The organism is Methylophilus sp. OH31 (genome assembly GCF_000576615.1).
Taxonomy (GTDB): domain Bacteria; phylum Pseudomonadota; class Gammaproteobacteria; order Burkholderiales; family Methylophilaceae; genus Methylophilus.
The window spans coordinates 403,701-460,526 of the sequence record NZ_BAUS01000004.1 but is presented as its reverse complement, the minus strand read 5'-3'; the positions used below and the strand labels follow the sequence as shown (position 1 = coordinate 460,526).

Sequence of the window (56,826 nt, the reverse complement as noted above, 5' to 3'; positions counted from 1 at the left end):
CACCACAGACTCCAGCTCATCCAGGTCACCCGGCCAGTCAGCATTGCGCAAGGCATTCAGGGCCGCGACATCAAACGATTTATAGTCAATCTTGCTGGCCTCCACCATCAAGGTCGCCATGGCACTCACCAGGTCAGGGATATCTTCCTTGTGCTCATCCAGGCATGGTACTTTCACCGCAGCACCGGCCAGGGTTTGCAATAAAGACTGCTCCAGCATGGCTTTTTCAATCAGTTGCGGCAAACCATGCTCACTGGCACAAATCACGCGCACGCCATATTTCTCAGACTTATTAATCAGTAAGCTCAGGCCTTTTTGCTCAGTTTTGCCCAGCCTGGTGACTTCATCGACAAACACCACACCTTCGCGTGCCTGCTCCAGGATTTCCATCGGCGCAGTGACTAACTTCTCATACTCGGTGAGCGCTACCCACGGCGTGTTGTGCGGGCGCAGGAACTTGGCACATAAAGGCACACTACCGCCTTTTTTACCAATCAGGAACAAGGTATTTTTATGCCGTGCCAGTTGCTCAAGACGCTGCTTGAGCTCCTGAATCACCGCGCTTTTGCCAAAGCTGGACAGGTTAATTTCAGTGTGCGCGAGATGCTCGGTGTGTTTAATGGCTGCGCCCACGGTTTTGAGCAGCTTTTGCAACGCGATGGGTTTTTCAAGAAAATCAAATGCCCCGAGGCGCGTCGCCTCAACTGCGGTATCAATGGTGCCATGGCCGGACATCATAATGACCGGCATGGTCAGCAATCCGGCATTGGCCCATTCCTTAAGCAGGCTAATACCGTCGCAATCTGGCATCCAGATGTCCAGCAAGACCAGATCCGGGCGTAGCTTGAGACGTTCGTCCCTCGCAATCTGTGCGTTCTCTGCCAAGCGCACGACATGCCCTTCATCTCGCAAGATGTCGCTCAACAACTCCCTGATGCCTATTTCGTCATCGACCACCAAAATATTACGTGAAGCCATGGTACTTCCTTACACGATGCGCTCAACGCGCCGACGCTGTTGTTGTTTATCTACCGGCAAGCTGATGGTGACGCTGGCGCCCCCTTGTGGCAGATTGTCTATGCGAATCTGTCCACGCTGCTCTTCTATCATTTTTTTCACAATGGCTAATCCTAATCCTGTCCCGTGGGACTTGGTGGTGACATAGGGCTCGAACACCCTGGCCATCACATCGGTCGGAAAACCACTGCCGTTATCGGTCACGGTTAATTTTATACGCTCGCCATCATAATCGGTCAAGATAACAATGTGCGGTTCACTCACTTGTGTCAGGGCATCCTGTGCATTTTGCAGCAGGTTATGCAAAATTTGCCGCATCATGGTCGCATCGGCATGTATCTCTGGCAGTTGCTCATGCAACGTCAATACCAACTTGACTGCTGAAGCGTTATACAGGCGGCTGACATCACGAATTAAAGCATTTAAATCCAGTTTAACCAACTGCACTGCCGGCGTTCTGGCGTATTCACTAAACTCGTTGACCATGTTCTTCATGGCCTGTACCTGGTTGACAATGGTATCGGTCGACTTAAACAACATCTCGGCATCTTTGCTATCCAGCTTGTCTTGCAATTTAAGCTGCAAACGCTCGGCCGAGAGCTGTATCGGTGTCAGTGGATTTTTGATCTCGTGCGCCAACCGCCTGGCCACTTCAGCCCAGGCCGCATCACGTTGCGCTTGCGCCATGGCGGTCACATCATCAAACACCACCACCAGGCCGTGCCCGGCACCTTCTGGCAACCGGGTCACGCGCAACATGAGGATCTGCGTACCATGCACGCCTTCAATGTCAATCTGGCTGGTCAGGTGCCGCTCATGATGGTCAAATTGCAAGGTATCCTCATAGTGCTGCATTACCAACTCGGTGAACGGGCTAAGATAGCTGTTTTCAGCAGCCACTTCGGTAAAAATCTTGTTTTTAAACCCGACCAGCGAAATACCCAGAATATTGGTGGCCGCCAGGTTATACACGCGTAGTTCTGCACGCTCATTAATGGTCATCACGCCTGAGCTCAAATGCGACAGAATCGCCTCCAGATAGGCACGTGCGGACTCTACGTGTTGACGGCTTTGCTCGGAGGCATTTTTCGCCTCCTGCAACTGCCGCGTCATGCTATTAAACGACTTCACCAGCACACTGAGCTCGTCTTTACCAAACGAAGGCAGTTGTTGTGAGTAATCACCGCTGGCAATCAGGCGCGTCCCCTCCGCCAGTACGGTGAGCGGTTGCGCCATGCGACGGCTGAGGGCAAACGCGATGGTCAAGGCGCCCAGCATGGATAGCAACAGAATCATGGTCAGCGTCAGCATGAAAATATCTTTCAAAGACTGACGGCTATAAGACAGGGTTTGGTACTCGCGATAGACGTCCTGTACCGACTCTGCAGTGTTCGAGAGTGCTTTTGGTACAGGTTGCATCAACTGCAAAATGCGCAGTTCGCCCGTAATACCCAAGGGCTCCACCGGCGTCAGTACTCGCATATACAGGCCCTTGCCGGGGATGGGCTCGATTTTTCCATAGACGCCACTCCGAGCCTGGCGTAACTGCGGCACCGAAGGCAGCTCAGGTAAGAAGCTGCTGGGATCAGAACTGCTCACGGCCAGAATGGCGCCTTGTGCACTGAGTAAAGCGGCATCCTGGATGCCTGCTTTCTCCCGCAAATCATTGATCTGGCTGTAATGGGAGCGCGCGGGCTGCAACGATAGAGACACCGCCATGCTTTGCGCTTTCTCTTTCACATCCCCCAACATGATATCCAGTGCCCGCTGGCCCAAATTCAGGCCGCCATCCAGTGCAGACTCCACCTTAACGTTAAACCAGGACTCAATCGAACGTGAAAGAAAATTGACCGATACCAGGTAGACGATCATGCCGGGGATGAGCGCCATGAGCGCAAAAGTGACCAACAACCTGAAGTTGAGTTTGCTGCCGACCTGTTTGGTTTTGGTAGTGCGGTAAAGATGGCGTAGCTGGTAAGCAATCACACCCAGCAACAACAAGGCCAGGCCGGCATTGATATAGAGCAAAACCAGATAGTAATCACCGCTGATAGCGGTATTGGCACTGGCCAGCGACAGCAGATAAAGCAGGGCTGCTGCCAGCGCAATCGACAAAATCAGGACATAACGCATAACGTTAGCGCAGTGTTTCCTTCACCCACCAGCTAAACGTGGGGGTTACCAGCTCCCAGTCACTTTCGCCCAGGGCATCCAGTTGCAATGCTTTAGGCAGTTTGCTGGTATCCAGGTGCATCTTGAGCGCGGCCTGGTAGGGCTGATTTTTTTCAAGCGTGGCATGCGGTACGAGGCGCCAGTCATGGATCAGGCCCAGCTCACGTCTGGCCTCACCCAGGCTATCAAACACTTTTTGCTGTTGCGGATAGTTGAGCAGGTATTGTTTGGTGAGCGCATGATAATTCAGTGTCACGGAGCGGCGTTCGGTGACCACCTCGTCGTCAAACCAGTATTTGAGGGGTTTGATAATCTGGAACTCATATAAAAAAGTCAGTGCGACGCCTTTACTCAGCGCCTCTTCTAGCGCACGGCCAAACTGGATATCAATGTCCGCATCCAGTGTCCACACTTCATCCCGCAACACCAGCTCTGCACTACGGATATGCGCGTGATTGCCACCAGCGACCGCCACCCAGGCGGTCAGGCTCAGCAACAGCGCGATCCATAACCAGCGACTAATGTTTTTGCAGGAGTGCATAAAACAATCCGTCATGCTCAGCGGTGGGCAATAACTGACCACCAACCTGGTGCTGACAAGGTAATGTCGACACATCAAAGGCGACCGGCAACCTTGTCGCATCGGTGTGTGTGGTTAAAAATTGCTGAATTTGCATTTCGTTTTCTTGTTGGAATATCGAGCACGTCACGTAGAGCAATTTACCGCCTTTTGCCAGCATTTGCCACAAGTTCGATAAAATTTCCTGCTGTGTACGGGCAAATGTTGCCAGATCCTGAGGTCTACGCAACCACTTCATATCCACATGGCGGCGCACAATGCCAGAAGCACTACAAGGCACATCCGCCAGAATACGGTCAAACAACTGGCCATCAAACCAGCCTGACTGGGCAGCATCGCCTGTCACCACCTTGGCTTGCAAGCCCAATCGCTGCAAGTTCTCGTGCACGCGACGTAAACGTTCAGCTTCTACATCCAGTGACAGCAATTCAACATCACTCGTTTCCAGCACGTGGCAAGTCTTGCCACCGGGCGCACTACAGGCATCCAGCACGCGCATGCCAGGTTGCAAATCCAGCAAAGGCGCAGCCCATTGCGCACCTGCATCCTGCACACTGACCCAGCCCTCTTCAAAAAACGGCAGCTTGCTCACCGGCAAGGGCTGCTGTAGCTGAATAGCGGTGCCACCCAAATGGTGGGAGGCTATCCCCGCTGTTTGCAACAACTGCATATAAGTCGCAGGGTCGGTCTTGCGCACATTCACACGCAAAGTCATGGGTGGATGGCTATTACCCACTTCGAGTATCGTTTGCCAATCCTGCGGATATTGCTGTTTCAGGGTATCTATCCACCATTGCGGATAGTTAAATTGCACCTCTTCACGCCTGGCAATGTGAGATTGCAAATCCGCACGCTGGCGCAAAAAATTACGCAGCACAGCATTGACCAGACCTTTGGCCCAACGCTGCCCGGTTTTACCGGCCGCCTCTACCGCTTGGTTGACCACGGTAAAGTCATCATCTGTACTATGTAATAGCTGTGACAATGCCACCAGCAACAACGCGTTAACACGCTCATCCGTTACTGGTTTGGGCGTCAGTGCTTTGAGATACGCTGCAGATTCTGCATAGAAACGCAAGGTCAGATAACTGTAATCCTGCGCAGCGGCCTGTTGTTGCGGCGTCGCCAATTTGACCTTACGCAATGCCTTGGGCATGGAAACAGTCAGGTTATGTCCGGCCAACACTTCGGCCACCGCATATGCGGCAATGAGCTGAGCAACTTGCAACGATAATCTCTGGGCAAAAAAAGCTATTCTACTTGATGCGCCCCGATTGCACAGTGAAAAACACGCGCAATAAAAAAGGCTTTCATCAGAAAGCCTTTTTCAAGTAAAAACATCAGCAGCTAATACTGGTTCGCCAATGCCAGCAAACGGCGGATACGCTCTTCCGTTTGCGGGTGGGTACTAAACAAACCAGCCAAATCTGCACCGGATAACGGGTTGATAATCATCATCTGCCCGGTTTCAGGATGCTGCTCAGCTGTCATATTCGGAATCTGGTGCGCATAGTTATGGATTTTCTCCAGCGCAGCGGCCAGGGCTTTCGGATCACGGCTGATATCCGCCCCCATGCGATCCGCTTCGTATTCACGTGAGCGTGAAATCGCCATTTGAATCAGCGAGGCTGCCAATGGTGCCAATACCATGATCAAAATACCGATCAGCGGATTAGGCCGGTCTTCGCCCTCACGATGGCCGCCACCAAACATCAGGCCAAATTGCGCAATCGATGAAATTGCCCCGGCTACTGTGGCTGAAATGGTCGAAATCAAGGTATCACGGTTTTTCACGTGCGCCAGCTCATGCGCCATCACACCGCGCAACTCGCGCTCACTTAAAATCTGCATAATGCCAGTGGTCGCTGCCACCGCTGCATTTTCTGGATTACGGCCGGTGGCAAAGGCGTTAGGCTGGCTTTCGTTAATCACAAACACGCGCGGCATAGGCAACTCAGCACGTTCCGCCAACTCTTTCACCATATTGAAATAATTACGGAATTGGCCATTGCCAAAATTATTGTCAGCATTGATTTCTACCGCACCATACATTTTCAGCACGGCCTGGTCACTGAACCAATAGGCATAAAAGTTCATACCGCCGGCCAGCAATAAGGCCAACAGCATCCCGCCCTGACCACCCAAAGCGCCGCCCACGGCTACAAACAGAGCCGTAATGGCCGCCATCAGCACAAAGGTTTTGGTCCAGTTACCTAACATACTTACTCCTTGAATACATTTAATACCACTTCCCTAATATGCGGGGATGACAGGTGTTTTTCAATGCCCGGTGTTAAAACACCGCTTAGAAAAACCGGTCACCGACCTGCACATGCTGCCCCTGCACAAACTGCTGCGCCGTCTGCCGTTTACCACCGGGCATTTGTAATTCATAAATCTCTAATGCACCATCACCGCAAGCGACGCGCAAAGGTTGTGTTTCAAGCACCGTGCCCGGCTGGCCGTGACCGGCTGTCACTTGAGCAAACCACAGCTTGCAGACTTGTTCGTTGAACTTGGCCGTGGCGACCGGAAACGGGTTAAACGCCCGTACCTGTCGTGAGAGCTGTTGGGCAGACTGATGCCAGTCGATGGCAGATTCGGATTTCTCCAGCTTGTGGGCATAGGTCACCAGGGATTCATCCTGCACTTCAGAGGCTAACTGACCCGTGCTTTGCAGTGTATGCATGGCTTCTACCATCAAACGTGCACCTTCGCGGCTGATGGCATCATGCAGGCTTTGGGTTGTATCCGCCTCGGTAATAGCGACCGCCCACTTGCTAATCATATTGCCAGCATCCAGCTTGGGCACCACTTCCATAATCGTCACGCCAGTCTCGGCATCGCCAGCCAGAATGGCTCTATGGATAGGCGCCGCGCCGCGCCAGCGTGGCAGCAGTGAGCCATGGATGTTGTAACAGCCACGTTGAGGGATATTCAGTACCGCAGTGGGGATAATCAGGCCATAAGCAGCCACAATCATGACATCGGCATTGACCGCCGCAACCTCCGCCTGCACGTCAGCAGGTTTGAGGCTTTCTGGTTGAAACACGCGCAAGCCATGTTGCAAGGCCAGTTGTTTGACCGGGCTAGCTTTCAATTGCATGCCCCGCCCGGCTGGACGGTCTGGTTGTGTGAGCACCATGACGATCTCATGACCGGCATCCATTAACCCCTGCAAAGCAGGCACGGCAAACTCCGGGGTTCCGGCATAAATAATTCGCATGCAAATCCCTAATTAATAACTATTGCGTTCGATTTCGCGCGCGTGCTTGACCATTTTGCTGCGGATGCGGTTACGTTTGAGCGTTGACAGGTACTCCACAAATACCTTGCCCTTGAGGTGATCCATCTCATGCTGGATACAGACACTGAGCAGGCCATCGGCATCCAAGCGGTATGTCTTGCCTTGCACATCTTGCGCTTCTACCGTGATGAACTCGGCACGTGTGACATTCTCATATACGCCGGGCACAGACAAGCAGCCTTCTTCATAATCCTGGCTACCAGACTGGGCAATGATTTTCGGATTAATCAGCACCAGCAAATCATCTTTGTCTTTGCTTAAATCAATCACAATCAGCTGAATGTGTTGATCGACCTGTGTCGCAGCCAAACCAATGCCGGGCGCATCATACATCGTCTCGGCCATATCGCTTACCAGCTGCTGCAACGCGGCATCAAACACTTGCACCGGCTTGGCCACGGTGTGCAAGCGCGGGTCAGGATATTGCAAAATTGGAAGTAGTGCCATGCTCTACAAATCTTTCCATTCAATAGTTTGTGGGAAAACAGGGTAAAACGCCCGCTTTTTCACCTTGATAAGAACTTTAAACCCATGCTAGATTGGTCGACATTGCGCAGATGCTGCGCACCGTTGGTGCTGCCCATCCTTTTGTGCTGCATATTACAGAGACGCCACATGACCAAAATTGTTCAAATTATAACCTTGCTTGCGCTGGCTTGTAGCAGCTTGTTGGTGCGTGCTGAAGAAATTCCTTTGCGCCCGCAACATCCCGATCGCCATGTCGTGGCCAAAGGCGACACCCTGTGGGACATTTCAGCCAAGTTCCTCAAGAACCCCTGGCAATGGCCACAAATCTGGCAACTTAACCGTGAACACATCAAAAACCCGCACTGGATTTACCCCGGCGACGTGATTGTACTCGACACCAGCAGCGGCAAACCGGTGTTAAAACTGGTACGTGAATCAGTGACACTGGAACCCGGTGTCATCGTCACTCCCATTAAAGGCGATGCAATTCCAGCGATTCAGCCGAACACCATCCTGCCGTTCCTGACCAAACCCATGCTGATCTCGCCAGAGGACCTGAAAGCCGCGCCGCGAATTATTGCTGCGCAGGAAGAGCGTGAAATCCTGAGCCCTGGCACCCATATTTATGTGCAGGGCTTACCGGAATCGGCCAGATCGGTGTGGGCGATTTACCGCGAGGGGGAACCGGTCAAGAATCCTGAAAATGGTGAAATCCTCGGCAATGAGGCACACTATCTGGGCGAAGCAAAATTACTGCGTTCAGGCCAGCCAGCTACGTTAACGGTGACTCAGGCCAAAGAGGAAATTGCCGTCAAAGACAAACTGATTGCGATGGAAGATGAACTCAATCCGGCCTATATTCCCCATGCACCAGACATGCCGATTCAAGGCCAGATTGCGCGCGTGAGTGAAGGTATTAACGAAACCGGTTATGGCCGCGTCGTCGTGCTTAACCGCGGTGAAGAGCAAGGCGTAGAGCGCGGTCATGTGCTATCCGTGCTACGCAAAGGCGCCAGCATGGTGGACCCGGAATCAGATCCGAAAAAACCTGTGACTATCCAGCTGCCTGATGAGCCGGTCGGCCTGGTCATGGTGTTCAAAACCTTCCCAAAACTGTCTTATGCCTTGGTGATGCAAGCCTCTCAACCGATTCATGCCGAAGATGTGGTCAGCACCCCATGATACACAAGCGCTACAGTGACGATCACAACTGAACACACCGCCCCCTGGATTGCGCTCAGCCTGGTAAACGGGCTGGGCAGCGTCACTTACTGCCAGTTACTGCTTAGTTTCAAAACGCCTGAAGCCATTCTGGCAGCGCCTTATTCAGCACTGCGCGACCTGGTCAGCAAAGAGGTTGCTGATGGTATCCAGCGAGCCATGGATGATCCGCACATTGCACACACGCTGACCTGGCTGGATCAAACCGATAACCACCTGATCACCCTGGGCGATCCTTATTATCCGCAACGATTGCTGGACACAGACCAGCCACCGCCGGTTTTATATGCCAAAGGCAACCTGCAAACCCTTAAAAGACCGGGCCTCGCCATTGTTGGTAGCCGCCATGCCACACCGCAAGGTGAAGCGACTGCCGAGAATTTTGCCGAAAGCTTATGCCGCGCCGGATTCGCCGTAGTCAGCGGACTGGCGCTGGGGATTGATGGCGCCGCCCATCGTGGCGCACTGAAAGCAGATGGTGCCACCATTGCCGTGGTCGGCACCGGGCTAGACATTGTTTACCCGGCCAGGCACAAGGCGCTGGCGCATCAGATCGTGCAATATGGGCTGATCCTCTCTGAATACCCGTTGGGCACGCCATCGCTCACGCATAACTTCCCACGGCGTAACCGCATTATCAGCGGCTTATCTGAAGGTTGCCTGGTGGTAGAGGCCAATATTGACAGTGGTTCGTTGATTACGGCCAAACAAGCCATCGAGCAAGGACGTGAAGTATTTGCGATTCCAGGCTCAATTCACTCGCCGGTGGCCAAAGGGTGCCACGCCCTGATCAAGCAAGGCGCTAAACTGGTCGAATCGACCGACGACATTTTGAGTGAATTACGCCATATCCGCCTGCCAAACACGGCTTTGGCGATTAGCCCGAATGGGCCATCGCCCGAGTGGACTAATTTACCTGCCGAAGCAAGCCCAGTATTGGTTTGCATGGGATTCGACCCCCTGTTTGCAGAGCAGATCTCAGCCCGCTCAGGCTTGACGCCAGAACAAGTTTCCACCATGCTAACACTACTTGAATTAGAAGGTGTGGTCAGCCATCTCGCCAGCGGTCAGTTCCAGCGACTCGCCTAAAGACGGACTCAGGCTCACCCCAACAGCGCTGTCTATGCAACAGCGTGTTTGAGGAGACTATATACATGTTGGAAGTATTGATATTTATTTATCAAAATTACTGGGATAAACATGATGCGCTCGAGTTGAAAGAAACCGACGAAACCATCATGGCTTACGAGTTATCCCAGGCAGGATTTAACCATCAGGACATTTTACACGCGGTAGACTGGGTCAAAGACCTGCGCCGCTCGGTACAGCAACCACTGTATCTGCACGACCCTGCTGCCATTCGTATTTTTTGCGAGATGGAGCGCAGCAAGATCAATGACGAAAGCTTAAACTTTCTGACGCTGTTGCAACGCAGTGACATCATCACGGCCTACGAACGCGACTTGATTGTGGACCGTGCCATGGTGTTACCGCAGGAAACACTAAGCATGGAAGATATCCGCTGGATCACCATGATGGTGCTGTGGGATGAAACACGTAAGCAGGACTACCTGTTTGTAGAAGACGCCTTGTTTAACCCACAAGGTCTTTCACTACAGTAAGCCTGAGAACGTAAAAAAGCGCGACCGAACAGGCCGCGCTTTTTTGTTTTCTGCCAGCTACAATTGCCGAATAATCTGGCCAATAATACCGGCCTGGTTCAGCGTATAAAAATGCATTTTATCCACGCCAGACGCAATCAGCCTGGCACAAATATCTGTCACCACATCCGCGCCAAATGCCCGCAACGACGCCAGGTCGTCGCCATAAGCCTCTAAACGCAGGCGCAGCCAGCGCGGGATCTCGGCACCGCACACATTAGAAAAACGCGCCAGCTGCGTGTAATTATAGATAGGCATGATGCCGGGAATAATCGGCGCCGTCACACCCATTTTTTGCGCGGCCTCGACAAAGCGGAAATACGCATCCACATTATAAAAATACTGTGTGATGGCTGAGTCCGCACCTGCATCAATTTTACGCTTGAAGTTTTCCAGGTCTTTTTGCGCAGACCCTGCTTCGGGGTGAAATTCAGGATACGCCGCCACCTCGAGGTGAAACCAGTCACCAGTTTCGGCGCGGATAAAGCTCACCAACTCATTGGCGTATTTAAAGTCACCTGCGCTCACCTCACCTGAAGGAATATCACCGCGCAAGGTGACCAAACGCTTGATGCCTTTGGCTTGATAAGCTTGCAGCAACTCGCGGATTTCTTCTTTACTCGAAGAAATACAGGAAATATGCGGTGCTGCGCCATGGCCCGCGGCCTGGATTTCCAGCACGCTATCCATGGTACGGTCACGCGTCGAACCGCCTGCACCAAAGGTCACTGAGAAAAACTCTGGTGAAAATGCGGCCAACTCATCGCGCACATTGCGCAGATTCGCCATACCTTCCGCTGTTTTAGGCGGAAAGAACTCAAAACTGTAAGAGGTTTTATGATTCACTTGTTTAATCTTTTATTTATGATGCACGATTGGCTTAGTCTTTTTCATTCAGCACAATCGCGCTCAATACCCATGCAATCACGCTATACACCAGCGCACCAATCACGCCCGTCAGCACACTATTGACCGAGAAGCCTTGCAATAAATGGCCGACAAACCAGAACAGCAAGCCATTAATCACGAATAAAAACAGCCCCAGCGTCAGCAAGGTGATCGGCAACGTTAAAATGACCAATATCGGTTTCACCAGCACATTGGCAAAACCAATCACCACCGCCGCCAGCAAGGCAGCCGTAAAGTTCGCGACATGAATGCCCGGTACCAGATACGCGACAGCCATCAGTGCCAACGCATTCAATACCCACACGACCAACAGTTTCAACATGCTGACTCCCCCTGATTAACATGGGGAGAGTGTACACCCAAACCCGCGCCAGTACATCTGACGCAGACTCGGGTGAATCGGCAGATACTCTAGTGCAGATTAGTAACGATAATGGTCTGGCTTGTATGGGCCACTTTTGCTCACACCGATATAGGCCGCTTGCGCGTCTGTCAGTGTGGTCAATTGCGCGTTGAGTTTTTTCAACTGCAAGATAGCCACTTTTTCATCCAGATGCTTGGGCAAGGTGTACACGCCCACCGGATATTTTCCTGTTTGCGTAAACAACTCAATTTGCGCAATGGTCTGGTTAGCAAAGCTGGAACTCATCACATAGCTCGGATGGCCAGTACCACAACCCAGGTTCACCAGGCGGCCTTTGGCCAACAGGATGATGCGTTTACCATCCGGGAAAATCACGTGATCCACTTGTGGCTTGATCTCTTCCCATTGATATTTTTCAATGCCGGCAACATCGATTTCGTTGTCGAAGTGGCCAATGTTACAGACGATGGCCTGATCTTTCATTTTGGCCATATGGTCGTGGGTAATCACATGATAGTTACCGGTCGCGGTGACGAAAATATCCGCATGTTCTGCGGCGTAATCCATGGTCACTACGCGATAGCCTTCCATCGCGGCTTGCAGCGCGCAAATCGGGTCAATTTCAGTCACCCATACTTGTGCAGACAAGGCACGCATGGCTTGTGCCGAACCTTTACCCACGTCACCGTAACCAGCTACTACGGCAATTTTGCCGGCGATCATGACATCAGTCGCGCGCTTGATACCGTCAACCAATGATTCACGGCAACCATACAGGTTGTCAAACTTGGACTTGGTCACAGAATCGTTAACGTTAATCGCCGGGAACGCCAGCTTGCCCTCTTTATGCATTTGATACAGTCTATGCACGCCGGTGGTGGTTTCTTCGGTCACGCCTTTGATGGCGGCCAAACGCACTGAATACCAGTTTGGGTCTGTTTTCAACTTGGCTTTAATCGCATCAAACAGGCAGATTTCTTCTTCTGAGGTAGGATTGGCCACCACGGACAAATCTTTCTCGGCACGGCTACCCAAATGCAACAACAAAGTGGCATCGCCGCCATCATCCAGAATCATGTTGGAGTAGCCACCATCCGCCCATTCAAAAATGCGGTGGGTGTAATCCCAGTACTCTTCCAGTGTTTCGCCCTTCACGGCAAATACGGCCGTGCCAGTCGCAGCAATCGCCGCAGCGGCGTGGTCTTGTGTAGAGAAAATATTACAGGACGCCCAGCGCACATCTGCGCCCAGGTCTTTCAGTGTTTCAATCAACACTGCGGTCTGGATGGTCATATGCAAAGAGCCGGTAATACGCGCGCCCTTCAGTGGTTGTTGAGCCGCGTATTCTTCGCGAATCGCCATCAAGCCTGGCATTTCAGTTTCGGCAATCGCAATTTCCTTGCGACCCCAGGCAGCCAGCGACATATCGGCAACGATGTAATCTTTGATGTCAGCTACAGTATTCATGTTTCAAATCCTTAAAAAGATGAAAACTGAGCAGGGAAAGTTCTAAGAACCGGTGGAAACGTTTGTTCACCTTTTTTCCGTGCTCGCACAGTGAAAAGTGAACGCCGTTGAGATGCTTTGCAGCAAATGCTCTGAGCCTGGGAGTCAGATGACTCTCGCAGCGTTCCTCAGAAGTTGCGGATTATACGCCAACCCGGGCATTTTACAAAAAAGCGGCGACTGCCAAGCGCGAAACAGCGGGCTAAATCACACGCAAATAAATCGTCTGTACGCCATCCCTCAAACTGACCCGGTTACCCCTTGCTGCTCTGCAAAATCACTGTCATACACCTGTGCCATGATGTCATCACGGCAATAAGCAAACAACCAGACAAGGAAAGGTGGCCCGTATGACAATGTATCAAGTGATGGACGAAGAGAACCATTGCATCGCAACCTTTCATCATTTTCAGGAAGCGATTTATACCGCACAAGATTTCACCCTGTGGGATGATGAACATTACTACCATGTGGAAGAGCTGGACATGGCAGTAGCATAAGCGATTGCAAACCCGATTTAAATAAAAAAAGCGCCCGATTGGGCGCTTTCTCGTTTGAGTCTGATGTTGCCTGTCTTACGGCAAACTTTTCATTGCCACCGTCAATGCTTCAGCCGCTTCTGCATCCAGTTGTTTTAATGTATCAACACTGGCCATCGCTTCACCATGTTTGCCACTCGCTTCAGCAATCATGCCCAGGTAATAAAAAGCCTGGCTATGTTGATCGTTCATGCTCACCACACGATGCAGATGCTGTTCCGCCAGCGTCAAGTCTTTGGTTTCATACTCTGCCGCAGCCAGGTAAAACCAGGCTTCGGTATTGCTTGGCTCCTTTGTGGTCCATTGTTCGGCAATCACTTTCAAACCTGCCCAGTCTTTATGCAGGTATGGAAACACCACCTTCATAAAATATGGCCATTCAGCAGCAGGCTTACCCCAGAAAGGCAATTCACTTTTCACCACAATCGGGCCTGCCGGTTTGCTGATCAGGGCTTTCACCCAGTCCACCGACATGTAGTAGTAATAAGCGTCTTTGCCAGGGCTTTTCAAGGTAATCAAGCCGACCAGTGCGCCGCTGTCATCAAACAGGCCGCCACCGCTGGCACCTTGCCTAAAGCTGCTGCTGGCCCGCACAATCACCGAGTCATCCATGGTAAACAGGCCTTTAACCACCCCGCTGGTGCTAACTGGCGCAGCGACAAAGCTGGGATAACCGATGGTGAATACCGGTTGCTCGTATTTGAGTTCACGACTGGATTTCATGGTCACCGGTGACAATGGCAAATCATCCATTTGCAATATGCACACATCATGTTCCCAATCAGGTTTCACGCCAACTGCATGATAGGCTGCCCCGCCGCTGACCACACTGATACTGCTGGCATTGGCGACCACATGACAGTTAGTCACAACCTGGTTTTCAGCGACGACCACGCCTGAGCCCAAGCCATATTGACCATTTTTCAAACCAACTTGCACACGCAACACACGACTGTTTAAATCGTGCATCAGCGCCTCTGCTGGCTCTGCCATGAGTGATGCACTCATGCACCCAAACAATAATCCGATTATTAACTTTGTCATGCCGTGCTCCAATCTGTGACAGCAGGTGGGTGGTGTTACCCGGTTGCCGGTGATACGTTGGAAAGCCTGTTAAGCTTGTTTTAGCAAGACGTATTCCAACCCACATACACGCTGGTTTTAGCACACAGAGACTGCACTCAGACAAAGCACATAACTAAAAAATTACATTAATAATCAAATATTTATAATAAAAAGTCCTTTTACTCGCAACCCAAAAATCAGATTCCATACGCACGGCGATGAGCAGACGGCAATATGCCATTGCACCAAAGAAGTGCGCCATAAGAATGCACGCACAATAAACTGGCATTTTGAATAAAAATCGGAAGAAAACAGCTAAAGAGAAGTCGTACTTGGCACTGACTATGCGCTACGGATAGAGCCAAAATTAGTGGTTGGCGATAAAAACGCGGTTGCGGCCTTGCTGCTTGGCCGCATACAGGGCGGCATCCGCCATTTTCATCAAATGTGCCAAGCCCTGCTGCTCGCTGAGTTGCGAGGTGGACACCAACCCGAATGACGCCGTGTAGTGAATTTGCTCGCCATGATCACTCATGACACTGTGGTCTATTTCGGAGCGCAAACGCTCAATCACGCGCGCGGCCTCGTGCAGATCCGTCATCGGCATTAAGATGCCGAACTCCTCACCACCCAGTCGACCGACCATATCACTGGTGCGCAAGGCACTGACGCAACGCAGACAAAAATTCTGCAAGATCAGGTCACCGGCGTGATGCCCATATTGATCGTTGATTTTCTTAAAGTGATCAATATCAACCATGGCAAACGCAAACGCCGAGCCATAACGCTGACTGCGCCGCACTTCTGATTCGAGCTCGTGAATAAAATGCCGGCGATTGGCAATACCAGTTAAAAAGTCGGTAAAAGCAAACTTGTCTGCTTCAATATGCAGCTGGTAGATACGCCAGGCAACGAAAACACCAACGACCAGAAACAAGCTGAGCAGTAGTGCGGCATAAGTTAAGCCGTGTGTCGTGTGCTTTTCCAGCCGCTGCTGGCTTTCATTCACATATTGGGTAGCACGTTGATTGGCATTTTTAAGCACCGCCTCGTTCAGGCTTGCCACCTCATTAAAGCGTTCGGTCCACTGCGTTTCTATCAGGCGATTGGCATCCGCATAGCGTGTGGCCTCCAGTGCGTGCAAAATCTGGTCACGCACCTGATTCAGCAATGCCAGTTTCTGTTTGAGTTGTGTCACTTGCTGCTGGTCGCCAGAATAACTGCGGGCAATGATTGCAATTTTTTGCTGCGCCAGCTGCTCACGCGCCGCAATAAAATCCACTGTGGTTGCCAGTTGCTTACGATCAGCCTCGATCAGTGTGGCATACAATAAGCTACCGCGAATCTGGTAGAGATCGGCTTCTAAGGCGAGTGCCGCGTTGGCCACAGCAAACGGCTGTTCATAGAGCTTGCGCGTAGTTTGGTGCATCTCACGCATGCTGGAAAAATAAATCCACACAAACAGCAATACGCCGACAAAAGCAATCAGGAACCCGGCGACCAGAATATACAACACGGCATTTTTACGCTGTCTGTTCATTAAGCTGCTCTATGTGAATAATGCGCCTGGAATTAGGTGGTTGCCCTGATCAAGCCAGCCATTACTTTGCCAGCAAGGCCGAAATATACGCCCACTCCTTGGGATCGACAGGTGTAATCGACAAGCGGTTCCCTTTTTGCAAAGTACGCATATTGGCCAGTTCTGGCGCTTCGCGCATTTCCTTCAAACTCAGCAACCGTGTTTTACGTACCAGTTTGACATCCACATTCACCCAGCGCGGATTTTCCGGCGTGGATTTTGGATCAAAGTATTTATGGCCTTCAACAAACTGGAACTTATCCGGGTAAGCCAACTGGCTGACTTCACAGAGGCCGACAATGCCGGGCGTCTCGCAATTGGAATGGTAAAACAGCACGCCATCCCCCAACTTCATCTGGTCACGCATAAAATTACGTGCCTGGTAATTGCGTACCCCATACCAATCCACCGTCTGGTTCGGGAACCCTGCCAAATCATCAATAGAAACGTCCGAGGGCTCGGATTTCATCAACCAGTAACGCGCCATGCCTGAAAACCTTCTTATGTCCAACAAATGTCAGTATCATAAACCAAGTTACAGTACAGCTGACAATCATGGCAAAAAACGTTCTTGGCACCCTACTCATTCCCTGCAGCATGCGCCCAATCACCGGCTTTGTGCGTGATGGTTGTTGCGGATTCCATCCCGAAGACCTCGGCAGGCATACCGTATGTGCAGAAATGACCGATGAATTTCTGGCATTCTCACAGGCACAAGGCAATGATTTATCGACGCCCATGCCAGAGTATGGATTTCCGGGCCTGAAAGCAGGCGACCGCTGGTGTTTGTGTGCAAGGCGCTGGTTAGACGCCAGTGAAGCTGGCTATGCGCCACCGGTGATTCTGGAATCTTGTGATGAAAGTTGCCTGGAAGTGGTCAGCCTGGCCGACCTGATGTATCACGCGTTGCGATAAGCAGATCAGCCAAACATGTGTTTGCCGCCAGGCGGTTAAATAGCTGGGCGCTGGCTGCGACGCGCAAACACCAACATCAAGCCAGCAAAAAGCAGTCCAGCTTGCGCAGGCTCTGGTACAGGCGTAATCGCAGATAACATGCGCTGCCCCAGATACTCATGCACGACGGTCGTCATATGCAAATCATCCCAAAAAAGATACTTATCAGGATCAGCGCAAACAGCGGCGCCGTCATAACAAGCATCTGTTAAATTCGTGAACCCATTGCTCACAGCCAAGGCCATGCCGTTTTCCAACTCAGTTTTGGTATCAAAATAAGTCACACGGGCAGAGCTCGGCAACCCCAATCCGGCAAGCCCCGCAACCAGATAATCGTTATAGTCCCTGGTGTAATCCTCCAAAAACTGAACCACCCCGGCAGAGGCCCCATTAAAACGCGGTGCATCCACCACAGCAGGCAAGCCCAGCACGAGAAAATCGGTCGCGCCTTTGCTATGCAACAATGCCACCATATCAATCATATTTTGCGCAGAATCGTGCGCCGAGAAGGTTTCAATGCCATTACCGCCGCCATCCAGCACGTACAAATGTCCTGCATCAACCGATGGCAAGCTACCCAGGTAGCTCGTCATAAACGTGAGCATATCCGCTGTGGTTGCACCGCCAACCGCAAAATTCTGGAAACTGGCTGGGGCATTCAATCCTAGCCCGGTGGCCAGATACTCAACCGCCGTTGGGCCGTTGGTAAAACGGTAATTGCTATACGGCGCATCCGTCAGGCCCGCCCCAAACAGCTTGTAATAGCTGACCACTGCCGTATCTTCATTGCCACCATCAAAAAGACTATCGCCAATCGCAGTGATGCCGGTATAAGCAAACACCTGCGGGGAAAACAATACCAATGCAAAAAACCAGAAAAATAGCTTGCGCATGACTTCCTCCCTGAATCTAATTGTTAATTTATATGAAACAACTAGATTCTTGACCAATCAAATAAAGATTGCAATAGAAATATTTCATGCAGCAACTATCTGCAAGCATCACCATGGGGAGAGCGTTGTATAAGCAATGTGAAAGGGGTGGGGAATGATGTGCTAAGGGGTTACCTGAGCCGTGCATCCTGAACCAAGAAAGTTCAGGTGGTAACAGCCTAAGGTACATTAGGTTCGCACGCCAAGGGGGTTTTAAAAAACCACCCAACTTAGTGCGATCTCACAGCACCTGATGAGCCGAAACCTATAACAAAGACTAGTTCAAGGAATTTTAGACTCAGGCAACGCCTTAGCACACCGTTTTTATGATACGCCATTTCAAAAAAATGACGATGAAAATTTTATGAAATGAAGCGGATTACAACAATTTGTGCTGGCCGGATAATACATCATCTATTTGCTGCTGCATGGTAGAAATACGTTTTTTTACGTCTCCCACATCCACACCGCCGCTACGCGTATTCAACAACTCATGCGTAATATTGAGTGCCGCCATAATGGCAATCCGCTCAACGCTGACCATTTTGCCAACATCACGAATTTCGCGCATTTTACCATCCAGGTAGCCCACGGCCTGCAGCAAACTGTCGCGTTCTTCATCGGTACAGGTCACGCTCATCGCGCGGCCCATGATTTCGATATCAATCGGATTACTTGCCATGATTAACGACCTTCCTCAGGCAATGCCGACAATAATCGCTCTAACTGAACGCTGGCTTGCGTCATATTCAGCTTCAACGATTGAGACTCCTGATGCAGCCGTGTGACCTCCTGACGCAACTCCACATTTTCGTCACGCAGCTGTCCGCACAAAGCAATCAGCTTCGTCACACGCTCTTCAAGACTTTTTAAATCAGCATCCATCAGCCCATTATCTTTTAAAAAAATGAGTGTGGTCAATAGCTAAGCGCATTTTTTCAAAGTAAATTAACAATTTGAGCACGCCTGCCGAATACAGGTCGACTGGCAAAAAAGCACGCTTTAGACTAGAATGACGCCCAGTTGTCAGGTGCCTTTGCTGTATTTCTACAGGCTAAGGTGAAACTGGGAAACAGGTGCGTGAACCTACATTCACAACTCCTGTGCTGCCCCCGCAACGGTAAGCAAGTGCGGGTCTATCCATATGCCACTGAGTTCAAACTTGGGAAGGCGATAGATCAAAACTTGCAAGCCCGGAGACCGGCCTCGCAACCAACCATTTGCAATACCGCGGGGTGACGGTGTCCGATGATGTATAGGCTTTGCTGTTCAACACGCAAAGCCTTCATTCATTATCCCTACCCCCAAGTATTGATAGACAAACCACATGCGGGGACGCATGTGATACAGGGACAAGATAATGAAAAAAGTCATTCTTAAAGGCCTTATTGGCCTTTCTTTAAGCGAACTCGCCTACGCCGCAGACACTGCAACGCTAGACGAAGTCATCGTGACCGCGACACGCACACCGCAACAACAGGAATCAGTCATTGCCGATGTGTCTGTCATTAATACAGAAGAAATCAAACGTGGCGGCCAAAGCACGCTGATTGAATTACTGCAACGCCAACCCGGCATTGAAATCACCAACAATGGTGGCGCAGGCAAAACCTCAGGCGTCTTTATGCGTGGCACCAACACGGGCCATACGCTGGTATTAATCGATGGTGTACGTGTGCAATCTGCCACAGCAGGCACAACAACCCTTGAGAACATACCGATTCAACAAATCGACCGCATTGAAATCGTTAGAGGGCCGCTAACCAGCCTGTATGGTCAAGATGCAATCGGCGGTGTCATCCAGATTTTCACTAAAAAAGGCGTAGATGGCTTCAAACCTTATGCAAACCTGGGTTTTGGTACTTACGATACCACTCTGGCAGAAGCTGGATTGCGCGGTAAACAAAACGATACGGCTTATGCACTCAATGTATCGGCGAACAAAACCAACGGTTTTTCTTCACTGGACACCAGCAACCCGAACCTGAATGACAAAGACGGTTATCGCAATCTTGCCGTCACAGGAAGCGTGTCTCACAAAATTGCAGAAGGCCATGAAGTCGGCTTAACCTTGATGCATAGCAAGGGGAAAACCCGCTTCGACAATAGCTACAACCTCGATCCATCATCAGCATTCAATCCTGCTTTTTCTGATTACGCCAACTTGCAACAAGATGTCTACTCTCTATTCAGTAAAAATCAAATCCTGAATAATTGGCACTCAACAATACGCATCAGCCAAGGCGTTGATGAGACTGTGAACTACGCAGCGTTAGGTCCCTTTACCAGCGAAAGCAGGAGCTTGTTCAGAACCAAACAGGATCAATTCAACTGGCAAAATGACATTACCCTTCCTATTGGGATATTGACATTGATGTACGATAAATTGATCGACAGAGTCAACTCAACAACGGATTTTGACAAAACCAGGCGCACAAATGAAGGCTATGTAGCCAGCTATGTAGCGAATATCGGAGCACACAGCTTTCAAGCCAGTGCTCGCGAAGACCATAATTCCAGTTTTGGTAACAATGTCACTGGTGGCTTAGGCTATGGGTACAATATTAACGATCAATGGCGTGTCACCGGGAGCTATGGTTCCGCATTCAAGGCACCAACGTTTAATGACTTGTACTACCCAGGCTACTCCAACCCCAATCTGAAACCTGAAAAATCAGACAATTTAGAGGCCAGCCTACGGTACCGCGACGACACATTCAATGCATCCCTGACAGCCTACGAGAATAAGATCCGCAATTTAATTGTCCTCGGGTCTCTTCCTGAGAATATCAACAAAGCCACCATTCAAGGTATCACGCTGGCTGCCAGCAACCGCTGGGATAATTTGGACGTGGGCGGTAGTTTAGACATTCAATCTCCGCGTGATGATGAAACCGATAAACTGCTACGCCGTCGCGCCAATCGTCATGGCCAAATGCATCTTGGCTACTCTTTGCAGGACTGGCGATTTGGTGCTGAAATGGTAGCGTCTTCAGCTCGCTACGAGGATGCGGCCAATACCTTACGCATGAGCGGTTACACACTTTTCAACATGACAGCTCAATACAAAGTCAATCGTGATTGGACTGTGCAAGCACGTGCCAACAATATTCTTGATAAAAACTATTACCTGATCATAGACGGGAATGGCTTTGCTTATAACACCCCAGGCGCAAACTTGTTCGTCAACATCCGTTACGAACCACAGTAATGCGCACTCTGCATCACTAAAACCAATTAATACGACTACCAATTCACACTGAGTCTGCTCCGTGTGAATTGGATACGCATGCGAGAATCACAAATGAAAAGAACAATCAAAAAACAACTGTATTTTGCAGGCATCCTCCTAAGCCTGCCTGGCTATGTACTTGCCGCAGATAACACCCCCTCATTAGATGAAGTGGTGGTCACCTCCAGCAGAACACCACAATCAACGAAAACAGTCACTGGCGACATCACCGTGATTGATAGTGAAGAAATCAATAGATTACGTGGCGGCTCCTTGGCCGATTTATTAAGACTACAACCTGGCGTAGAAACTTATACCAATGGTGGCATGGGTACTAGCAGCAATATTGGATTGCGCGGCACAAACGATAATCAGTTGATTGTTTTAGTTGACGGTGTGCGTATCAACTCTGGCACCACAGGCACGACTGCGTTTGAAAATCTTCCGCTTGCACTCATTGAACGCATTGAGATTTTGCGCGGCCCTGCCTCAAGCCTCTATGGGTCTGACGCCATTGGCGGGGTCATTCAAATTTTCACCAAGCGCGGTAAAAATAATAAGACGCATCTTTATAGCAGCATAGGAGCAGGTAGTTATGATGCCTATAGCGGAAGTGCCGGATTCGACTCTATTTATCAAGCATTAAAATTCGGTGCCCAAGCAAGCAACTATGATACTCGCGGCATTAGTGCAAAAAAGAATTCGACTCTTGCAGCGGATAAAGATCGTGATGGATACAACAACTTTAGTGGCTCTGCATATGCCGACCTAGAGTTTGCACCTGGGCAATCCCTAGGATTGCAGTATCTGGAAAGTAAAGGCAAAAACCAATATGACAGCGGATATATTGGCAACTATTTAGAACGTCATCAGCAAGGATATGGGGTCACGCTAAAAAACGCCCTGACAGCGCATTGGAACAGCAAGCTGCAATACAGTATTGGTAAAGACCAATCGTTCAGTGTCAGCAGTTCAACACGAAATAGCAATATAGAAACAGAGCAACGTCAGCTGTCTTGGCAACACGATTACAGCCTAACGCATGGCACTGTCACTTTTGCTTATGACCGACTGGAACAAGAAGTAAAAACCGAATCAAACGGCACCCAAACGCTAGGCAAAAATCGTAATAATGATGCTTTTGTACTCGGCTATGTGGGCAACTACGCAAATCACAGCACTCAGCTATCATTGCGTGAGGATCACAATAGCCAATTCGGCAACTACACGACTGGCGGCATTGGTTATGGTTATGCATTAACTCCGACTTGGCGCCTGACTGCTCAGTACGGCTCATCCTTCAGAGCACCTACGTTTAACCAACTGTACGCCAACAGATTTGGCAATCCAAACCTGCCATCAGAAAAGGCTGACAATCTTGAAGCGAGCTTACGCTATCAAGGACAAGCACTACAAGCCAAAGTTACGGTATTTGATAATCATATTCGCAACTTTATTCAAACCGTTACGTCAGGATGCCCAACAGGCTTTACCCAAGGCTGTGCAGTCAATGTCGGTAAGGTAGAAGTTCAAGGTGTTACTTTAGAAGGCAGTATGCCACTTGGAGAGCAATGGCTAGTCACAGCCAACCTAACGGTACAGTCTCCACGCATAGATGCAACAGACAATTTACTGGCCAGACGTGCGCAACGCTACGGAAACGTGATTGTGCAATACAAGAATGGTGCATGGGACTGGTCCAGTGAGCTAACCGCCTCTGCTGAACGCTATAACGAGCCGGCCAACCGAATTCCACTCGGTGGCTACGCCTTGCTGAACTCTACTTTGGGCTATCAAATCAACCCTAGCTGGCGCCTACAAGCACGCGCCAATAACATTCTAGATAAAAACTACGTGTTAGCCGCTGCATCCTCTACGGTGGATTACAACACTATGGGCACAAATGTATTCGTGAGCCTGAATTACGATATGAAGTAACTCTGTGAAGGGTGGATTTTGCCCAAGCCTTATGGAATTGGGCTAAAATTCACCCCTTGTGATTAATCTTATTTTTTGGAGTCGTTGGCATGCCAAGTAAAATTTCAACTCAATCGCTGGCAATTGCATTTGTCATTGCACTGATGGTCATCGTGACACGCGGTCATCACTTCGCTTCGATCGATTTTTTGCCTAGCGCCTCTTACGCTGCATTTTTTATTGCGGGTTATTACCTGCGTTCAACTATCGTATTTGTGGCGCTGCTGGCGCTGTGTGCTGGCCTGGATATGGCGGCAGTTACCTGGGGCGGCGTCAGCAATTTCTGTGTGACGCCAGCTTACGGTTTCTTATTACCGGCTTACGGTACCATGTGGCTGGCAGGCCGCTGGACAGCCAGCAATACCACCTGGGCACTGAGCAGCTTGTTCAAGCTGACAGGCGTGGTGGTAGTGGCTTCAGCCGTTGCTGAATTGTTCTCCAGTGGTGGCTTCTACTTCTTTGGTGGCCGTTACCCAGACCCAACCCTGGTTGAATTTGTGCCACGCCTGGTCAAATACTTCCCTAAACAGCTGGAAGCGATTGCGTTTTGGGTGGTGGTGGCACTGATTGCACATGTGGTGTTTGGCCTGGCCAAGCGTTCCGTCCGCGAAAACGCTTAAGTTTACGCACCATCATGGAAACCAACGACCGCGAGAGCCGCCACAAGGCGCGCATGATCCGCAAAAAAGCGGTCATTGATGAAAAAATCGAGCAGGCCGATCAGGAAAAAGGCCTGCTTCTCATCCTCACCGGCAATGGCAAAGGCAAAAGCTCTTCCGCCTTTGGCATGGTTGCCAGGTCACTGGGCCACGGCATGCGTGTCGGCGTCGCCCAATTTATCAAAGGCCGCTCAGATACGGGCGAAGAAGCCTTTTTCCGCCAGCATCCTGCTGTCACCTGGCATGTGCTGGGCGAAGGATTCACCTGGAACACCCAAGACCGCCAGCGCGACACTGAAACCGCCATGCGCGGCTGGCAGATTGTGGCGCAGATGCTGCAAGACCCAGCGATCAATCTCGTTGTGCTGGATGAACTCACCTACACCTTCAAATACGGCTACCTGGACGAACAAATGGTGCTGGATGCCATCGCCAACCGCCCACCCATGCAGCATGTGGTGATCACTGGTCGCGGTGCGTCAGAAGCCTTGAGAAACGCTGCCGACACGGTATCTGAACTCATGGACGTCAAGCATGCCTGGCGCGCAGGCATCAAAGCCCAGGCCGGGATAGACCTGTAATGCAATCCCCAGCAGCAAGCTGCCATGCCATGTTGATGGCGGCCCCGGCGTCAGGGCAAGGCAAGACACTGACCACGGCCGCATTGGCGCGCATTTACCGCAATCGTGGCCTGCGCGTGCAAGCATTTAAATGTGGCCCGGATTTTATCGATGGCATGATACTCGAAGCCGCCACCGGCAAACCGGTGTACAACCTCGATCTCGGCATGTGTGGTGAAGTGGATGCGCAGCGTTTGCTGTATCAGGCGGCACAAGACAATGACGTGATTTTGCTCGAAGGCGTGATGGGCTTGTATGATGGTAAACCCTCATGCGCCGATATTGCCGAGCGCTTTGGTATCCCGGTCGCACTGGTGCTCAATGCCAAAGCCATGGCACAAACCGCTGCCGCGATCGCCTATGGACTATACAGCTTCCGGCCTGCGCTGAAGCGCGCTGGCGTCATTGCCAACCAGGTTGGTAGCGACGGCCATGCCAAGATGATCAAAGAAGCTTTGCCTGCTGATATCCCCTGGCTGGGCGCCATGAAATACGACGCGCAACTGAGTTTGCCAGAGCGGCATCTGGGCCTGCACCTGGCACAGGAAATCACGGATATTGACCAGCGCCTAGAAGCCGCTGCGCAACTACTGGGACAAGATATGCCATTGCCTCCGGCAGTGCATTTTGCGGTACCAGAACAGCATGCCATCACGCCATTGCTAAAAGGCAAAACCATTGCCGTGGCCAAAGATGCCGCTTTCTGTTTCACCTACCAGGCCAACCTTGATTTACTGCAAGCGCTGGGTGCCAATATCAGGTTTTTCTCGCCGTTGCATGATGCACAATTACCGGCAGCCGATGCCTACTGGCTACCTGGCGGCTACCCGGAATTGCATCTGGCACAACTGCAACACAACCACAGCATGCGCGAAAGTTTGCACGCAGCTGTCGAAGCTAACAAACCCATCCTGGCAGAATGTGGTGGCATGCTCGCACTGGGCGAACGCTTGAATGGTCAACCCGTGTTTGGTTTACTGCCGGGTCACAGCGAAATTCAACCCAAACTGCAAGGCCTCGGCACACAACACGCAACGTTTCCGGTGGCGAACGATGACGCAGCGACCATAGGCGCGCACACTTTTCACTACGGCAAATTTGAAACGGACTTGCCGGTGATTGCACAAGGCAAAGGCAAATACGGTGCGGGTGAAGCGGTCTACCGCCACCAAAACATCACAGCCAGCTTTTTGCATTTTTACTTCCCATCCAATCCGTCCCTGGCGGCACAGTTTTTCCTGTCATGAGTTTCGCCTATCCGGATGCCGACAAAGCGGCCATTTATAAAGTGATTGCCGAGCGGCGCGATATGCGGCATTTTTTGCCAACGCCGATTGCGCCTGAATTACTGCAGAAACTATTGCAAGCCGCCCATCACGCACCTAGTGTGGGTCTGATGCAGCCATGGCGCTTTATCCGCATTAGCGATACCACATTACGCAAAGCGATCCACGCGCTGGTCGATGAGGAGCGCAAGCAGACAGCGCAAGCCATCGGCGAGGTTGAAAACACGGCGCGCATGGCCGAGTTTATGCGGCTGAAAGTCGAAGGCATTCTGGACTGTGGCGAATTACTGGTAGCCACTTTATGCGACCAGCGTGAAAAATATATTTTTGGTCGCCGTACGCTGCCGGAGATGGACCTGGCCTCAGTCAGTTGCGCCATTCAGAACCTGTGGCTGGCCGCGCGTGCCGAAGGCATAGGCATGGGCTGGGTCAGCCTGTTTGACCCGCAAAAACTGGCACGATTGCTGGACATACCTGCGGACGCCAAACCGGTGGCGATTTTGTGCCTGGGTTATGTGAACGCCTTTTACAAATCCCCCATGCTGGTGGAAGAAGGCTGGGCCACAGAAAAACCTCTCAGCGATATGCTGATGGAAAATGGCTGGCAACCACAAGGAAACACTCAGCCATGAAGCGCTGGCCGCAACGTATTGTCTGCCTGACCACGGAAACGGTGGAAGTCCTTTATTTGCTGGGTGAACAAGACCGCATTGTCGGTATTTCCGGCTTTACCACGCGCCCGGCCATTGCCCGCAAAGAGAAGCCAAAAATCAGCGCTTTCACCAGCGCTAATATCGAGAAAATTCTGGCACTACGGCCTGACCTGGTGCTGTGCTTCTCCAACTTGCAGGCTGACATTGCTGCTTCGCTGATTAAAGCCGGTTGCCAGGTGCATGTGTTTAACCAGCGCAGCCTGGATGAGACTTTGCAAATGATATTGACCGTCGGCGATTTAGTCGGCGCAAGTGACAAAGCGAAGCAACTGGTAAAAGGTTATCAGGCGCAACTGGACGCGGCACGCCGACAAGCGTCCAGTTGGCCACGCAAACCCAAAGTATACTTTGAAGAATGGGACGAGCCCATGATGTGCAGCATCCGCTGGGCGGCTGAGCTGATTGAGGCCGCGGGCGGCGAGGATTGCTTTCCCGAACTCAGCCAGTTCCATAGTGCCAAAGACCGGCAGGTCAACGCAGAACAAGTACTGACCAGACAGCCGGACATTATCATCGGCTCCTGGTGTGGCAAAAAATTCCAGCCGGAAAAAGTAGAAGCACGACCAGGCTGGCAAGCCATCCCGGCCATCCAGCATGGACATCTGTACGAAATCAAGTCGGTCGATATCTTGCAGCCCGGGCCTGCGCTGTTTACCGAGGGCCTGGCGCAACTGCAAACCATCATTCAACGCTGGCAACAGCAAGGGAGTCACGCATGACTACACACCTGATTTTAGGCGGAGCACGCAGCGGTAAAAGTGCGTATGCCGAGCGCTTGGCCTCGGCACTTGAATGTCCGGTGACCTACATTGCCACCGCGCAAGTCTATGACGACGAATTTGCAAAACGTGTGGAACATCATAAAACCCGCCGTCCTCCTTATTGGGGATTAGTCGAAGCGCCATTTAACCTCGGGCAGACACTACTGGATAACGATGCGCCAGAGACTTGCCTGATTGTGGATTGCCTGACTTTATGGCTGGCACAGTGCATCTGTCCGGACTGCGATAAACCGGAGCGGCTGGACTGGCAGGCAGAAAAGCAGGCCTTGCTGAACGCCTTACCGCAATTGCAAGCCCACGTATTTTTAGTCAGCAACGAGGTCGGCATGGGTATTGTGCCTTTGGGTGAAATCAACCGCCAGTTCCAGGATGAACAAGGCCGCCTGAACCAGCATGTGGCGGCCATCGCGGATCAAGTCAGCTTCATTGCCGCAGGCTTGCCGTTAAAGCTTAAATAACAAGAAAGCACCCGTATGAAAAAGTTTTCCCTAGCCCTGATCGTTTTAGTGGCCGCTTTTGCTGCCGAGGCACATGTGCCGTTTTTAAAACCCAACCAGTTCAACGTCACACATCATCGCCTGACGATTGAATCTGCGTTTACCGAGTTCCCGTTCCAGGCTGACTTTGCCATGGACTCGCCAAACTTTACCATCACCTCACCACAAGGCGTGACGGCAGCGATCAAACCCATCGCCAAAACCAAGGCGGCCGTGTATCTGGAACCGGAATTAAAAGAAGAAGGCACCTATCGTATCAGTACGGGGCAAAGGGTCGGCCCAATATACAAGGCAGTAGAAACTGCCGACAAAAAGCTGTATTTTGCCGCCGATATGAAGCGTGTGACGGGCAAACCTACCACCATGAATTATTACAGTTATGCCGACACCTATATTTTCAAAGGCCAGCAAAAGTATGTAGCCAAGCCGTTTAATAAAGGCCTGGAAATCATCCCGCTGGCGTCACCCAATGGTTTGTTACTTGGTGGAGAGTTAAATTTCCGTGTGCTGGAAAATGGTAAGCCAGTGCCTAATGCGCGTATTATTGTGGTGACGGATAACGAGCACTTTATCAAGCACAGGATTGAAGATCTGTACGATCTCGACAATGTGAGAGCCTCTAATATTCACGCGAATGCACAAGGCGAGTTTAGCTTCCACCCACAAAAAGCCGGGCTGAATTTCCTGTTTGTCACTGTGCATCACCAACTCAATGAGCAATTATGGGAAAGCCAGAATGCCTCTTTGACGCTGGAAGTGAATTTACCGCCAGACACTCAAGGCAAGCCTTAGGCACTCGCTGACTTAGAAAGGAATTCTGTATGGCAAGCTCGAGATTTGAACTCAAAGGCGAATATATCGCGCTATGTGATTTGCTTAAACTGGAAGGCGTGGCCGACAGTGGTGGCCAGGGCAAGTCCATGGTCGCCGAAGGATTGATCAAGGTAGATGGTGCAATCGAGCGCAGAAAAACCGCAAAAATCCGCGCCGGGCAAGTGGTACAGGCGTTTGAGCAAACCATTAAGGTGATTGCGGGTTAAGTTGGCGTAAAGTCTTTGGGCAGGTAAGGCGCAAGGGCTGACCAGTTGAAGTGCTGCTGTACACTGTCCGCCAGTTTTTCCAGGCTCTGCTCGCGCAATTGCGTGTAATCGTAAGCTACTTGTTCAGCCACCCCGGCCCACTGTAACCAGGCGGCGCAGGCTTGCGGATGGTCAAACAAGCCGTGAATATAACTGCCAGCGACCTGGCCATCTGTTGACCGTGCGCCTTCCGCCATGCCGTCTATCAGGTGTACAGGGTACTGCAAGGCCGGGCCGCGGCTCACCCCCATATGAATCTCATAGCCTTGTACCATCGCGTCGGCAAAAGCTAATTTGCCAGAAACTTGCTTGAGTTGCTTGTGGGTTTCCAGCGTTGTTTCCATGGCCAGCCAGCCCAAGCCAGCGCTACTGCCCGCCTCGCCTTCAATCGCCAATGGATCATGTAAAGCCTGGCCCAGCATCTGAAAACCACCGCAAATGCCCAGCACTTTGCCGCCATAACGTAAATGCCGCGCAATGACGGCTTCCCAGCCATGCTCACGTAACGCAGCCAGATCTCCGCGTACATTCTTGCTACCAGGCAGGATAATTAAATCAGCCGCGGGCACAGGCTCATTCAAACGCACAAACTTGAGGTCTACTTGCGGGTGCAGGCGCAAGGCATCAAAGTCGGTATGGTTCGCGATATGTGGCAATATGGGCACAACAATCATCAACTGAACATCTGCTTTTTTAGTATTGCTTTTTGCAACCGCATCTTCAGCTTCCAGATGCAAGTCATGCATATAAGGCAACACGCCTATCACCGGCTTCCCGGTACGTTCTTCCAGCCAATCCAGCCCCGGTTGCAACAAGGCGATATCGCCGCGGAATTTATTAATGACAAACCCAACCACCCTGGCCTGCTCGCTCTCAGACAATAGCGCCAATGTGCCGATCAGGTGTGCAAATACGCCGCCTTTATCAATATCGGCCACCAGGATCACCGGGCAATCGACCGCTTCGGCAAAGCCCATATTGGCAATATCGTTGGCGCGCAGATTAATCTCGGCCGGGCTACCCGCCCCCTCCACCACGATGCAGCCATACTGCTGCTGCAAGCGCTGGTAAGATTGCAATACCGCCTGCATCGCGGTTTTCTTGTAGTCGTGGTAAGTACTCGCTTCCTGATTACCCACCACCTGGCCGTGAATAATCACCTGGCAACCAGTGTCTGAATTAGGCTTGAGCAACACCGGGTTCATATCGGTATGCGGTGGCAATCCGCAGGCCATCGCCTGTACCGCCTGCGCACGGCCAATCTCGCCGCCATCTTCAGTCACCGCGGCATTGAGCGCCATGTTTTGTGGCTTGAATGGCACCACCGCCACCCCGCTGCGGTACAATACACGGCACAATCCAGCCACCAGCGTACTTTTACCGGCATCCGATGTGGTGCCCTGAACCATCAATGTTTTCACTGCCTGTTTATCCATGCCTCGATTATCTCACACTCGCCCTGCTTGCCTGTGGCGCGGTGCTGCTTGATGCCTGGCTGGGTGAACCCCGGCGCTGGCACCCGCTAGTCGGATTTGGTTGGCTCGCCACCCAAGTTGAAAAACGATTAAACCCTTTACCAAGACAAACACAACGCAGTCAATATCTCAGCGGCTTGTTGGGCCTCTGCCTGGTCGTATTGCCAATTGTCCTGAGCAGCGTTCTGCTCATGCAATGTTCATTCTGGCTGGCATTATCACTACACCTTTACCTACTGTATTTTGCCATCGGCCACCGCAGCTTGCGTCAACATGGCCTGGCCGTTTATCACGCTTTACAGGCGGGCCAGTTTCAACAGGCACAGCGCGCCACCTCATATATGGTCAGCCGTGATGTGGAGGCGATAGAGCCCGTCAGCGCCACCATTGAATCCGTGCTGGAAAACGGCAACGACAGTGTGTTTGGCGCGCTGTTCTGGTTTTTTGTCGCAGGTGGCCCCGGCGCACTGGCTTACCGCCTGGTGAACACGCTGGATGCCATGTGGGGCTACCGCACACCTCGTTATTTCTATTTTGGCTGGGCCGCCGCACGGCTGGATGATGTGCTCAACTATATTCCGGCCCGCCTGACGGCAATGACTTACGCCTTGCTTGGCCATACAACACTCGCATGGCAGTCCTGGAGAGCGCAGGCGCCGTTATGGGATAGTCCGAACGCGGGCCCAGTCATGTCCGCAGGCGCAGGTGCGCTGAATGTGCAATTGGGCGGGCGCGCCCGTTATCACGGCGACTGGCATGACCGCCCACGACTGGGCACGCTCACAACACCGATTGCTGAAGATATTCCCAGGGCGTTGCAATTGGTATGTCACGGCATGCTGAGCTGGCTGATCGTAGCTGTATTGATTGGAGCGTTGGCCTATGCTTGAGCACGGCGGTAATTTGCAGCAAGCCGCGCAGCAATACGGCCGGCCACTCATAGACTGGCTGGATGTATCGACCGGCATCAATCCGCAACACTACCCGATTCCGGCATTGGCCCCCGCGCTGTTTCAACGCTTGCCGCCAGCCACCGACACACTGCATGTGGCCGCGCGCACGTATTATGGTTGCCAGCATGTGCTGGCCTGCGCAGGCTCACAGGCTGCCTTGCAACTATTGCCGACCTTGCGCGCGCCTTGCCGCGTGGCGATGCCGCGCACCATGTATCAGGAGCATGCACATGCCTGGCAACGCGCGGGGCACCAGGTACAGTTTTTTGAGCAAACACCTGATAGCGACACGCTAAACCAGTCCGACGTATTGCTGGTGTGCAACCCTAACAACCCGACCGGACATGTATATCACCCTGACACATTATTAGGCTGGCATGCGCAACTGGCAGCCCGTGGCGGCTGGTTGGTGGTAGACGAGGCATTTATGGATAGCACGCCGCAGCACAGCCTCGCCAGCCATACCGGGCAGGCAGGTTTATGGGTATTGCGTTCACTGGGCAAGTTTTTTGGTCTGGCGGGTCTGAGGGTGGGCTTTTTACTGGGCGAACCCACAGCCCTGGCACAAGTGGAATCCTTACTCGGCCCTTGGACCATCACAGGCCCCAGCCAAATGATTGCCAGCCAGGCGCTGGCTGACCATGACTGGCAACAGCTGATGCGCGGGCATCTGCCTGCACAGTCCAGGCAATTAGCACAAGTACTAAGCCAGCATGGACTCAAGCTTGCAGGCGGTACAGATTTATTTCAGTATGTACTGCATCCTGCCAGCCGCGAGTTGCAGCAAGCATTGGCGAAAGAAGGCATCTGGACGCGTTATTTTGAATCGCCGTCAGCCTTGCGTTTTGGCTTGCCGCCAGCTAACGAGTGGTCTCGGCTGGCACAAGCCCTACGCCATGTCACTCAACAGTTAAGCGATTCACAGCCTTGACCAATTCAGCGATCTCGCGGCCATGCACATCATCCCCCGCACTTAACCCCTGCAACACCCCAACTTGATTCTCCGGCGACTGGTTCTGGCTCAGCTTCCATTTACCAGTGAGTTCGGTCACCTCAATCTCAATACCAACTACCGCCTGCATGAGCTTGTCGATAAATCCGGCCGGCGCATCCTCAAGTTGCCACGGTTGTTCAAACGCCGCTTCCTGTTGTGCCGTCAGCGCAGTCAAATGGGCGCGTAACCAGTTGGCATCTTCTATCACCCGCAGTTTGCCACGCGCATGCACCACCACATAATTCCAGGTCGGCACCACCATGCCAGTTTGGCCTTTGGTGGGGTACCACGCAGGGGTCACATAGGCATGCGGACCATGAAAAATCGCCATGACCTCGTTGAGGCCATGCGTTCCTTGCCAGAGCGGGTTCGCGCGGGCCACATGACCACTCAAGATGCCCTTATCCTCTAAATACAGCGGCAGATGATTCACCTCTAAACCACTGGCCGCAGTCGCCACCAGCGTGGCAAACGGATACGTCCGGATCAAATCTAGCAGCGCCTCTTCACCGGGGGCAGAAAAGTGTTTTGGGGTATACATATTTAATTAAATTAAAAGCGCTTCGGGCAAATATGGCCTGACATGACTGGCCGCGCGTGCTACATAGGGCTCCTTTTCGCCCACTGGCGCGACATAATGCAAAGCTTTTTGCGCAGCTTCCAGCCCGGCCTGACGGGCAATCAGCCAAAATGCCAGATATTGTGAGGCCAGGCAACCGCCTGCGGTGGCAATATTGCCCTGTGCAAAAAAGGGTTGATCCAGCGTATCGACGCCTAATGCCTGCACCCAAGGTTTAGTCACCAGATCTGTGCACACGGGCAGGCCATTGAGCAAACCGAGCTTGGCCAATATCAGCGCACCTGAACACTGCGCACCTATCAATTGCCGATCAGGGTCCAAATGCAAAGATGCCAGTACAACGCTCTCAGCAATGGCCCGCGTATGGATGCCACTACCAATAATCACGGCATCGGCAGCAGAGGCATCGGCCAAGGAAATATGCGACTCCAAGGCGACTCCATTCATGGATGTCACCCTGGCCGTGGGGCTGGCGATTGAAACACGCCAGCCTGGCTGTTGCACGCGGTTTAATATACCCAGGGCAATCATAGAGTCCAGCTCATTAAAACCGTCAAACGTCAGGATAGCGATATGCATAATATTCTTTCTAGCGCACAGGCAGTAGCTGCCCCCGGATCATCACCATAGGCTCCATGACCATAGACTGATGCGACTCAGTACTTGATTCACACGCAGCCCCGACGCGCAGGTTGGTCACGCAGACAGGCTTGGGCGCTGCGTTGTCATGATCCACCTGGCGAGAAGTTTGACCATAAGAGACATAAGGCAGCACTACCACTATCACGGACACTGCCAGCAACACCATCACAATGAAACGCATCTTCAGACCTTATTCGATGAAAGTTTAATCACATCTTATCGCTGCATGCATGTACACTACATATACAATTTAACGATCAATATTAGACACTGTACAGGTCCAAACACCATGCCAGTCACCCAGCCACTGATCACGATTAATCCACAAGACCCGGTGCCTCTAGTCGAGCAAATTGTCAGCGGTGTGAAACAACTGATTGAGCAACGCGTACTGCGTACAGGTACACGCTTACCCTCTATCCGCGACTTTGCCGTGCAACACCACATCAGTCGCTTTACTGTCGTCGATGCTTACGATCGCCTGGTGGCGCTGGGTTATCTGCTGTCACGACGTGGTTCAGGCTTCTATGTCGCCCCCCTAAACAAACCCGAAGAAACCGTTTCAAGCACCTCTTACCTGGACAGGGCCGACGATGTGCTATGGCTGCTGCACAACACATTTAGAGACGTACCGGATGCGATCAGGCCTGGCTGTGGCTGGCTGCCTAAGGATTGGCTGGATGAAAAGGTCATTCAAAAAAGCCTGAATGAATTATCACGGAAATCGGGGTATTTTTTAACCGGATATGGCGATGTGAATGGCTACTTACCGCTGCGGCAACAGCTGGCAAAAAAGAACCTGGCAGATATTGGTATCCATGCAGACGCGCAGCAAATCCTTATGACCAACGGCGCTTCGCATGGCCTGGATTTAGTTGCGCGGCTGTTTATCAAGCCAGGCGATGTGGTACTGGTTGACGACCCAGGCTACTACACTTTGTTTGGTTTTTTGAAATCCATGGGCGCGCGCATTATGGGCGTGCCGCGGCTACTGAATGGGCCTGATGTCAGCGCCTTGCAACAACTATTGCAAGAACACCGCCCCAAGTTATTTTTCACCAATACGGTATTGCATAACCCGACCGGCACCAGCACCAGCCTCGCCGTTGCGCACCAGATACTGCAACTGGCCGAAAAATACGGTTTATATATTGTGGAAGATGATATTTATGGCGACTTCCATCCGCAGAATGCTACCCGCCTGGCCGCGCTGGACCAGTTAAACCGCGTCATTTATGTCAGCAGTTACTCCAAAACCATTTCGGCCAGTTTGCGTGTGGGCTTTGTTGCCTGCCAGGCCGACCTGGCCAACCGCTTACTTGACCTCAAACTGCTGACCGGCCTCACCAGCTCTGAGATTAACCAGCGCGTGATGTACCAGATTCTGGTGGAAGGCCGATACCGCAAACATATGGAGAAAGTACGCAGCCAACTGGCAGTAAAAAGAGCGCAAGTGATACGTGTTCTGGAAGAGTGCGGCTTAAGCATCCATGCCGAACCGGCCGGAGGCATGTTTGTCTGGGCCAAACTGGCTAACGACAAAAACGCCGCTGAGGTTGCCAGCAAAGCATCGAAGCAGAACATCATGCTGGCCCCCGGCAACCTGTTCAGGCCCTACCAGGAGCCTTCATCGTGGCTGCGCTTTAATGTGGCGCATTGTGAGAATGACAAGGTCTTTGAGTTATTAAGAAAAGCTTAGCGATTCACAAACTCAATTTTGGGAATCGCACTCGACAGATCCAAGCGTGTCAGGCTGGCATAATCCACATGAAAGCGAAACAAGCCTTTGAGTTGCATATTGAGCACATGCGCGATCAGGGCGCGTATCATGCCGCCGTGCGTGACCACCAGCACGTGCTGGCCTGTATGGCGCGCCTGCACTTCCTGCAAAAAGTCCACACCACGCTGCTGCAACCCGGCAAACGTTTCACCGTTGGGCGGCGCCAGCTCGGCATAGTTCTGCGCCCACACGTCAAACAACTCGCGCGGAATATCGTTCCACGACTGCATCTCCCAATCACCGAAATGCAGTTCTTTCAGGCGCTCATCGTGCATGATGCCATCGAAACCCAGTGCATGCGCCAGTTTGCTACAGCGCTGTAGCGGACTGGCATAGACGGCATCAATCTGCTCATGAATGAGTTTTTGTTTCAGTTGCGACAGCTCACTGGCAAAGTTAACCGAGACATCAATATCGCTCTGGCCATAGCAAATGCCCTCGGCGATTTGCAAACTGGTATGGCGCACTAAAGTCAGTTTCATGCCAGATGCTCCCAGGCCAGCAAGCCTAAATAAAAGGCCACTTCAGTCAATTGTTGGGTGGCGCCCAATGTATCGCCAGTATAGCCCTGTAAATGCCGCAAGATCAGGCGACGCCACCACCACCAGATGGCCAGTACAGGTAATCCGGTGATCAGAAAAAACCGCATCGCACTCAACGCAGAATGATTCACGCCCAGCATCAGGCAAAAGCCCAGCCAGCACAGTAGGCCAAACACACTGGCACACCAGATATCCTGTCGCGTCAGCGTCGTCGCCAGGGGTTTGGATTTACCGGCAAAGCGCACATAACTGGCGGTGGCCATGATGGCGACTGCAGCCAAGCGGCTAAGCGCATGCGCAGCAATCAGGGCAAACGGTAAGATCGCCGGGGTGAGCGCAGACAAGGCCTGGAACTTGAACAGCAGTATGCCGACCAGCGCAATCGCGCCGTAACTGCCCAGACGCGAATCCTGCATGATCTCCAGCTTGCGCGCACGATCCATACCACCACCGAGGCCATCGGCACTATCTGCCAGGCCATCCTCATGAAAAGCGCCAGTCAGATAAATAGTCACCGCCATGCTAGATAACACCGCCAAGGCTGGCGGCAACACCCAACTCGCCAGCCACCAGGCAATCGCGGCCAGCAGGCCAATCAATACACCAACCAGCGGGAAATACCTGGCGGCGTGATTAAGGTCAGACTCCTGGAAATCTGTCACAGCAGGCACGGGCAGTCGTGTGAAAAAGCCGACTGCCAGCACAAAATAGCGCCATTGCAGCTTCACGGCACTGGCCTTCACTCTAGTTGTCCACTGACACCAGCACTTTCAAAGCTGGCCATTTCATTGAGGAAAGCCACTGCCGACTGCAGTAAGGGATAAGCCAATACGGCCCCCGTTCCCTCACCCAAACGCAAGGATAAATGCAGCAGGGGTTGGGCATTGAGGTGTGACAACATCATGCTGTGCCCGCTTTCATCAGAGCAGTGCGCAAACACGCAATAATCCACCACTTGCGGATAAAGCTTGGCAGCCACCAACAAGGCAGAGGTGGCAATAAAGCCATCAATCAGCAACGTCGTTCTGGCCTCTGCGGCAGACAGCAGCGCACCCACCATCATGGCAATTTCAAAACCACCAAACGCCGCCAATGCCTGCAACGGTTCATCGGCTGAAACATGGTGCATCTGCAAGGCAGAGGTGAGGACAGAGAGTTTGTGCTGCAAACCTTTGTCGCTCAAGCCAGTGCCGCGGCCGACACACTGATGCATAGGCAAGCCACACAGCACGCTCATCAGGCAACTGGCACTAGATGTATTCCCTATGCCCATCTCACCCAACGCCAGCACCTTACAGCCCTGCGCAATCGCATCACGCGCAATTTGCGCACCACGCGTAATCGCTTGTGCACATTGGTCTGCCGTCATGGCAGGCTGATGCCGGAAATTTTCTGTGCCCATGCCCAATTTGGCATCGATCAGCAGCGGGTGCGGCTGGAACACGGCATTAACGCCACTATCTACCACGTGCAAATCAAAGCTGTGCTGGCGCGCGAACACATTAATCGCCGCACCACCATTGAGAAAATTGAGCACCATTTGCGCAGTGACCGCCTGCGGATAAGGGCTTACCCCTTCTTCCACAATACCGTGATCACCCGCAAACACCAGCATGGTCGGCTGCTGCAACACCGGTTGTTCGGTCTGCTGTATTAAGCCCAACTGCATGGCCAGGGTTTCCAGACGACCCAATGCGCCCAGTGGTTTGGTTTTTTGATTAATGTGATTAACCAGTGCAGCTTGCAAGGGTGCGTTATGAGTAGGCTCAATATGAAATGTCTGCATAGTTTATTATTTTACCGAGCAAAAACGAAAGCGTAGCAGAATTATGCAATGCCTGGCCCGAATTTGCCCAGCGCAAAAAAAGCCCCGCAATTGCGGGGCAAGGCTCGAAGGATCACACGCAAAAATCAACTAATCTTCACCGGCACATAAATCTTGCTGTCACCTCGCATCACTAGCAATGCCACGTTCTTCACGTTTTGCGACAATTTGTCATGCAACTGGCTCACGTTTTTAACCTGGTCACCATTCACCGCCAGGATCACATCGCCTGGCTGTATGCCTGCCAACGCCGCAGGGCCTTTAGCAACCTCTTCAACCAGCAACCCCTGCTTGAGCTGCGTTTGTGCCAACTCTTGCGAGGTCAGCGGGCGCACGCTGACGCCCAGTTTAGATTGCTGACTATCTGGCACTGTCGCCGGGCCGGCTTGCGCCGCTTGCATTTCATCGATACGCACAGACAATTTCTTCAACTGCTTGTTGCGCCAGACTTCCATACCGACCGTGCTGCCGGGTTTCACATTCGCCACCATGGGTGGCAAATCGCTGGAGCGGTCTATGCTTTGACCATTGAATTTGACGATCACATCGCCAGGTTCCAGGCCTGCCTTATCAGCAGGGCCATTTTTCTCAACATTGCTCACCAGCGCGCCACTCGGCGACGGCAAACCAAACGAACTGGCCAGATCCTGGTTAATCGATTGCACACCAATGCCTAAGCGGCCACGGCTGACTTTGCCTTTTTCCAGCAATTGCTGCTCAATCCCCATGGCAACATCAATCGGTATAGCGAATGACAAGCCCTGATAGCCGCCACTGCGACTGTAAATTTGCGAGTTGATACCAATCACTTCGCCATTGAGGTTAAACAGTGGCCCACCTGAGTTGCCCGGGTTAATCGCCACATCAGTTTGCAGGAAAGGCACATAGCCCTCGTCTGGCAGTGCGCGTGACTTGGCTGAAATAATGCCTGCTGTCACCGTGTTATCAAAGCCGAATGGCGAACCGATCGCGACCACCCAGTCACCGACATTGCTGTTTTTGGTGCTGCCAATATGCACGGTTGGCAAGTCCTTGGCCTCAATTTTCAGTACGGCAACATCGGTTAATTTATCCACGCCAATCACCTTGGCCTGAAATTCACGCTTGTCAGACAGTTTTACCGTCACCACATCCGCTTTGTCGACCACATGGGCATTGGTGAGAATCACGCCATCAGACTTGACGATAAAGCCTGAACCCAGCCCGTTCATAGGTGTTTCGGTTTGTGGCAGGTTGGGTTGAAAACGACGGAACAGCTCAAACATCGGGTCGTTAGGATCCACACCCGGAATACCAGCTGTTTTCACCGTACCGGTGACGCTGATATTGACTACGGCCCCCCCCTGGCTAGAGGCGATGCTGGCAAAGTTAGGCAAGGTAATATAGGCGCTTGGCGCCGTCATGGCTTTTGCCGATACCGGTGCCGTGGCCTGCGCATGATTCACCAAAGTATTCCCTTTGATAAAGTAGCCTGCACCGAACAAAGCGGCCACCGCCAATGGTACGGTCACCCAATGCGCGAGTCTTGATTGTAAAAACGATTGCATCACAACGTCCTTTCTTGCTTTTTTAATATTGGCGCTTATTAAACGATTAAGAGCCTCAGTGCATATGAGCGGTAAAAATGCTTCGAAGTTTCACTGCTTTTGTATCCTGTTGTATCAACGACACAACCCTTACACAAAGGCCAAGGCCATATTCCAAAATTGAATATATACCACCCGTGATACACTGCACTCTTTGCTTTTTTGACCGTGCAATGGCAGATTTAACGTCTTTTTTGAAGCCCTACTGGCCACGACGAATGACAGGCACGCTACGCGATTATGCGCGGGCGGCCATGGGTGCCGGATTAGGGATTTTGTGTACCGGGCTGATTGCCCTGAATGTGGTGCCTGGTGACTGGCATAGCGCGGTGTTTTTAATTGCACCCATGGGCGCCTCCGCCGTCATCCTGTTTTGCTTGCCATCCAGCCCGCTGGCACAACCATGGGCCATTCTGGCAGGGAATACCGTGTCGGCGCTGGCAGGGGTGTTTTTCACGCAATTATTACCGCAACAACTGGTGTTCGCCGCGGCACTGGCCATGCTCAGTGCTATCGCGCTCATGTTTGCGCTACGTTGCCTGCACCCGCCCAGTGGCGCGGTCGCCCTCACTGCCGTGTTAGGTGGTGAGGCCATTCACAGCCTGGGCTACAGTTTTGTCTGGTGGCCGGTACTGGCGAACAGTATATTGCTGGTACTGACCGCCTGGCTTTACCATACGTTGACGGGCTATCGTTATCCCGCCGCGCATCACGAGCATGCACCCAATTCACCCACGCATATGCACTACCAGTTTGGCTTCAGGCAGGAAGACTTGCAGACCGCGCTGGGGCAATTCCATGAAGTGCTGGACATTCACCCGGAACAACTGCAAAGCCTGCTGGAACAAACCGAACTGATCGCCTACAAGCGCAAACTGGAAGCCATTGAATGCCGGGAAATCATGCGCCCGGTCTCGACAATTCTTGAGTTTGGCGATGCGCTGGAAACGGCCTGGCAATTGATACTCAAACAAGCTGAGCCCGCGATTCCGGTGGTCAACAAAGCACAATTGGTGATAGGCCTGCTCAGTGTGTCTGACTTTATGCGCCACGCCAAGGCAGAAAGCTATCGCGAAGTGGCGCCTGCGCTCAAACGCCTGATCCGCTGGTCACCCACCACGCATAGCGACAAACCGGAAGTGGTCGGCCAGATCATGACCACCCCGGCGATTACCATCACCGAACACATGCACCTCATGCATACCATCCCGCTGATGACCAGCCATCATTTGCAATTACTGCCAGTGGTCGATGCGTCTAACAAGCTGGTCGGCATCCTGACGCAAACCGATGTGATTCGCGCCCTTTATCGCTAGGCCTTTGATGACTGCGGCTTCGCGGGTTTTTCGCGTTGCTGAAACGGCACAATCACTTCGCGCGATGCCAGCACAATTTCGCGCAAAAAGCACAGCAGGCCAAAAATCAGCGAGGCCATCGAAATAATAAACGACACCATCACCAGGTGCGGTAGTCGCAACCCCGTCTCGACTGAAATAAACATACTGGCAATCGACACACAAATACACAAGGCAGCAAAAGTGACCAGGCCAATCGCCCGCCGCAACCATTTGGTACGGCGCACAATAATCCGCAATTCATCTTTAAAGCGCTCACGTTTGTCTTCCGGCGTATCGGTCAAATAACGGGCACGGTCTATCGAGCGACCCAAGCGCCCAATCAGCACGCCCAAAATCGAGCCGATACCGGTCAATAAAAATACTGGCGCCACCGCATCACGGATAGCCTCAGAGACGCTGTGAATTTCAATCATGGTATTAATCATAGAAGAGATGTCACTAAAATCAGAGAGTTAAGCACCAATATCCGCACTGTTTTGGTTATTGACGCACTAGAAAAAGGCATGGAGAAGTTAATTTCTTGAAAAAGAGGTGATTTAAAGGCCAGTTCAATACTTGATAAGCGATTTTTACGCCATCTTCACGACATTTATGGCCTTAATATTGTAATAAAAGCATTTTTCTTGCCATTGTTTTTCAATTTGAACCACCCAAACGGGAACCATTTTTGCTGTATATGCCCTGGCAACAATAAAATATGTATAGGGAAAGAGGCAACAAGATGCACCCGCAACCGTTAACCGAGGACTTGGCTAACCACTTCAAGAAGGTCAATGACTTTCGCTCAAACATTTACCAATTACAACATGCCTGGGACAGCCTGGCACTGATGGCACAACTGTCCGGCACCGGCTCCGAAATGGAAGAAACCCGCAGTGCGTTTAATACCATTTCTAACGATGTGTTACGGCATTTATCGCAGGAAACCCTGCACAAAACGGCTGCGCAACTGTCTTCAAAAGCGTTTGAGATTATCAATTTACTGGTACGTAACCTGTTTGAGCGTACGGCAGACATTGGATTTTTCGCGACCGATAATGAGGTGCGTGACTATCTGGAGAAACAAGCTGCGGATATCCTGGAAGACGCCGACCAGGCAAGTATTGAGTTTCGCTTTCAGGAATACCAGAAGAAATACACCGTCTACGACAATATTGTGCTGTTTGATGAAGAAGGCCAGTTACTGCATCAACTGGATGACACGCAGACCACCTTGTTTCACTACCACCCGATTGTAGCTCTGGCGCGGCAATCGACAGCACCGTATGTAGAACGTTTTTATGAGACAGATATCGGCGGCAAGCTGCATAAGTCTCTGGTCTATGCACACGCCGTACGCAGCCAAGACGGTCACCGCACGCTGGGGGTGCTGTGCCTGTGCTTTAAATTCGTCAACGAGCTGGACACCATCTTTCACAACCTGATTTCGCATAATGACTGGACCATAGGCGTATTGCTGGATGAAGAGCGCAACGTGATTGCCTCCAGCGATCCGTACCAGATTCCGCTGGGAATTTCGCTATGTGTGGATACCGACACGGACTGGTTTATGACGCGCTTTAGCGGGCGCGAATACCTGTGCGTGACCAAACAGTCAGAAGGCTACCAGGGTTACCTGGGGCCAGGCTGGCTGGGCCAGGCCATGATCCCGATAGAGCATGCGTTCAACCAGAGCATTCGCGACATGGTCAATAATATTGATGCGGATATCCTGCGTAAAGTCATGCGTAGCCCGCTGATTTTTTCTGAAAGCCTGCTGAATATCCCCAAGCAGGCCGCCAATATCCAGAGCAAACTGAATCAATCTGTCTGGAACGGTAATATCCGGCAAAGCAATGATGTGAATACCCAGCAGAAAAACTTTTCTAAAAGCCTGCTTTCCGAGATCAGCCATACCGGCCATAAAACGCAGCAGATCATTGAAAACATGGTCTCTGAGCTCTATCAGACCGTGGTGTCGGTGATGCTGGAAAACTCCAGTTTTTATGCGCAGCTGGCGGTAGAAATCATGGACCGCAATCTGTATGAACGTGCCAATGATGTACGTTGGTGGGCGCTCACACACGTTTTTAGGGAGCTGTTAGCGCAAACTAGCCTGGCGGATGAAGACAAGCGCAAAGTCACCGACGTGCTGCGCTATATCAATAGCCTATACACCGTATATGACAACCTGATTGTGTTTGATCGCAAGGGTGAGGTCATGGCCGTGTCGAATTCACAATACCAGCAACTAATTGGCACCCAGTTATCGGATGAATGGGTAGGCCGAACGCGTAGTTGCGCCTCGACACAAGATTACGTCGTCTCGCCATTTGAACCCACGCCGCTCTACAATAACAAACACACTTACATTTATGCCGCACCTATACGGCATCTGGATGGTAGCAGTATCGTCGGTGGCATTGCCATCGTGTTCGACAGTACGCCGCAGTTCCAGGCCATGCTGCGCGATGTGATTCCACGTGACAAGACCGATACGCCGGTCAATGGCAGCTTCACCCTGTTTGTGAACGAACAACTCAATGTCATTTCAAGCACACATAAAGACTTTGCCATGGGCGAAGTCTTTGAACTGATGCCCGCCATTAGCAAACTGAAAGAAAGCGAGCAGCTGTTTGATATTGCGATTTACCAGAATACCTATTATGCGGTTGGTGCGCGCGCAGCCTATGGCTACCGTGAATTCAAGAGCGACCAGGACAGCTACCGCAACAAGGTGGTTGCGCTGATTTTCACGCCACTGGGCAAGGAGGATGAAATCAACCAGCGCATCCACGCCGAGGCACAAGTCATCCACAACAAATTCAACCCCAACCTGTTTGCACAGTCCGGGCAAGACTGCCAGGAATATGCCACCTTCTACGTTGGTGACTCATGGATGGGCATAGAAGCACGCTTTGTACGTGAAGCCATTGATGAAGACCAGTTGCGCACCCTGCCTGAATCCGCACCGTTTATCGCGGGCATGCACGCCTACCGGGGAGAAGTCATTCCGGTGATTGACCTCGCACGCATGCTGGGACATCCGCACTATTTCACGGATTACCGGCAGATCATCGTCATTGAAGACAAAGCGGCCTCGCTCAGATTTGGCCTGTTTGTCTCCGCACTGGGTGAAATCCCCTACCTGGCGCCGACGCAGATTCAGCCGATGAATACTTTTTTCAGGGGTGCCAGCCATAACCCGGGCATTGCCATTGCCAATATCGCCCAGAACAGCATGCTGACACTGATCACCGCACAAAGCCTATGGGACAAAGTACTTTCCGTACGTTCACAACCCGCTGAACAGGTGTATGCCTGATGAATAGTCAGACGACCCTTTTTGGAATCATGCAAAACGACATCATGGAATCCTTACTCACTGCGCAGCAACAGCGATTGCTGGATACGCTGCTGGATAATCTGGATGGCATGATTTACCGTTGCCTGTATGACAGCAACTGGACCATGATTTACGTGAGCAAGGGCTGCGAAGCCCTGACCGGCTATCCGGCACCAGACTTGCTGCTCAACAAAACCACTTCTTACGAAATCATCACCCACCCGGATGACAGGGAAAAAGCACGCACCACGATTGATGCAGCGATTCAAAAAGGCGAGCGTTTTGAGCTGGAGTACCGCATCATACGCGCCAATGGCGACATCACCTGGGTGGCCGAGCGCGGCAGTGCCGTGTTTGATAGTGAGGGTAAACCCGTTGCGCTGGAAGGCATTATTCAGGATATCAGTTGCCGCAAACGCATTGAGCACGAATTGTTCAGCACCGAACAAAAATATCGCTCCATGTTTGAAAACTCAACGCTGGGCATGTTCCAGACCACCGAGTCTGGTACCTATCTCAATGCCAACCCGGCACTGGCCAGACTGTATGGCTACGCTTCCCCGGCGGCCCTGATCAGCGACCTCAACAATATCAGCACCCAGCTCTATGTGGCCGAAAACAGGCGGGGCGAATTTACCGAAGCCATCCGCGCACAAGGCCGGGTCCATAACTTTGAATCCGAGGTTTACCGGCTGAATGGTGAAGCGATCTGGATCTCGGAGAATGCCCATGCCGTGTGTGACCCGCAAGGCCACATCCTTTATTACGAAGGCACGGTAGAAGACATTACCGACCGTAAAAACCATGAGCTGCAAATCCGCCAGCTGGCCGTTACCGATAACCTGACTGGCTTGCTCAATCGCCATGCCTTCAGTGGCAAACTGGCCAGCCTGATTGCCGAGGCCGATAAGATACAAAACAAGATTGCTATTGCGTTTATCGACCTCGATCACTTCAAACTGATTAACGATACCCTAGGTCACCGCGCTGGTGACAAACTGCTGGAAAATGTCGCACAAAGGCTGATTCAGAGTACGCGTCCGACTGATGCCATTGTGCGCTTTGGTGGCGACGAGTTTGTCATGCTCTACCCAGGTTTGCGCGTGGCCGAAGATGCAGAACCATTGCTCGCACGCGTGATGGAGGCTATTTCGCAACCGATTGCCATTGGCGACTATGTATTCAACATGACCTGCAGCGTCGGCGTCAGCATTTATCCCGACCATGCCAAAGAGATAGACGCCCTGCTCAGTTGCGCCGACTCGGCGCTTTACAGTGCCAAAAATGCAGGCAAAAACAAGGTGCAGATGTTCAGCGGCACCCTGGCGCAACAACTGGGCGAACGCAACGAAATTGAATACGGCCTGGGCCACGCCATGCAGCGACAGGAACTCATGCTGTATTACCAGCCGCAAATCAATATGCAACACGGCAATATCAGCGCCCTGGAGGCGCTGATCCGCTGGCAGCACCCGGAGCGCGGCCTCATTCCACCCGACCAGTTTATCCCGGTGGCCGAAGAAACCGGCCACATTTTTGCCATTGGTGAATGGGTATTGCAGACCGCCTGCCAGAAGATCAAGTCCATGCAAACCGAGTGGGGTTATATGGTGCCAATTGCGGTCAATGTATCGCCGATCCAGTTCCTGCGCGGCAATCTGGTCGAAACCGTACAACGCGTATTACGACAGGAGCGCGTGCCGCCGCACCTGATTACACTGGAAGTCACCGAGAATGCCCGCTTCAAGGATGAAGCCATGTTCACACGCACACTGGAGCAGTTGAAACGATTAGGCGTGTGTATTGCCATTGACGATTTTGGCATCGGCTATTCGAATATGGCATACCTCAAAAACTACCCGATTGATGAGCTCAAAATCGACAAAGCCTTTGTACAGGATCTGGAACAAAGCGTGACCAACGGCAACATTTTGCTGGCGCTGATTAACCTGGGCAAAAGTTTGCATAAATCGGTCACAGCGGAAGGTATAGAAACCGAATACCAGCACCGGTTTTTACTGCATAGTGGATGTGATGTCGGGCAAGGCTACTATTACAGCCGACCGTTGTCGGATGAAGCGCTGGCGCAGTTTATGCGGGAACAACAGCCAAAATTCGATCATTTTCAGCAGGTGGCCAGGTAACGCTGGCCACCGCTACTTTTATCAGGCGGTAGTTTGCTCGATCTCAGGCAAGGCTTCATTTTTGATTGCCGCTTCAAAGCTATGGAGTCGTTTATAAATAGATAGTAATTCGATAATAGTTGCCCAGGAATTGACCAAATATTGGAATGAGTTACTCACCTCGCTAAATGCCGTGAGAATTTGCTGCAGAATACCGAATGTGATTTTCCCTACAGCAATAGTAGGCACTAAAATAACAAAAACAAAAATATTGTCAGCCTGAATATACAAACTTCTTGCGACATTAAAATAAACATAGTGAAAATACATAACAAAATAGTTATGCCGCACTTCAGCATATAACTGCTTTAGTGTCGCGGGCTGCGCACGTGCATGATTGTCTTCGCCATATACCAGTTCTTTACGATATGCGGCTTCAACCCTCTGATTTTTAAAGTAAAGCCCTGGCAGTTTGATGCCCACTACCGCTAATAATGATGTTCCGAATAACGACCAGATAATTGCTGCAGTAAACAGTGGATATGGAATAGCTCCTACTATTGGCAGCTCTGACACATATTGTGACAACCCCCATAAAATAGGTAAGAAAGCAAATAAAGTCATAATGGCGTCGACCATCTTGACTCCCAAATCCTCCATAATCGTCGCAAATCGCATAGTATCTTCCTGCACACGTTGCGAAGCACCCTCAATATGACGTATTTGTGACCACTGCGACGTATAGTAATCATTCATTGCGGTTCGCCACCTGAAAATATAGTGGCTAACTACAAACTTTGTTAGCACGAACATAGTTACAGCAATGAAAGCAACTTCAGCAAACTGCACTATTAGCTGATACAACTCCAATGGGCTGACCTTTTGACTTGCATTCTGATTGAGGGCCACTTGAACTGTATCAAAAAATGGTCTACGCCAGTTATTAATAGCCACCGCCACCTGTACCGAGTAATAGGTTGAAAACAAAATAAATGCCGAACCGAGAATGGACCACCATTGCCAGCGGCTGGGTTTAAATTGAAACCAGAACAACGCAAACAAGGCAACACTCAGAGCATAATATGCATAAAACAGCTTGAATGAATCGGTCACAAAATGGCCTAGGCCGATGACGGGAGCTTTTTCCGTCATGGTTAAACCAAACACCGCGCCAATGGCAGTAGAAAACTCAAACCAGGCACCACAGCAAATAGTTGCCCACACAATGACAGACGGCCAGAACCAGCGAGAATCAGGGAAAAAAGATTTAAACATAGCGCTTTCTTTGACGATTTTTGTTTGGATGTTTGTGGGGAAAGTAATTGTCTGCCAGTGTATTGGCTCTTGAAAAGACCTGCAACAAAAAAGCCTCCGTGAGGAGGCTTTATGTGTTGTCACGTGTATGAATGCTAGATGCGGTTACCGCGGAAGCAGCAGCCCAACGGCGTATTGGCGGTGTAATTAGCCTTTAACACCATGCCAGATGATTTGTTCGCCGAATGCTTTTGTTGCACCCGTTTTTTATAAACAGCCGGTTTTTTCATGACAGTCTGTTTATCTTCGTCGACTTTCGCTTCATCTACCGCCGCTACTTTTACCGCAGGCAACGATGCATTGGCGGTGTCCACGGTTTCAGCGGCCTCCGGTGCCACCACCTGCCCGGACTGAGTTGCGCTCAGTAAAGGATTATTATCAGCGGGGACTTCGTGCTCGAAAGTAATCATCATCAAGGCAAGCATGTTTAATAAAATCAGCTTGGGTAACATATAGGACTTGGTTCGTTGCATGTTTAATACTCGATTTTTCTCAGGCGATCTCATCCGCTATGGTAGAGAGTCGAAATGGATTGAATAAGTAGGCAGGTGCCGATTTACTTGTCAGATAATGCTTACAAAATAGCTACCGCAGAAAACATTTACGCGATATTCTGGTCAGAGTGCTCAGACTCGTGCATGATGCATGGTCAGAACGATTGGTCTTTGTCGATAGGAGCCTGTATGAAACGGTTATTGCTATTGCTGATAATGTGGACAGGGGTTGGACAGGTGCAGGCACAACCTAGCATCGTCGATACACTTGAATTAGGCCACTCGATTGTGATGGTCACCACCGACATGCCTGGCGGCTCCAATGGCCGGGGCTCGGGCGTGGTGGTCAGCCCGGAATACGTAGCCACCAACTGCCATGTCATCGCCAACAGCAATGGCGCCAATATTGCCAAGTTCCGCGACGGTTATCGTCCTATCGCGCTCAAGGCCAACTGGAAACGCGATGTGTGTTTGCTCAAATTTGATCCGTTGCCGTTTAAACCACTCCCCATGCGCGACAGCAAAACACTGCAATACGAAGAAGAAGTGTTTAGCCTGAGCTTTCCGGCCGCGGCCCCTGTACCGCAACTGTCTTATGGCAATATCAAAGGTATTTATCCTTACGATGGCAGCATGATTGTGCGCACGAATGCCTCCTTCTTGATGGGCTCCAGTGGCGGCGCCCTGTTTGACCAAAATTTCAACCTGATCGGGCTAACCACCTTCAAGAGTCCAGGACACCAGGCGTTTTACTACAGCCTACCCGCTGAATGGATTAAAGAGCTGATGGACGCACCTGAAGTTATTTCACTGAAAACCAATGAAGTGCCGTTCTGGGCATTGCCACTCGAACAACGACCTTACTTTATGCAGGTGGTGATTCCTTACCAGAACGGCGACTGGGCTAACCTGAAGTCGATTGCCAGCCAATGGGCGAAGCAAGAGCCAACTGCGGCCGATGCCTGGTATTTTCTGGGGCTGGCAGAAGAAGGCCTGCAACAATACGCCGAGGCTGAGCAAGATCTCAAACATGCTTATGACTTGAACCAGCGCGACTATGACGCCATGCTGGCATTGTCACGCGTGGCATTTACGCAAAAAGACCTGACTACCTTGCAGTCACTGCAACCGGCGATCAGCGCAGTGGATAAAGACCAGGGCGAAAAAGTCACGCAGCAAATTATTCAACTGAAACAAGGCAGTTAACACGCCGTGTTAAGCTTGTGAAATAGGCCAGAAAATATCTTGCTTGCGGGAACTCTCTCAGGCAAATGCTGTTCAAGCATGCAGCGCATAACAATAATGGATACACACATGATGAAACACGCAGTAACACGCACCACCACCGGGCTGACCATCGCCTTATTTAGTGCCATGGCAGAAGCTGAGTCTCGCATAGATCGACAAACTGAAACGGCCGTGCCCAGAGCACAAAACTTATACGGCATAGGCGTAGGCGTCTTGCCCAAGACCTCAGGCTCTGATGAGTACCGCGTACTTGCATTGCCAATTATCAATGCCAACTATGGTGATCGCTTTTTCATCAATGCATTACAAGCAGGTGTCTGGTTGCTGGACAGCGATGACCAGCGTGTGCGCTTTGGGCTGTCTGCTGAAGCCAAATTTGGCTGGGATGCCAGCAAAGGTGACCGGACCCGTGGCATGCATGACCGGGATTTCTCCATATTTGTCGGCCCATTACTGCGCTGGCAAACTGACTATGGCACTTTTAATGCACAATGGACGGCTGATGCCAGTGGCAACAGCAATGGCCAGCAAGTTCAGTTGCAATACATTAAAAGCCTGGTGCGCGCTCCACAATTGCGTTTAAACGGGGTGGTTGGCGCCACCTGGAACAACCAGAAATTTAACGACTATTATTTCGGCGTCGACAACAGCGAAGCGACTACCAGCCGCCCGGTTTACCGCGCAGGCTCTGGGGTTGAATGGCAGGCGGGTGTCAATGGCATGATGCCAGCGTTCAAAGACCATTCCTTACTGTTTGGTGCATTTGTGACGCGACTGAGCAACGCACAGAATAATAGCCCGATTACCGAGACCAGAATCCAGCCGATGGCCTATGTCGGCTACAGTATTCCTTTTTAACTCAGCTAGCGGCGGCCATTAGCGTTAAAAAACTGCCAGATCACATCATTGGCAGAGATCGCATCCGAACCAGCCTGCCCACCACGCGGTTTACTGCCTCCGGGCCAGGAGTGGCCGCCAGTATCCGTAACGCACAGCTGCACTGAGGCCAGTCCGCCACGGTGGATTTCGCAATAAGCGCCGGGCACATCCAGGATGCGCTCGGCCTGGCTATTGGCCTGGTTGAGCTGCACCCACTTCTGTATCGTCGCTGGCACTGAGTTAAAACTCACATCAACCATAGATTGCTGGCCTTTGCCGCCATGAAACGGCACATGGTCATCATCTTTGGCATGAATATGCAACACCGCCACCGGCTTGGCAGGCTGACAGCGCTGGGTGTTATCAGTGCCCGCCACCGAGGCGATGGCGCTCACGGTGTCAGATAACTCACAAGCCAAACGGTAGCTCATCATGCCGCCATTCGACATGCCATCAACGAAAATACGTTTAGCATCGACATTGGCGCGTTGCTGCATGTCTTGAATCATGGCACGGATAATGGCGACATCATCGCTTTGTTTTTTCACTGCCGGGCCACAGCAATTATCTGCATTCCAGGTCGCGAACTTGCCTCCCGGCAAGCGGCTGTAGCCATTGGGAAACACCACGATATAACCATATTTTTCCGAGGCCGAAATCTGGTGGTAAAACCGCTCATTGGCCTGTACCTGCATATTGCCCAGCCCGCCATGCAGCGCCAGCACCATGGGCAAGGCCTGGCCAGCTGGTTGCGCAGGCACATGCACCAGATAAGGACGCTTGTCACCATTCACCGTGACGGAAAATTCATAGTCGCCAGCCGCAAGACCGGCCCACACCAGCGCAGGAAAAATCAGCAAACCTAGCAACACACTGTAATATAAACGTTTAGGCAAGGTCATAGATGCTCCAGAAGAAAGAATCGCAAGCATACATGAACGTGCCAATTAAACATGTTGTTGACCAACCCTGAAACATTATCGATAGCAGACAAATGGTGCATCCTGATCCTCGCCCACCACTCATCGCAGGCATCCTGCTGGCAGGCGGCTTTTCACGCCGGTTTGGCCCGCAAAACAAGCTATTACAACCGCTGGCAGACGGACAACTGGTCGCACTGAGGGCGGCGCAAGCATTGATTGCCGCGCTGCCAGGGAGTGTTGCCGTCATACGCGCCAACCAACCCACGCTGGGCAACCAACTCACATCGCTTGGATTTAAAGTCATTGAGTGCGAGGACCAACATCAACAGATGTCGGACAGTTTGAAATTGGGCCTGATGGCGACACAAGCCGCTTTTCCAGCCATGACAGGGCTGGTGATTGCGCTCGCGGATATGCCGTTCATTCAAACCGGAACAATACAGCAGGTCGCGCAACAGTTAATACAGGCGCGTATTGTGCAGCCTATGTACCACGGCCAGCCCGGGCACCCGGTGGGCTTTCGCAGCGATTTGATACCAGACTTGCTTGCCATCGAAGGCGATCAAGGCGCGCGTGATGTCTTGCGCGCGCATCAGTCCGAGATTTTACGATTTGAATGCCAGGACGCTGGTATTTTAAGAGATATTGATACGCCGGCAGACCTGGCCTGATTCAGGCAGCGGCAAGATTGCTGTCTGTTTTCGACAATCCAGCCTGTTGCAGTTGCGCACGCGCCTGAATCAACTCAGCCAAAATAGACACTGCAATTTCGGCCGGAGTACGGCTACCGATGCGCAAGCCGACCGGGCCATGCAGGCGGTTGACCTCTTGTTCGCTGAGGTCAAAACTGCGCAGGCGCTGTTTGCGTTTTTCCTGGTTTTTCACTGAGCCCAGCGCACCGATATAAAACGCATCTGACTTCAAGGCTTCGAGCAAGGCCATATCATCCAGTTTGGGGTCATGCGTCACTGCCACAATGGCTGTGTGTGGATCAGGCGCAATGTCGAGCACCACATCGTCCGGCATACCCGCCAGCCACTCGGCGCCGTCCACATGCCACTCTGCACGCATGTCTTCACGCGGGTCGCAAATCATGACATTAAAATCCAGCGCTTGTGCCATGGCTGCCAATACCGAGCCTAACTGGTTGGCGCCTATCACCAGCAGGCGCCATTGCGGGCCAAAGTAGCTGTGGAACCAGTCTTTGTCCAGATACGGCAGGCCTTCTGGCAGCACACGCTGATGGCGCACCTCGCCGCTATGCAGGTTGACTGAACGCTTTAGCAAACGCCGTTGCGACAAACTTTCCAGCATGGGTGCCAGTTGCGCTGCCTGTGTGAGCGGCTCGGCAAAAATCTTCAGTTGCCCGCCACAGGGAATCCCAAAACGCTGCGCTTCGTCCTGGTGAATGCCGTATTCAAGAATGGCTGGCCGTGTGGGCAACCGCTGCTGCCGCGCTTTATCAGCCAGGTCATCTTCAATACAACCGCCCGATACTGAACCGACCAGATGACCATCTTCACGCACCACCAGGATGGCACCCGGCAAACGCGGTGCCGAGCCCCAGGTCTGGATCACGGTAAACAGATGCGCACGATAACCTTGTTGCAGCCAGTCACTGGCGCGTTGCAGTACTTCCCAATCTGACGATTGCATAGACTTAAGCCAGTTGGTCGCCTATGGGTAAACGACGGATGCGCTTACCGGTTGCCGCAAATACTGCATTGGCGACAGCAGGCGCTAATGGCGGCACGCCAGGCTCACCAACGCCGCCCATTTTTTCTTTGCTCGCGACGATATGCACGTCCACCTTAGGCATGTCTTTCATGCGCAATACCTGGTAGTCATGGAAGTTAGACTGCACCACTTGCCCGTCTTTAAAACTGATTTCGCTACTCAATGCTGCACCCAGCGCATAAGCCACTGAGGACTCCATTTGCGCTTTGACACCATCCGGGTTCACCGCCAGGCCGCAATCAATGGCGACCACTACGCGGTGCACTTTGACTTCGCCCTCGTTCACAGAAACCTCGGCTACTTGCGCCACATAGCTGCCAAAAGATTCGTGTACGGCAATGCCGCGGAACACACCAGACGGCAATGGTTTGCCCCAACCCGCTTTATCGGCCGCCAGGTTCAGGGCGGCCAAATGGCGCGGATGATCTTTCAGCAATTGGCGTCTATATGTCAACGGATCCTGCTTACTGGCATGTGCCAGTTCGTCAACCAGGCTTTCCATGACAAAACCGGAATGGCTATGACCGACCGAGCGCCACCACAACACCGGCACATCGCTTTGCACCGAATGCAGATGCACCTGGTGGTTAGCCGTCCCTTTGACATAAGGTGAATCGGCCACGCCTTCTACAGAAGTCGCATCAATGCCATCCTTAATCATCACGCCTTCGAACGGCGTGCCTTTAATGATGGACTGCCCGATCAGCGTCTGTTGCCAGGCCAATGGCTTACCTTGTTGATCCAGCGCCACGGTCGCGCGGTGCACAAACATAGGCCGGTAAAAACCACCTTTGACATCATCCTCACGGCTCCAGACAGTTTTCACTGGCAAGCCAGCCGCTTTGGCCACTTCTACCGCCTCAGACACAAAATCGGCGCGCGGATTAGCACGGCGGCCGAAACCACCACCGAGGAACTGGGTATGAATTTTTACCTGATCAGGTTTCAACCCCAGAATTTTGGCAGCAGCAGCCTGGTCGGTGGTTTGCATCTGTGTACCGGTCCAGATGTCGCAGCCTTGATCTGAAATTTTGACCGCGCAATTGAGTGGTTCCATCGGCGCATGTGACAAATACGGCAACACATACTCGGCACTGATGGTCTGCTTGGCCTGTTTGCTGGCACTGGCGATATCGCCCGCCTTCGCCGCTTGCACACCTGGCTGTTGTGCCAGGGCCTGATACTGTTTCAATAGTGCCGCAGAATCCGGTTTGTCATGCCCATCCAGGTCCCACGCCAACTTGAGCGCTTCGCGGCCTTGTTTGGCCGCCCAGTAATGTTCGGCAATCACCGCTACACCTGTTGGCACTTTCACCACTTTAATCACACCTGGTACCTGGCGTGCCGCGCTATCATCTACGCTTTTCAGCTTGGTGCCAAATACCGGTGAGCGCGCTACCATGGCCACTTTCAAGCCATCAAACTGCACATCCTGGCCAAATTTGGCGGTGCCATTGATTTTTTCCGCGCTGTCCAAGCGTTTGGTAGCCTTGCCAATAAACTTCCATTGTTCCGGTTTTTTCAAGGTCACAGTGGTCGGCGTTTCCAGCTGGCTGGCCGTCTCAACCAACTGGCCATAGGTCAATTTTTTCTTGCCGTTGATCACCGCACCGTTTTCGGTACGCAAGCCTGCGACAGGCACATTCCACTGCTTGGCTGCCGCCTGCAACAACAAGGCACGCGTTAAGGCACCAGCCTGGCGGTAACGGTCAAACTCTGACCAGGTGGTCGAAGAACCACCGGTAATCTGTATGCCGTAAGCGGTATGAATATAGGCCGGTGCGGCAGGTGCATGCTCGACCTTCACCTTGCTCCAGTCTGCATCCAGCTCATCGGCGATCAGCATCGGTAGCGTCGTCCACACGCCCTGCCCCATTTCACTGTGTGCCAGCATCACCGTAATACTGTCATCGGCACCTATGCGCAAAAAGGCATTTGGCGCAGGCAAAGGCATCGCTTCAGCGGCATTAGCCACCCCCATAAACCGTTTGGCTTGCGGGATACTAAAGGCCACCACTAAACCACCAGCCACCAGCGCGGTACTTTTAATAAAACTGCGGCGCGAGAGATTAATCATATCGTTCATGGTGTCTCTCCTTAGGCCAGTTTGGCAGCAGCTTCATGAATCGCTGTGCGGATACGTTGATAAGTGCCACAACGGCAGATATTGCCACTCATGGCGGCGTCGATATCGGCATCGCTGGGCTTGGGGTTTTGTTTGAGTAATGAGGTCGCCGACATGATCTGGCCAGACTGGCAATACCCGCACTGCACCACATCAATCTGCTGCCAGGCGGCCTGTACAGCCTGGCCGACTTTGTCTTCCTGCATGGCTTCAATAGTGGTAATTTTTTTGCCTACCGCGGCACTCACCGGCGTCACGCACGAGCGGATGGCCTGGCCATCCAGATGCACGGTACAGGCACCACATTGCGCCATGCCACAGCCGAACTTGGTGCCAGTCATGCCAGCCACATCGCGAATCGCCCATAATATGGGCATATCGTCACTCACATTGAGATCGGTCTCTTTGCCATTGATATTTAGTTTCATCGGGTAGGTTCCTTGTGAATATCTGTTGTGCCTGGTGGTTAAACCAATCTGAACGTTGGCTATGGTAAAAAATATACTAACATACACATCTGTATGTATGTGTGTTTCATGCACGATAAAACAGGAAATTTAACGATGTTAAATTTTATCTACAGGCACGCTATATAAGGCCGTATATAACGAAGGGGCTGAGAATTTACATCGTCATCACAACACGGCACAATCCAACTATCACACGCATCCGATGATGATAATCATCACATTCATTGAGGAGACCAACAATGAGCAAAGCCATCATTGTGCAACCCGGCGGCGGCTACCAAAACGTGACTATAGGCAACCGTGAAGCGGCCGCCCCCAAAGCAGGCGAGATCACGGTCAGGCTACATGCCAACTCGCTGAACTATCATGATTTTGCCGTGGTTAGCGGCATGTGGGGGCCGACTGAGCCACGCATTCCGATGGCCGACGGCGCCGGGGAAGTGATTGCCGTAGGCGCAGACGTCACTGAATTTAAAATAGGAGATGCTGTAGTCAGCACCTTCTTTCCCACCTGGCAATCAGGTGAGCCACTGGTTGAAGGCTTTGCCAGCGTGCCGGGTGATGGCATTGATGGTTACGCCCGCGAGCTGGTCACCGCATCGGTAGCATCCTTTACCCTAGCCCCCAAAGGCTGGAGCCATCTGGCATCCTCCACCCTGACGACTGCGGCCCTTACCGCATGGCGGGCCCTGATGGCAGATGACCACCTGAAACCGGGCGATACCGTACTAGTGCAAGGCACAGGCGGCGTGTCTATTTTTGCGCTGCAATTTGCCAAACTGGCCGGGGCGACCGTGATCGCTACCTCATCCAGCGAGGCCAAGCTGGAAAAGCTCAAGGCCTTAGGCGCAGACCATGTGATCAATTACAAAACCACGCCGCAATGGGGCACGCTCGCACGCGACATGTCTGGCGGGCAAGGCGTCGACCACGTGGTGGAGGTCGGTGGCCCAGCGACACTGGAACAGTCTATGCTGGCGGCGCGCGTCGGCGGTCATGTGTCTGTCATCGGCATTCTGACCGGCCTGGCAGGCGACTTTCCGCTGGTGACTGCTCTGATTAAGCAATTACGCCTGCAAGGCGTGCTGGTAGGGAATCGTGCGCAGCAACAAGCCATGGTGAAAGCGATTGATGGCAACGGCATGCAACCGGTGATAGATAAAGTATTTGCGGTAGAAGAAATCGTGCAGGCGTTTCAATACCAGGAAACCAACCAGCACTTTGGCAAAATCTGCCTGCAGATTTAATGCTTCAAACTTATGACGACTGATTAACCGCCAGCCTGCCGCACGCCTGGTTGGCTGGCAGTGCCACCGCCATTTGTGCTGGATACC

57 protein-coding genes and 2 riboswitches (2 of these 59 running past the window's edge) are annotated in these 56,826 nt (G+C 51.9%); of the genes, 25 read left to right on the top strand and 32 right to left on the bottom strand.

Going from position 1 to position 56,826, the window contains the following annotated elements; all coding sequences use genetic code 11:
* From OH31_RS08700 to def, 7 genes are all read right to left on the bottom strand, one after another.
* On the bottom strand, positions 1-978 hold the 5' portion of the coding sequence (locus tag OH31_RS08700; RefSeq protein WP_024930428.1) for a sigma-54 dependent transcriptional regulator. 285 nt of this gene lie to the left of the window's left edge; 978 of the gene's 1,263 nt are visible here — the first part of the coding sequence; it begins with the start codon at positions 976-978; its stop codon lies beyond the left edge, outside the window.
* A 9-nt stretch (positions 979-987) separates the two neighbouring features.
* Positions 988-3,150: an ATP-binding protein gene (locus OH31_RS08695; RefSeq protein WP_019881134.1), complete on the bottom strand. Its 2,163-nt coding sequence runs from the start codon at positions 3,148-3,150 to the stop codon at positions 988-990.
* A 4-nt stretch (positions 3,151-3,154) separates the two neighbouring features.
* The gene (locus tag OH31_RS08690; RefSeq protein WP_019881132.1) at positions 3,155-3,730 is read right to left on the bottom strand and encodes a DUF4390 domain-containing protein; all 576 of its coding nucleotides are present in this window, start codon (positions 3,728-3,730) and stop codon (positions 3,155-3,157) included.
* Positions 3,708-4,997: a 16S rRNA (cytosine(967)-C(5))-methyltransferase RsmB gene (gene rsmB, locus OH31_RS08685; RefSeq protein ID WP_024930427.1), complete on the bottom strand. Its 1,290-nt coding sequence runs from the start codon at positions 4,995-4,997 to the stop codon at positions 3,708-3,710. The genes OH31_RS08690 and rsmB overlap by 23 nt, the downstream gene beginning before the upstream one ends.
* A 119-nt stretch (positions 4,998-5,116) precedes the next feature.
* Positions 5,117-5,989 carry a zinc metalloprotease HtpX gene (gene htpX / locus OH31_RS08675; protein WP_019881130.1) on the bottom strand — a complete coding sequence of 291 codons (873 nt, stop codon included), beginning with the start codon at positions 5,987-5,989 and terminating at the stop codon, positions 5,117-5,119.
* 85 nt (positions 5,990-6,074) lie between these two features.
* A complete protein-coding gene (fmt, locus tag OH31_RS08670; protein ID WP_024930426.1) occupies positions 6,075-6,995 on the bottom strand; it encodes a methionyl-tRNA formyltransferase in 921 nt (306 codons plus the stop codon).
* Positions 6,996-7,007: 12 nt separating this feature from the next.
* Entirely contained in the window at positions 7,008-7,523 is a 516-nt protein-coding gene (def, locus tag OH31_RS08665) for a peptide deformylase (protein ID WP_019881127.1), read from the bottom strand.
* Positions 7,524-7,691: 168 nt separating this feature from the next.
* On the opposite strand from def, the gene OH31_RS08660 reads away from it, so the two are divergent.
* The 3 genes from OH31_RS08660 to OH31_RS08650 all read left to right on the top strand — a co-directional run bounded on the left by OH31_RS08660 (position 7,692) and on the right by OH31_RS08650 (position 10,387).
* A complete protein-coding gene (locus OH31_RS08660; protein ID WP_024930425.1) occupies positions 7,692-8,726 on the top strand; it encodes a LysM peptidoglycan-binding domain-containing protein in 1,035 nt (344 codons plus the stop codon).
* Between the two features lie 15 nt (positions 8,727-8,741).
* Positions 8,742-9,854, top strand: a complete 1,113-nt coding sequence (gene dprA, locus OH31_RS08655) for a DNA-processing protein DprA (protein ID WP_024930424.1) — start codon at positions 8,742-8,744, stop codon at positions 9,852-9,854.
* A 65-nt stretch (positions 9,855-9,919) separates the two neighbouring features.
* Positions 9,920-10,387, top strand: coding sequence for a DUF494 family protein (locus OH31_RS08650; protein ID WP_019881124.1), 468 nt, complete (start codon positions 9,920-9,922; stop codon positions 10,385-10,387).
* A gap of 57 nt (positions 10,388-10,444) precedes the next feature.
* Here the strand turns inward: OH31_RS08650 and metF are convergent, their stop codons facing one another.
* From metF to ahcY, 3 genes are all read right to left on the bottom strand, one after another.
* On the bottom strand, positions 10,445-11,272 hold the full coding sequence (gene metF / locus OH31_RS08645; protein ID WP_024930423.1) for a methylenetetrahydrofolate reductase [NAD(P)H]: 828 nt from the start codon (positions 11,270-11,272) through the stop codon (positions 10,445-10,447).
* Positions 11,273-11,306: 34 nt separating this feature from the next.
* Positions 11,307-11,657, bottom strand: coding sequence for a phage holin family protein (locus OH31_RS08640; RefSeq protein WP_081755142.1), 351 nt, complete (start codon positions 11,655-11,657; stop codon positions 11,307-11,309).
* Positions 11,658-11,756: 99 nt separating this feature from the next.
* A complete protein-coding gene (gene ahcY / locus OH31_RS08635) occupies positions 11,757-13,166 on the bottom strand; it encodes an adenosylhomocysteinase (protein WP_024930421.1) in 1,410 nt (469 codons plus the stop codon).
* A 92-nt stretch (positions 13,167-13,258) separates the two neighbouring features.
* Positions 13,259-13,341, bottom strand: a riboswitch (S-adenosyl-L-homocysteine riboswitch).
* 214 nt (positions 13,342-13,555) lie between these two features.
* Between ahcY and OH31_RS15125 the strand changes: the two genes are divergently transcribed.
* Positions 13,556-13,705, top strand: a complete 150-nt coding sequence (locus OH31_RS15125) for a hypothetical protein (protein ID WP_154650038.1) — start codon at positions 13,556-13,558, stop codon at positions 13,703-13,705.
* Between the two features lie 75 nt (positions 13,706-13,780).
* Here OH31_RS15125 and OH31_RS08625 read toward each other — a convergent pair whose 3' ends face one another.
* The 3 genes from OH31_RS08625 to OH31_RS08610 form a co-directional block, all read right to left on the bottom strand.
* Positions 13,781-14,788, bottom strand: coding sequence for a serine protease (locus OH31_RS08625; RefSeq protein ID WP_242402237.1), 1,008 nt, complete (start codon positions 14,786-14,788; stop codon positions 13,781-13,783).
* A 388-nt stretch (positions 14,789-15,176) separates the two neighbouring features.
* A complete protein-coding gene (locus OH31_RS08615) occupies positions 15,177-16,349 on the bottom strand; it encodes a diguanylate cyclase (protein WP_024930419.1) in 1,173 nt (390 codons plus the stop codon).
* 61 nt (positions 16,350-16,410) lie between these two features.
* Positions 16,411-16,875, bottom strand: coding sequence for an EVE domain-containing protein (locus OH31_RS08610; protein ID WP_019881112.1), 465 nt, complete (start codon positions 16,873-16,875; stop codon positions 16,411-16,413).
* A gap of 68 nt (positions 16,876-16,943) precedes the next feature.
* Here OH31_RS08610 and OH31_RS08605 point away from each other — a divergent pair, with 68 nt between their 5' ends.
* Positions 16,944-17,303: a DUF2237 family protein gene (locus OH31_RS08605; protein ID WP_024930418.1), complete on the top strand. Its 360-nt coding sequence runs from the start codon at positions 16,944-16,946 to the stop codon at positions 17,301-17,303.
* A gap of 35 nt (positions 17,304-17,338) precedes the next feature.
* Here OH31_RS08605 and OH31_RS08600 read toward each other — a convergent pair whose 3' ends face one another.
* The 3 genes from OH31_RS08600 to OH31_RS08590 all read right to left on the bottom strand — a co-directional run bounded on the left by OH31_RS08600 (position 17,339) and on the right by OH31_RS08590 (position 19,195).
* Entirely contained in the window at positions 17,339-18,235 is an 897-nt protein-coding gene (locus tag OH31_RS08600) for an SGNH/GDSL hydrolase family protein (protein ID WP_024930417.1), read from the bottom strand.
* 418 nt (positions 18,236-18,653) lie between these two features.
* The gene (locus tag OH31_RS08595) at positions 18,654-18,956 is read right to left on the bottom strand and encodes a cell division protein ZapA (protein ID WP_019881109.1); all 303 of its coding nucleotides are present in this window, start codon (positions 18,954-18,956) and stop codon (positions 18,654-18,656) included.
* A 2-nt stretch (positions 18,957-18,958) separates the two neighbouring features.
* Positions 18,959-19,195 carry a hypothetical protein gene (locus tag OH31_RS08590; protein WP_019881108.1) on the bottom strand — a complete coding sequence of 79 codons (237 nt, stop codon included), beginning with the start codon at positions 19,193-19,195 and terminating at the stop codon, positions 18,959-18,961.
* 90 nt (positions 19,196-19,285) lie between these two features.
* Positions 19,286-19,498: riboswitch (cobalamin riboswitch) on the top strand.
* Between the two features lie 136 nt (positions 19,499-19,634).
* Here OH31_RS08590 and OH31_RS08585 point away from each other — a divergent pair.
* From OH31_RS08585 to OH31_RS08540, 10 genes are all read left to right on the top strand, one after another.
* Positions 19,635-21,485, top strand: a complete 1,851-nt coding sequence (locus tag OH31_RS08585) for a TonB-dependent receptor domain-containing protein (RefSeq protein WP_024930416.1) — start codon at positions 19,635-19,637, stop codon at positions 21,483-21,485.
* A gap of 93 nt (positions 21,486-21,578) precedes the next feature.
* Positions 21,579-23,444, top strand: coding sequence for a TonB-dependent receptor domain-containing protein (locus OH31_RS08580; RefSeq protein WP_088178114.1), 1,866 nt, complete (start codon positions 21,579-21,581; stop codon positions 23,442-23,444).
* Positions 23,445-23,533: 89 nt separating this feature from the next.
* Positions 23,534-24,103 carry a hypothetical protein gene (locus OH31_RS08575; protein ID WP_019881106.1) on the top strand — a complete coding sequence of 190 codons (570 nt, stop codon included), beginning with the start codon at positions 23,534-23,536 and terminating at the stop codon, positions 24,101-24,103.
* Positions 24,104-24,117: 14 nt separating this feature from the next.
* Complete coding sequence (cobO, locus tag OH31_RS08570) at positions 24,118-24,723, top strand: cob(I)yrinic acid a,c-diamide adenosyltransferase (RefSeq protein ID WP_024930414.1); 606 nt, start codon at positions 24,118-24,120, stop codon at positions 24,721-24,723.
* Positions 24,723-26,009: a cobyrinate a,c-diamide synthase gene (locus OH31_RS08565; protein ID WP_024930413.1), complete on the top strand. Its 1,287-nt coding sequence runs from the start codon at positions 24,723-24,725 to the stop codon at positions 26,007-26,009. The genes cobO and OH31_RS08565 overlap by 1 nt, the downstream gene beginning before the upstream one ends.
* Complete coding sequence (gene bluB, locus OH31_RS08560; protein WP_024930412.1) at positions 26,006-26,680, top strand: 5,6-dimethylbenzimidazole synthase; 675 nt, start codon at positions 26,006-26,008, stop codon at positions 26,678-26,680. Before OH31_RS08565 ends, bluB begins: the two co-directional genes overlap by 4 nt.
* The gene (locus OH31_RS08555) at positions 26,677-27,480 is read left to right on the top strand and encodes a cobalamin-binding protein (protein WP_024930411.1); all 804 of its coding nucleotides are present in this window, start codon (positions 26,677-26,679) and stop codon (positions 27,478-27,480) included. Before bluB ends, OH31_RS08555 begins: the two co-directional genes overlap by 4 nt.
* Positions 27,477-28,001: a bifunctional adenosylcobinamide kinase/adenosylcobinamide-phosphate guanylyltransferase gene (gene cobU, locus OH31_RS08550; RefSeq protein ID WP_024930410.1), complete on the top strand. Its 525-nt coding sequence runs from the start codon at positions 27,477-27,479 to the stop codon at positions 27,999-28,001. The genes OH31_RS08555 and cobU overlap by 4 nt, the downstream gene beginning before the upstream one ends.
* Positions 28,002-28,016: 15 nt before the next feature.
* Positions 28,017-28,832 (top strand): DUF4198 domain-containing protein, encoded by an 816-nt coding sequence (locus tag OH31_RS08545; protein ID WP_024930409.1) that lies wholly within the window; start codon positions 28,017-28,019, stop codon positions 28,830-28,832.
* 29 nt (positions 28,833-28,861) lie between these two features.
* A complete protein-coding gene (locus tag OH31_RS08540) occupies positions 28,862-29,080 on the top strand; it encodes an RNA-binding S4 domain-containing protein (RefSeq protein WP_024930408.1) in 219 nt (72 codons plus the stop codon).
* Here the strand turns inward: OH31_RS08540 and OH31_RS08535 are convergent.
* Positions 29,077-30,528, bottom strand: a complete 1,452-nt coding sequence (locus OH31_RS08535) for a cobyric acid synthase (RefSeq protein ID WP_024930407.1) — start codon at positions 30,526-30,528, stop codon at positions 29,077-29,079. The two genes, OH31_RS08540 and OH31_RS08535, sit on opposite strands and share 4 nt — an antisense overlap.
* Before the next feature lie 2 nt (positions 30,529-30,530).
* On the opposite strand from OH31_RS08535, the gene cbiB reads away from it, so the two are divergent.
* Both cbiB and cobD read left to right on the top strand, forming a co-directional pair.
* Complete coding sequence (cbiB, locus tag OH31_RS08530; RefSeq protein WP_024930406.1) at positions 30,531-31,484, top strand: adenosylcobinamide-phosphate synthase CbiB; 954 nt, start codon at positions 30,531-30,533, stop codon at positions 31,482-31,484.
* Positions 31,477-32,478 (top strand): threonine-phosphate decarboxylase CobD, encoded by a 1,002-nt coding sequence (gene cobD / locus OH31_RS08525; protein ID WP_024930405.1) that lies wholly within the window; start codon positions 31,477-31,479, stop codon positions 32,476-32,478. Before cbiB ends, cobD begins: the two co-directional genes overlap by 8 nt.
* On the opposite strand, the gene OH31_RS08520 is transcribed toward cobD, so the two are convergent.
* The 3 genes from OH31_RS08520 to OH31_RS08510 are packed head-to-tail and all read right to left on the bottom strand — an operon-like array spanning position 32,447 to position 33,944.
* A complete protein-coding gene (locus tag OH31_RS08520; RefSeq protein ID WP_024930404.1) occupies positions 32,447-33,082 on the bottom strand; it encodes an FMN-binding negative transcriptional regulator in 636 nt (211 codons plus the stop codon). The genes cobD and OH31_RS08520 overlap by 32 nt on opposite strands.
* A 6-nt stretch (positions 33,083-33,088) precedes the next feature.
* Entirely contained in the window at positions 33,089-33,700 is a 612-nt protein-coding gene (locus OH31_RS08515) for a DJ-1/PfpI family protein (protein ID WP_024930403.1), read from the bottom strand.
* A 10-nt stretch (positions 33,701-33,710) separates the two neighbouring features.
* Entirely contained in the window at positions 33,711-33,944 is a 234-nt protein-coding gene (locus OH31_RS08510) for a hypothetical protein (RefSeq protein WP_024930402.1), read from the bottom strand.
* 108 nt (positions 33,945-34,052) lie between these two features.
* Here OH31_RS08510 and OH31_RS08505 point away from each other — a divergent pair, with 108 nt between their 5' ends.
* Entirely contained in the window at positions 34,053-35,462 is a 1,410-nt protein-coding gene (locus OH31_RS08505) for a PLP-dependent aminotransferase family protein (protein ID WP_024930401.1), read from the top strand.
* Here OH31_RS08505 and cobC read toward each other — a convergent pair.
* The 4 genes from cobC to OH31_RS08485 form a co-directional block, all read right to left on the bottom strand.
* The gene (cobC, locus tag OH31_RS08500; protein WP_024930400.1) at positions 35,459-36,025 is read right to left on the bottom strand and encodes an alpha-ribazole phosphatase; all 567 of its coding nucleotides are present in this window, start codon (positions 36,023-36,025) and stop codon (positions 35,459-35,461) included. The two genes, OH31_RS08505 and cobC, sit on opposite strands and share 4 nt — an antisense overlap.
* Positions 36,022-36,813, bottom strand: a complete 792-nt coding sequence (locus tag OH31_RS08495; RefSeq protein ID WP_024930399.1) for an adenosylcobinamide-GDP ribazoletransferase — start codon at positions 36,811-36,813, stop codon at positions 36,022-36,024. The genes cobC and OH31_RS08495 overlap by 4 nt, the downstream gene beginning before the upstream one ends.
* A gap of 11 nt (positions 36,814-36,824) precedes the next feature.
* Complete coding sequence (gene cobT, locus OH31_RS08490; protein ID WP_024930398.1) at positions 36,825-37,871, bottom strand: nicotinate-nucleotide--dimethylbenzimidazole phosphoribosyltransferase; 1,047 nt, start codon at positions 37,869-37,871, stop codon at positions 36,825-36,827.
* A gap of 125 nt (positions 37,872-37,996) precedes the next feature.
* Entirely contained in the window at positions 37,997-39,457 is a 1,461-nt protein-coding gene (locus tag OH31_RS08485) for a DegQ family serine endoprotease (protein WP_024930397.1), read from the bottom strand.
* 257 nt (positions 39,458-39,714) lie between these two features.
* Between OH31_RS08485 and OH31_RS08480 the strand changes: the two genes are divergently transcribed.
* On the top strand, positions 39,715-40,812 hold the full coding sequence (locus OH31_RS08480) for an HPP family protein (RefSeq protein ID WP_242402236.1): 1,098 nt from the start codon (positions 39,715-39,717) through the stop codon (positions 40,810-40,812).
* Here OH31_RS08480 and OH31_RS08475 read toward each other — a convergent pair.
* The gene (locus OH31_RS08475; protein ID WP_036298935.1) at positions 40,809-41,267 is read right to left on the bottom strand and encodes a DUF2721 domain-containing protein; all 459 of its coding nucleotides are present in this window, start codon (positions 41,265-41,267) and stop codon (positions 40,809-40,811) included. The two genes, OH31_RS08480 and OH31_RS08475, sit on opposite strands and share 4 nt — an antisense overlap.
* A 308-nt stretch (positions 41,268-41,575) precedes the next feature.
* Between OH31_RS08475 and OH31_RS08470 the strand changes: the two genes are divergently transcribed.
* Together OH31_RS08470 and OH31_RS08465 are read left to right on the top strand one after the other, a co-directional pair.
* Positions 41,576-44,158 (top strand): chemotaxis protein CheW, encoded by a 2,583-nt coding sequence (locus OH31_RS08470; RefSeq protein WP_024930394.1) that lies wholly within the window; start codon positions 41,576-41,578, stop codon positions 44,156-44,158.
* Positions 44,159-44,187: 29 nt separating this feature from the next.
* Positions 44,188-46,323: a bifunctional diguanylate cyclase/phosphodiesterase gene (locus OH31_RS08465; RefSeq protein WP_024930393.1), complete on the top strand. Its 2,136-nt coding sequence runs from the start codon at positions 44,188-44,190 to the stop codon at positions 46,321-46,323.
* A gap of 21 nt (positions 46,324-46,344) precedes the next feature.
* Here OH31_RS08465 and sbmA read toward each other — a convergent pair whose 3' ends face one another.
* Complete coding sequence (sbmA, locus tag OH31_RS08460; protein WP_024930392.1) at positions 46,345-47,577, bottom strand: peptide antibiotic transporter SbmA; 1,233 nt, start codon at positions 47,575-47,577, stop codon at positions 46,345-46,347.
* A 134-nt stretch (positions 47,578-47,711) separates the two neighbouring features.
* Entirely contained in the window at positions 47,712-48,068 is a 357-nt protein-coding gene (locus tag OH31_RS08455; protein WP_242402235.1) for a hypothetical protein, read from the bottom strand.
* 231 nt (positions 48,069-48,299) lie between these two features.
* Between OH31_RS08455 and OH31_RS08450 the strand changes: the two genes are divergently transcribed.
* Together OH31_RS08450 and OH31_RS08445 are read left to right on the top strand one after the other, a co-directional pair.
* Positions 48,300-49,316 (top strand): trypsin-like peptidase domain-containing protein, encoded by a 1,017-nt coding sequence (locus tag OH31_RS08450; protein WP_024930390.1) that lies wholly within the window; start codon positions 48,300-48,302, stop codon positions 49,314-49,316.
* Between the two features lie 108 nt (positions 49,317-49,424).
* On the top strand, positions 49,425-50,216 hold the full coding sequence (locus OH31_RS08445) for a MipA/OmpV family protein (RefSeq protein WP_024930389.1): 792 nt from the start codon (positions 49,425-49,427) through the stop codon (positions 50,214-50,216).
* A 5-nt stretch (positions 50,217-50,221) separates the two neighbouring features.
* On the opposite strand, the gene OH31_RS08440 is transcribed toward OH31_RS08445, so the two are convergent.
* Positions 50,222-51,139 carry a PHB depolymerase family esterase gene (locus tag OH31_RS08440; RefSeq protein ID WP_024930388.1) on the bottom strand — a complete coding sequence of 306 codons (918 nt, stop codon included), beginning with the start codon at positions 51,137-51,139 and terminating at the stop codon, positions 50,222-50,224.
* A 92-nt stretch (positions 51,140-51,231) separates the two neighbouring features.
* On the opposite strand from OH31_RS08440, the gene OH31_RS08435 reads away from it, so the two are divergent.
* Complete coding sequence (locus OH31_RS08435) at positions 51,232-51,831, top strand: NTP transferase domain-containing protein (RefSeq protein ID WP_036298932.1); 600 nt, start codon at positions 51,232-51,234, stop codon at positions 51,829-51,831.
* Between the two features lies 1 nt (position 51,832).
* Here the strand turns inward: OH31_RS08435 and OH31_RS08430 are convergent, their stop codons facing one another.
* From OH31_RS08430 to OH31_RS08420, 3 genes are read right to left on the bottom strand one after another with little or no spacing between them, the layout of a single operon-like run.
* On the bottom strand, positions 51,833-52,816 hold the full coding sequence (locus tag OH31_RS08430) for an XdhC family protein (protein WP_024930386.1): 984 nt from the start codon (positions 52,814-52,816) through the stop codon (positions 51,833-51,835).
* Positions 52,817-52,820: 4 nt separating this feature from the next.
* Complete coding sequence (locus OH31_RS08425) at positions 52,821-54,983, bottom strand: xanthine dehydrogenase family protein molybdopterin-binding subunit (RefSeq protein WP_024930385.1); 2,163 nt, start codon at positions 54,981-54,983, stop codon at positions 52,821-52,823.
* 11 nt (positions 54,984-54,994) lie between these two features.
* The gene (locus OH31_RS08420) at positions 54,995-55,450 is read right to left on the bottom strand and encodes a (2Fe-2S)-binding protein (RefSeq protein ID WP_024930384.1); all 456 of its coding nucleotides are present in this window, start codon (positions 55,448-55,450) and stop codon (positions 54,995-54,997) included.
* Between the two features lie 281 nt (positions 55,451-55,731).
* Between OH31_RS08420 and OH31_RS08415 the strand changes: the two genes are divergently transcribed.
* Complete coding sequence (locus OH31_RS08415) at positions 55,732-56,739, top strand: NAD(P)-dependent alcohol dehydrogenase (protein ID WP_024930383.1); 1,008 nt, start codon at positions 55,732-55,734, stop codon at positions 56,737-56,739.
* A gap of 10 nt (positions 56,740-56,749) precedes the next feature.
* Here OH31_RS08415 and OH31_RS08410 read toward each other — a convergent pair whose 3' ends face one another.
* A protein-coding gene (locus OH31_RS08410) for an MBL fold metallo-hydrolase (RefSeq protein ID WP_024930382.1) crosses the window boundary here: on the bottom strand, positions 56,750-56,826 show its 3' end. Its footprint extends 628 nt past the window's final position; the window shows 77 of its 705 coding nt (coding positions 629-705); its start codon lies off the right edge, out of view — the gene reads right to left on this strand; it ends in the stop codon at positions 56,750-56,752.

What these genes read in the sequence shown, in the direction of transcription:
- OH31_RS08695 (WP_019881134.1), bottom strand. Translation starts at nt 3,150, where the DNA reads ATGCGTTATGTCCTGATTTTGTCGATTGCGCTGGCAGCAGCCCTGCTT.
- OH31_RS08690 (WP_019881132.1), bottom strand. Translation starts at nt 3,730, where the DNA reads ATGCACTCCTGCAAAAACATTAGTCGCTGGTTATGGATCGCGCTGTTG.
- htpX (WP_019881130.1), bottom strand. Translation starts at nt 5,989, where the DNA reads ATGTTAGGTAACTGGACCAAAACCTTTGTGCTGATGGCGGCCATTACG.
- fmt (WP_024930426.1), bottom strand. Translation starts at nt 6,995, where the DNA reads ATGCGAATTATTTATGCCGGAACCCCGGAGTTTGCCGTGCCTGCTTTG.
- def (WP_019881127.1), bottom strand. Translation starts at nt 7,523, where the DNA reads ATGGCACTACTTCCAATTTTGCAATATCCTGACCCGCGCTTGCACACC.
- OH31_RS08660 (WP_024930425.1), top strand. Translation starts at nt 7,692, where the DNA reads ATGACCAAAATTGTTCAAATTATAACCTTGCTTGCGCTGGCTTGTAGC.
- OH31_RS08650 (WP_019881124.1), top strand. Translation starts at nt 9,920, where the DNA reads ATGTTGGAAGTATTGATATTTATTTATCAAAATTACTGGGATAAACAT.
- OH31_RS08640 (WP_081755142.1), bottom strand. Translation starts at nt 11,657, where the DNA reads ATGTTGAAACTGTTGGTCGTGTGGGTATTGAATGCGTTGGCACTGATG.
- ahcY (WP_024930421.1), bottom strand. Translation starts at nt 13,166, where the DNA reads ATGAATACTGTAGCTGACATCAAAGATTACATCGTTGCCGATATGTCG.
- OH31_RS15125 (WP_154650038.1), top strand. Translation starts at nt 13,556, where the DNA reads ATGACAATGTATCAAGTGATGGACGAAGAGAACCATTGCATCGCAACC.
- OH31_RS08625 (WP_242402237.1), bottom strand. Translation starts at nt 14,788, where the DNA reads ATGACAAAGTTAATAATCGGATTATTGTTTGGGTGCATGAGTGCATCA.
- OH31_RS08615 (WP_024930419.1), bottom strand. Translation starts at nt 16,349, where the DNA reads ATGAACAGACAGCGTAAAAATGCCGTGTTGTATATTCTGGTCGCCGGG.
- OH31_RS08610 (WP_019881112.1), bottom strand. Translation starts at nt 16,875, where the DNA reads ATGGCGCGTTACTGGTTGATGAAATCCGAGCCCTCGGACGTTTCTATT.
- OH31_RS08605 (WP_024930418.1), top strand. Translation starts at nt 16,944, where the DNA reads ATGGCAAAAAACGTTCTTGGCACCCTACTCATTCCCTGCAGCATGCGC.
- OH31_RS08600 (WP_024930417.1), bottom strand. Translation starts at nt 18,235, where the DNA reads ATGCGCAAGCTATTTTTCTGGTTTTTTGCATTGGTATTGTTTTCCCCG.
- OH31_RS08595 (WP_019881109.1), bottom strand. Translation starts at nt 18,956, where the DNA reads ATGGCAAGTAATCCGATTGATATCGAAATCATGGGCCGCGCGATGAGC.
- OH31_RS08585 (WP_024930416.1), top strand. Translation starts at nt 19,635, where the DNA reads ATGAAAAAAGTCATTCTTAAAGGCCTTATTGGCCTTTCTTTAAGCGAA.
- OH31_RS08580 (WP_088178114.1), top strand. Translation starts at nt 21,579, where the DNA reads ATGAAAAGAACAATCAAAAAACAACTGTATTTTGCAGGCATCCTCCTA.
- OH31_RS08575 (WP_019881106.1), top strand. Translation starts at nt 23,534, where the DNA reads ATGCCAAGTAAAATTTCAACTCAATCGCTGGCAATTGCATTTGTCATT.
- cobO (WP_024930414.1), top strand. Translation starts at nt 24,118, where the DNA reads ATGGAAACCAACGACCGCGAGAGCCGCCACAAGGCGCGCATGATCCGC.
- OH31_RS08565 (WP_024930413.1), top strand. Translation starts at nt 24,723, where the DNA reads ATGCAATCCCCAGCAGCAAGCTGCCATGCCATGTTGATGGCGGCCCCG.
- bluB (WP_024930412.1), top strand. Translation starts at nt 26,006, where the DNA reads ATGAGTTTCGCCTATCCGGATGCCGACAAAGCGGCCATTTATAAAGTG.
- OH31_RS08555 (WP_024930411.1), top strand. Translation starts at nt 26,677, where the DNA reads ATGAAGCGCTGGCCGCAACGTATTGTCTGCCTGACCACGGAAACGGTG.
- cobU (WP_024930410.1), top strand. Translation starts at nt 27,477, where the DNA reads ATGACTACACACCTGATTTTAGGCGGAGCACGCAGCGGTAAAAGTGCG.
- OH31_RS08545 (WP_024930409.1), top strand. Translation starts at nt 28,017, where the DNA reads ATGAAAAAGTTTTCCCTAGCCCTGATCGTTTTAGTGGCCGCTTTTGCT.
- OH31_RS08540 (WP_024930408.1), top strand. Translation starts at nt 28,862, where the DNA reads ATGGCAAGCTCGAGATTTGAACTCAAAGGCGAATATATCGCGCTATGT.
- OH31_RS08535 (WP_024930407.1), bottom strand. Translation starts at nt 30,528, where the DNA reads ATGGTTCAGGGCACCACATCGGATGCCGGTAAAAGTACGCTGGTGGCT.
- cbiB (WP_024930406.1), top strand. Translation starts at nt 30,531, where the DNA reads ATGTTTTCACTGCCTGTTTATCCATGCCTCGATTATCTCACACTCGCC.
- cobD (WP_024930405.1), top strand. Translation starts at nt 31,477, where the DNA reads ATGCTTGAGCACGGCGGTAATTTGCAGCAAGCCGCGCAGCAATACGGC.
- OH31_RS08520 (WP_024930404.1), bottom strand. Translation starts at nt 33,082, where the DNA reads ATGTATACCCCAAAACACTTTTCTGCCCCCGGTGAAGAGGCGCTGCTA.
- OH31_RS08515 (WP_024930403.1), bottom strand. Translation starts at nt 33,700, where the DNA reads ATGCATATCGCTATCCTGACGTTTGACGGTTTTAATGAGCTGGACTCT.
- OH31_RS08510 (WP_024930402.1), bottom strand. Translation starts at nt 33,944, where the DNA reads ATGCGTTTCATTGTGATGGTGTTGCTGGCAGTGTCCGTGATAGTGGTA.
- OH31_RS08505 (WP_024930401.1), top strand. Translation starts at nt 34,053, where the DNA reads ATGCCAGTCACCCAGCCACTGATCACGATTAATCCACAAGACCCGGTG.
- cobC (WP_024930400.1), bottom strand. Translation starts at nt 36,025, where the DNA reads ATGAAACTGACTTTAGTGCGCCATACCAGTTTGCAAATCGCCGAGGGC.
- cobT (WP_024930398.1), bottom strand. Translation starts at nt 37,871, where the DNA reads ATGCAGACATTTCATATTGAGCCTACTCATAACGCACCCTTGCAAGCT.
- OH31_RS08485 (WP_024930397.1), bottom strand. Translation starts at nt 39,457, where the DNA reads ATGCAATCGTTTTTACAATCAAGACTCGCGCATTGGGTGACCGTACCA.
- OH31_RS08480 (WP_242402236.1), top strand. Translation starts at nt 39,715, where the DNA reads ATGACAGGCACGCTACGCGATTATGCGCGGGCGGCCATGGGTGCCGGA.
- OH31_RS08475 (WP_036298935.1), bottom strand. Translation starts at nt 41,267, where the DNA reads ATGATTGAAATTCACAGCGTCTCTGAGGCTATCCGTGATGCGGTGGCG.
- OH31_RS08470 (WP_024930394.1), top strand. Translation starts at nt 41,576, where the DNA reads ATGCACCCGCAACCGTTAACCGAGGACTTGGCTAACCACTTCAAGAAG.
- OH31_RS08465 (WP_024930393.1), top strand. Translation starts at nt 44,188, where the DNA reads ATGCAAAACGACATCATGGAATCCTTACTCACTGCGCAGCAACAGCGA.
- sbmA (WP_024930392.1), bottom strand. Translation starts at nt 47,577, where the DNA reads ATGTTTAAATCTTTTTTCCCTGATTCTCGCTGGTTCTGGCCGTCTGTC.
- OH31_RS08455 (WP_242402235.1), bottom strand. Translation starts at nt 48,068, where the DNA reads ATGTTACCCAAGCTGATTTTATTAAACATGCTTGCCTTGATGATGATT.
- OH31_RS08450 (WP_024930390.1), top strand. Translation starts at nt 48,300, where the DNA reads ATGAAACGGTTATTGCTATTGCTGATAATGTGGACAGGGGTTGGACAG.
- OH31_RS08445 (WP_024930389.1), top strand. Translation starts at nt 49,425, where the DNA reads ATGATGAAACACGCAGTAACACGCACCACCACCGGGCTGACCATCGCC.
- OH31_RS08440 (WP_024930388.1), bottom strand. Translation starts at nt 51,139, where the DNA reads ATGACCTTGCCTAAACGTTTATATTACAGTGTGTTGCTAGGTTTGCTG.
- OH31_RS08435 (WP_036298932.1), top strand. Translation starts at nt 51,232, where the DNA reads ATGGTGCATCCTGATCCTCGCCCACCACTCATCGCAGGCATCCTGCTG.
- OH31_RS08430 (WP_024930386.1), bottom strand. Translation starts at nt 52,816, where the DNA reads ATGCAATCGTCAGATTGGGAAGTACTGCAACGCGCCAGTGACTGGCTG.
- OH31_RS08425 (WP_024930385.1), bottom strand. Translation starts at nt 54,983, where the DNA reads ATGAACGATATGATTAATCTCTCGCGCCGCAGTTTTATTAAAAGTACC.
- OH31_RS08420 (WP_024930384.1), bottom strand. Translation starts at nt 55,450, where the DNA reads ATGAAACTAAATATCAATGGCAAAGAGACCGATCTCAATGTGAGTGAC.
- OH31_RS08415 (WP_024930383.1), top strand. Translation starts at nt 55,732, where the DNA reads ATGAGCAAAGCCATCATTGTGCAACCCGGCGGCGGCTACCAAAACGTG.